The organism is Bradyrhizobium sp. Ai1a-2 (genome assembly GCF_000426245.1).
Classification (GTDB): Bacteria; Pseudomonadota; Alphaproteobacteria; order Rhizobiales; family Xanthobacteraceae; genus Bradyrhizobium.
Genome location: NZ_AUEZ01000020.1, coordinates 71,423 through 118,647, shown reverse-complemented (window position 1 = coordinate 118,647; position 47,225 = coordinate 71,423). Strand labels below are relative to the sequence as shown.

Below are 47,225 nucleotides of genomic sequence, written 5' to 3'. Positions count from 1 at the left end.
CGAAGCCGGCAGCACCAACTGGCCCAAACGCGCCCGGCGCCGCCAGTCGTGCACCTGCTGGGGCCGGCAGCCATGGCGACGGGCGACGTCTGTGACAACCGCCCCCGGCTCGAGGCTTTCCGCGGCAATCTGTGCCTTCAAATCATCCGGCCACCGCTTGCGACCTGCGCCAGCATACACTTCGATACGCGGCGACAACGGTCGTCTTATGTCATCCGAATGGTCGTCCATTGTAAGCACCCTTGCTGAAGATGACTCTTCTAACGGTGCTCTTAAGACCCCGCACAAACAATCCGACGGGCCTCTGCGCTACGCTTACCATTCTTCGAGGCACCAATAACGAAGACGATTTCATTTACAATTATCTCGTCGGCACGGACGAGGGGAACACGGCTGTCCTAACGGGATTTTCGAGCGATAGGTTCAATACCTATAATATCACATACCAGTCCGATGTCCGGGCCTTTGTACCCCCAGCTAACGCTACGAGCATCACGGCCTATCACGAGACCTCCACCGAAATCATCGACGGAAATGACTATTTGGACGGAGGCCAGGGTAGCGACGCACTTTTCGGGGGCGGCGGAAACGACATTCTTGTAGGAGGAGCCGCATCTTTCACTGTTGGTATCGATGACGTGCTGTTCGGAGGCTGGGGGAACGATGTGCTCTTGGGCGGTAGCCCGGCGTCCCAAACAGACGGCGGCGACGATTATTTGAATGGCGGACCGGGAGATGACGTTCTATTCGGATTTCTAGGCAATGACACCCTCGATGGAGGCTCTAATCCTCAAGGTCAGAACTCCGATTTCGACGTCGCGTATTTCTCGGGCATAGCCAATGCAGACCCGTCCATATTTATACAATATGACACCCTAAAGAAATCGCTCACAATCGGCGGCGGCGCGACCAACGCAGCAGCAATTTTTCGAACCACAAATGGGATCGATGTACTTAGCAACGTAGAGGCCGTATCCTTTGGAACACCAGTCCTTAATAGTCCAACAGCGACGCTGTACCCAGCCTACACCAAATGGGGAAGCAGTAAGGCGTGGGGGACGTCTGGTGGCAACGTTACCGTAAGCCTAATGTCGGCAGGTGGCGTGTCGCTAGATTATTTTGATAGTGCAGAGCTCACGGGTCACCTGTCGGAGTCCATTAGTGGCTTTGGGTTAGCCGCTAGCCGCAACAACCTCATAACAGCCCTGAATGCATGGTCCGATGTTGCGGATATCAACTTTATATTGCGGCCAGATAATGATGCTGACGCACAGATCAAAGTGTATAAATCTCAATTTACACCCGGCTCTAACACCATAACTGACGGTGTTGGGAATCCCCCCAAGTACATCGGGAGTTTCACGAACGCCTCATTCATTACGCCTGGGCAACTTCATGAGACCGCACTATCCGGCGACATAGCTGTTAATAATTTTTCCGTTCCCCTGCTGCTCCACGAAGTCGGGCACGCGATTGGCCTCCGACATATGATCTTGTCAGACGGCCTGCCTGCCGTAATGGCGGACGGTAATGACGGCGGGGGAAATTTGCTGTCTCTACAGCCCGCAGATGTAACCTACGTTCAGCAACTGTATGGATCCAAATCACAAACGAGCGGAGCTGCTGTAGAAGGATACTTGAGTGGTGCCCACGTTTTCTTGGACAGTAACGGGAACGGTCTTCAGGATTCTGGTGAGCCGACTACGGTAACCGATTCAGCAGGAAGGTATATCATTGACGGGGTCGGTCAGTTGTATCTTTCGGGCGGGGTTGATGTTTCGACGGGCGTTGCATTTCTCGGTGAACTTCGAGCTCCAAGCGGGGCTCCATATATAACGCCTCTTACGACGATTGTCGTTGAGCTCGCTGAGCAAGGTGTCGTCAATCCGATGAATGTCGTCGCGGCGACGCTAAATCTTGGTTCTTTCGATATCATGACCACAGATCCACTTATCGCCGCTAAAGGCGGGGAAGCTGCGGCATTCATCCAAGGCGCTAAAATTTACAATACAGTTTCGCAGATCGCTTGCCTGATCTCTAGCGCTAGCGGTGGGTCCGTTGCAGATGCCACAATTGTCACATTCGATAAGCTCGCGGCACAAATTTCTATACTTCCCGTTGGTGAGACGTTCGATCTCTCAGACCAGGCAAGGGTGGAAGCACTAGTTGCCGCCGCTACGAGTGATCTACTTGATGCCGCTGCTAGAACCGGCCTTACAACTCTCGTGACCGCGCTGAACCAAGCAGTTGATCAGGTGCAAGCCGTGATTGACGGTGTCGGCCTCGTCGCTGCGATTCAAGCCATCGAGAAGGTGGCACAGGGCGCGGTATCGAGCGCCCTTTCATCTTCCGGCGGTAACGCCACAATAGTTCAGTCGATTGTGGACAGCTTCACTGGAGCGAATCTCACGGCGGCTATTTCAGCTGCAGCGAGTTCCCTCGGTGACGTCGATGGGCCCAACTTCCAAAATGCCCCACTTGCCGCAAGTGACACCGCCTCAACGCCGAGTGGTGTGGAACTTGTGCTTCCAGCCTCTGTAGTGCTAGGCAATGATACCGATCCCGACAAAGATCCCCTCGCAGTCACGGGCGCAGCGTCAGGGGTGAACGGAATAGCAAGTTTCAACGAAGCTACCGCGACACTCCACTTTGTTCCAACCGTCGGCTATGTGGGTCCAGCCAGCCTCAGCTATTCGATCAGCGACGGGCACGGAAACGCCGCAGTCGGCACTGTGAACGTCACGGTTGTCGGCGCAGTGAACGCCAATCCGGTCGCCACTGCTGACAACTTCGCTACAGGTGAGAACACCGCGCTCACCGGCCTCTCAGTGATCAGCAACGACAGCGATCCCGACGGTAACTCCCTGGCTGTCTCGGCGGTCAACGGCTCGGCCGCCAATGTTGGCAGCCAGATCGCGCTCGCCTCAGGCGCGCTGCTTACGGTAGGCGCCGACGGCAGTGTAGCGTACGATCCGAACGGAGCCTTTGAGGGCCTCAATGACGGGCAGTCGGCCGCCGATGACTTCAGCTACGAGGTGTCCGACGACCATGGCGGCAGCGCCACGGCAACCGCCACAATCACTGTCAATGGCGTCACCGATGTGCCGGTGAACCACCCGCCTGTGGCCGTGCATGATGCGCTAAGCGTCAACGAGAACGGTCCGATGGGAAGCGGAAACCTGCTCGACAACGATAGTGATCCGGATGGAGATTCGTTGACGGTCTCCGAAGTCAATGGCTCACCCGCCAATATCGGGTCACAGGTGACGTTGCCCTCCGGCGCCAAGCTGGCGGTATCCGCCAACGGCAGCTACAGCTACGATCCGAACGGGGCGTTTGCGAGCCTTCAAACCGGTCAGACCGCAACTGACAGCTTCACCTACGCCATCAGCGACGGAAAGGGAGGAGCCAGTTCAGCGACTGCGAACGTAACAATTGCCGGAGATTCGAGCATTGCGGTCACAGACGCCGTTCAAGCGCTTCTTTCAGCCAACAGCGGAATCACGATCACTGCGGCCAGTTATGCCGGAGCCACAGCTGCACTCGCCAGCCTTCCAAGCGTCGATCTCGGCATGGTTGGCAGTGAATCACTCACACTAGGACCCAGCCTTCTGCTCAGCAGCGGCAACGCGTCGATCGGATCGACCAACACCAGCCCCGGATTCACTGGCAATAACGGCATGCCCGGCTATGGGCCCCTCGAAAGCGTGCTCACCGCAGCCGGCTTCTCAGCACTTACGCATGATGCGGCCGTACTCACCATTACGTTTACGGTGGCCGATCCCACGGCGACGACGATCAGCCTCGACGCGCTCTTCGGGTCGGACGAATTCCCAGAGTACATCAACAACTTCGTTGACATAGCCGGCGTGTTCGTCGACGATCAGGACTATGCATTCTTCGATGTCAACGAACCCTCCACGCCATTGAGCGTGCTGTCGCAGAACGTCTCAGGCGGCTACTTCTTGAACAACAGCACGGCGGCCGCCGCGGGCGTGCCTGTGACACCCTTGACCACAGAGTATGACGGCGTATCGCACAAGCTCACGATATCCGGAGCGCTCGACCCGACGAGAACGGTGCACACTCTCACGATCACGGTCGCGGATACCGGCGACTTCGTCTTGGACAGCGGGATATTCATCAGCAACCTGAAGGCTGGTACGGGGGAAGCCGGAATCAATCTTAGTCCCATTGCCACTGACGATGCGCTTGCCGTGAACGCGGCGGGGCCGGCGGTGACCGGCGCCCTGCTTGCCAACGACTCGGATCCCGACAGTGACGCGCTCGCGATCACCACCATCGCAGGCCTGTCAGTGGCTACCGGCGGAACCGTCGACCTCGCCTCGGGCGCCAAGGTGACGCTGAATGCAGATGGCACCATTACCTACGATCCGAACGGCGCGTTCTCGGGCATTCCGCCCGGTCAAAACAGCGCCGACCAGTTCACGTACACGATCTCCGACGGACAAGGCGGGACGGCTTCCGCCAACGTCGCTGTCGCGATTGCCGGATCCAGCATCAATCAGCCGCCGACGGTCCATGGCGATGCGTTCTCGACCAGCGAGCATACCGTCCTGGCGGGCAAGAACGTGCTCGCCAACGACAGCGACCCGGACAACGATGCTCTCGTGGTCGCGGCAGTGAACGGCTCGATCGCCGACGTCGGCAGACAGTGCAAGCGGATGGTACTGTTGCCTACGACCCCAACGGCGCCTTCGATCATCTCAACGACGGCGAGACCGCCACAGACAGCTTCACTTACGCCGCCTCAGACGGCAGCGGCGACGCCGCCACGGCGACAGCGACAGTCACCATCAACGGAGTAACTGACGAGCCCGTCTCGTCGCCGAGCATAGAACTTTCCAAGTCGGTGGAGATACTCCACGTCGACAAAATCAAGGCGCATTGCTTCGGACCTCACGAGAAGCACCATGATGGTCATGATCGTGACGGTGCTAACGTCGATGTGCACGCTAAGGTCGCCTACACTTTCGAGGTGCGCAATACGAGCTCCGACCCAGCCGATGCCGAGCTGAAGCTCGTTTCACTGATCGATGACAACGGAACTCCGAACAATCCTTGCGACGATTTCGACGTCGTCGACGTTCGCAAGGCGTTTGTCGGCGGGGACAATGACTGCGACGGCCTGGTCGATGTAGGGGAGACTTGGACGTTTCGCGTTACTGACAGGGTCCATCTCGAGTCCGGAACAGAGATCGTGAATTCAGCAGTGGCCAGTGCGCGCGATGCGGACGGCAATTTGGCCACCAGCATGGATCAAGCTAGTCTCGGGACAGACGACGTGGTGATTAACCACAAAGCTCACTCGGGCAGTCAAACCGAGCGCGGAGCGGAAGGCCTACGCGACTGCTTTGAGCTAAATGCCAACCACCATGGCACTGATACGATCCGAGACTTCCTGCTCGCAGACGGGGATGCGTTCGTCTTCAAAGGTACTCGTTTCGAGAACGCAAGCGTGGAAGACGGCTCGCTGGTACTCAAGGCAGGGGCGAATGACGACCTGACCATCTGGGCTAACGCTGACAAGGACGCAAGACTCGAAAAGATCGCCGTCATAAAGGACTTTTTCGATGACAATGCCGATGCGCTTGCAGGCCTCGATATCGACACGGAGGACCTGCATGGCAACCTGTGCCCCGATGTTGCCAAAGCGGTCCTCAATGCTATCGGGAACGACATGTACTGGGCTTAGAAGCTCCCAGCATTCTGCCAAGGTTGCGTGAATCTGCTTCTTTGAACATGTTCCACGCGCCAGTATCGAGGGATGCTGGCGCCTAACTTTGGGTTAAAATACGACTAGTGATAGCGAGCATCGGACGTCCGCTATACCCTCAGAAACAGACCTCGGCCCCAAACTAAGTAGAACCGTGGTAGATTGCCCCGCCTAAGTCAGGAAAAGGAGGCTCTCATGCCCGGTCCGCCGCCTGAACATCCACACCTCCGCCTGCTCAAAGGCAACCCCGGCAAGCGCACGGCGCGCAAGCCGCCTGAGCCTGCACGCACCGAGCAATGGCCCAATCCACCGGCGCATCTGACAGGCCATGCGCGAGAGGTGTGGCTTCACCTCGCGCCGGAGCTGCATCGTCTCAACCTGCTCACCGTTCTCGACGTCGGTCCGTTCAGCGCCTACTGCTGTGCCTATGCGCACTGGCAACAGGCCGAAGAGGCGTTGCAGCGCTCGGGCGAACTGACGATCAAGACTGCCGAAGGCCTTCCCCGGGTAAACCCGCTGGTGCGGATTGCCTCGCAAGCTATGGAGGACATGCGGCGGATTGGCGCTGAGTTCGGCTTATCGCCGAACGCGCGATTACGGTTAAGCGGCATCACCCCGCCGCCTCCACCGAGCAAGTTTGATGGGTTGCTGAAGTGAAGCGTCGGCCTCGGCGAGTCGCCATTATTTTCATTCGAGACACACGCAAAGTGAGTTCATCCTGATCGGATTGGGCCAGGACGAGGTAGCCGAGTTAGTGCCGGCGCAACAGGACTGCGCTGACTCTGGGAGCGATCATGTCGAGCTTTTCGGTCTGTTGGAATCGGGTCCGTTTGGAATGGCGCAAACACACTGAAGGCGCGCCGTGGGCTCAAGAGGCCGTCTTGTGCGAACGTGTTCTGCTTGAGGGCAAGCCGACGCTACGGATCGTTTGTCGGATTGCTCGCGTGTTCGAAGACCGGATCGACGAGACCAGCGAGCGCGACCGGTTCTGGCATGCCGTGCGGGCGCGGCTCGGCCGTTTGCATCGACTGGGTCCGCGTGATCGATGGGCCATCGAACGCGAGATCGCGAATAGGGTGCCCCTGCCGGTGTCATTGCAACCGCAACCGCCGAACACTGCGAGGGGTCACTGACGGCAATCATGCGACAACTAATCAGCCCTAATTTAGTTGTGTCAACAATTTAGCGGACGCTGCATCCTTCCGCGACTCCAGCGCCGTGATCCCGCCTGCAGCGAACGCTGCCACGGCCTTTAAGAGATCGCCCAGCTGGCGAGCCGCTCCTTGATCGAAACGCGCATAAGCGCCTCCTGTGCTCGCGGCGATACCTTTGAAGACGGACTCGGCAACCGGGTCCTTGCCATCCTGAAAAACGAACATCGGTACGCCGAGCTTCCTTGCCTTGCCCAGGACGAGGCCCTCGGATTCCTCAAATGCATCTCCGACGAAGACCACCGCAGCGACGCGTTCTTTGGTGTTCTCGCGGAATACGTGGGACAGAACCTTACCGATCTGCGTTATTCCACCCATACAGACCAAAGATCGCATTGCCTTGGCCAATTGCCTAGGGTTTGCCATCCAGTTCGAAGCCCGACATTCCTGGCCACGATAAAAGACGAGCTGCACATGTAACGTACCGAGATTCGCAACCTCGGCAAACATCTGTGCTTGCAGGTCACAAGCCATGTCCCAGGTCGGCTGCCTCGAGGCGGTCGCATCAAGCGCGAAGATCAATCGCGCCTGAACCGAAGTCTCGGCCCGCATCTGCACAAGGAGATCATTGAGCTCGCTCTGATTGGTCACTTTCATCTCGGAGCTGGTTTTTGTGATGTCGTTATCTGCCATCGTTTACTCCTGTCTCACGTCATACTTCACCTTTCTGTTCAGGTTCTGCAGCGGTTTGCGGCTGTTTGCTTAACTTTCTACTGAGCTGAGAAAATTTCGCAGATAGAAAAATGCGAAATAAATATAACGGTATGGAAATTAAGCTCGACCGCCACGAACCGCCGCAAAGTGCCTCCCTGTCATATCTTCACAAGGGAGTAGTGCGCTCTTTTCGTGTGCGAGTCCTGGCCTCTCACCAGCTGATAATCGCCCACGATGCGGCAGCTCTTGCGCAACCAATTGCCAAGACGTTCGGGCGAGATCTCGTTGCGGTTCTTGTCTCGCGCGATCCGCAACAGAAAGTCCCGGAGCGCCGGTGGATTGAACTTGCTCGGCGCATTGGCATCAGCGAGCTCGATAATGCGTGCGACCGTATAAGGCGTGTTGAGAGGGATCCGGTAATCCAGCCAGAGCTGATGAAATTCGGCGATCAGCAGTAATTCCGGATTCTCGGCGCGAACCTCGTCCATGCTCTGCCGCGGATCGCGTTCGCCTAGCCAGACCAGCGGCGAACGCACCATACTGGACCATGCGCCATAGGATCCTAGCGAATCACACACACTCGGTCTGCCGGCAGCGATATAGGCTCTAACGATCGTCAATGCGGCCGCAACGTAATCGGCCCGTCTGTTGTAGGCGAGTGCCAGCGTGTCGCGCCTGAATTCTCGCAGTTCCGGCCGTTCGCTCAACGCCTTGAGCTCACAGATCAGCCCGCGCCTCAGCATGTCCCCAGCGAATCCGATGCCGTTGCCGGTCGCAAAAACGGCTGTATGACACTCGCAGACCGGCATTTCGGAGCGGCCAAGAATTCGGACCGTTATCATGGAACGCTCGGTCAGCTGATTCAGAATCTGACCTTCGAGATCACGGGTACAGTTATCGAACGAAAAGATCTGGGCGCCGGCGAGCACCAGGGCGCCGACACGCTTCTCATTCTCCTCGTCACTCGAAAGGGTCGTCACCGGGCAGAGCTGACCCGTGACGATCATGGAGATGACGTCGACCAGCAGGCTCTTGCCGACGCCTGGACCGTCGCCGCGCACGAGGCACACTGGCGCGGTCGGCAAGCTTCCGCGCAACAGCGCGGCCAGGAGTCCGGCGAGCGCAACCGAAAGGTCGAGGTCTTTTCGTCTGAACGAAAACTCGCCGAACAGGTCCTTCAGCATGTCGAGCTTCGCCTGCGCCTCCGCCCTGGTCGGCTTATCCGGGATCAGTGGCAGCGCAAACCCAGGGACCAGGTAAAGCTCTGACCGTGCATCATAGCCCGGAGTGCACAAGAGGGTCCCATCAAACCGAAGCGTCGGGGTCGTTATGATCCCGCTGACAAGGGCAAATCCCCGCTGCCCCTCTCGCGACAACAGCATTCGCACCAGTTCACGCGTCGGATCGGCGGCCACCCATGCCTTCAGTCGCCGGTTGTACTTTTCGAAGATCGCGGATTCCGCGACCGGCAGGGTGAGTGAATCGGCGGTGAATGTCGCAAGCTTCGCCTGCATCGTCTTGCGCCCGTCGGCGGTCGCAACGGATTGGTGGAATGCCGGGTAGACCAAGATTCCGGTCCCGGCGCGCGTGTAGACCTCGGCGCCGGAATCGAGCAGGGCCTGCTCCGTCTCTTTGACGATATGCGGCAGTTGCCCGGCCTCGAGCCGAATCGTCGGAAGAACATGCGGCTGCGGATTGGGCTGTGGACCAGACCCCTGCCCACCGGTGTACCGCGGCGGTGGCGGAGGGGGCGGCGGCGACGAAGACGACGTGCCCGCCGTCGTGCCGGGCGTTTTGCCGTAGGACCGCCTGACTTCCTTCTCGAGCCGCTTCCGGTACTTTGCGCTTACGCCATTCGGATACCGCTTGAACAGTTCGACGATGTCCTCGACGCTCCAGCGCCGTTGCCCGAGCCGACGCACCACGCTCTGAAACAGCGCGGATCGTGACTTGTCGTTGCCGCGGCCATTGCCGCCATTCTTGATGTCGGCCATAAGGTCGGCCGGTAATGTTGATTCGTCCGGGTTGGTGGTGCTTCCGGTGCTGGTGCCGCCGGCGCTTGAGCCCGGAGCCATCGCCGCTGCCGGCGTGGCCGGCCTCGAGAACGCGGCGAGAAGCTCGTCGGGGTCCCAGAGGCGCCCAGTCTCCTCAATGATCCTGGTCGGCTCGACAGCTATTCTGCCGCGGGCCCGTTTCTTCGCATTCGGGTAATTCGGACTACCACCAATGCGGTAGAATTGCGTAATGACGCCGGTGTCGCCGTCTGCGCCGGAGCTTGCGCGCATCGCGTCGCCGATGACCTTGGCCTCGTCGGCGCAAATTGCACGCGACAAGAAAAACCAAAAGTGATGGTTCCCGGGCGACGTCTCGACTGTCAGGCTGGGGCGCATAGAGAGATTGCAGGCCTTGCTCTTGTCGGCGTCCGAGTCGACGACCAGAGCGAACACATAGTGGGTATCGTTGTGATCGCCGCGGCAGCCGCGGAGCCCGGGCCGCACCGTACGGGTCTCGACATACACGTTGAGATGCGCGGCGTCAGCCACCGCCGCCTCGATCATATGGGTGACGTCGTCGACCGCGAACGACTGCGTCAGCACCTTGTCGGAATCGAGCGGACTGATGCGGCAGAGATTGAGTACGCCGGGCGAGTTGGTGCCGGCCTTCTTGGTCAACTCCGCGATATGCCCGCTGATGATCTTCAGGAACCGCTCGATCTCGCCGGCGTCAACAATTGTAGTCATATTTTGCCTCCAGCCCTGCGGTAGATTTTGAAAATCAGCGCCGTTTGCTTTTCGGAGAACGACTTGCTCGGCGCGTGCCGCATCTGAATGGCCATGTCTTCGATGAAATTGCGCTCCCAGGAATTCAGCCGACTCAGATACTGGTGCGCGAACAACACGGCCGCCTCACAGGTCAGCTCATCGCTGTCGGCCGCACCGAATCCGATCGCCGCGTTCCGCGGCATCTTCTTGCGCTCGTCCTCGGCGCCCTTGCTGTAGCCGTCCAGCCACGCCTTTTTGTAGAACTCGGCGTTGGCGCCGGCGCCGTTCTCCTCGAGCTTCTGGATCGAATCGGCGAGATCATGGATATCGGCACAACGCGATTTCAGCGTCGCCCTGATCAGGCGAACGGCCGTCAAAACCTCGTCGTCCTGGTCGGAGGAGAGCCGACGGATAAGCTTGACTAGCTTGCTGCTCTTGTCTCCGCGGCCTTTGTCTTCGTCACTCATCTCCAGCATCTCCCCTTGTGTGGGCAGATGTTGCAATGGAAGTTATCGCGATTGTTGGCGACGCGCGGCAGCAACTCGCCGGCACGGGTCGCGGCAATGATCATGGCCGCGCGGTCGGCCCAGTATTGTGCAACCTGCGCATTGAAGGGCACAACGAAGTGCAAGAGCTCGCAGGTGTCGGCATTCGCCGCTGTGAATAATACGGGATTGGTTCGATTCAAATGGCGCTGATAGACCGACACTTGCGCCGCGTATTTGGGGAAGGTCTTTATAAGACCATCTTTTGCGACGGCGCGCCAATTTTTGCCGTTGAGCGCCTTGCACTCCCAAAGGCACGGGTAGGCGAGATGCGCGTCAGGCAGATCCGGGCCGGCGAAAATCAGCCCGTCGGCGTGGCCGCGGAAATTGCGGTCGAGCGCCGTGAACTCGAGGTCGGCCGGATTGGTCGAGAACTTGAATCCGGCCTCGATCAATTGCTCGCGCGTTCGAAACTCAAAGAAGTGGCCACGCTCGAAAATTCTCCTGACGCGCGCCGCGAGCTCGGGCTTGCACCACCAGTCATATTGAATTCGCCTCGCGCAGTCATCGCCGATGGCGCTGGCACCGAGATAGGGCCGCGGCAGTTCAGGCATGCTGGTGCGCTCAATCAACGCGTTGATCCCGACGTTGAAGGGTTGATCGGTCAGGTTGGTAATGTTGAAGTCGGGCATCTTATCGTGACCTTGGCTTACTGTGACTTTGGCGCGTAGCGGATGGTCGACTTCGACGCTGTTCGCCACGGCACCTAGCCCCACAGGAACCGCGCGCTGTTTTCTTTCGGCGACTTGTTCTTGCCGGGCATGTCATACCACTTGATGCACCTGGTCAGGATGATCTTGCCCGCGAACTTGGAACAACGACCGAACAGGCCTCGGCGAGTCTTCGCCGAATCGAAATCTGCCGGCAGCAACATCGCCATGAAGCCGGAATTCATTTGGACTAGACCGATCTCGATGAACAAGACGCCGAGCCGACCGCGGTGGCCCAGCGGCGGATTCGTGACGACCGCATCGAAGTCCTCGACGGCGCCGTTGCAGCGTGCATCAAACTGAAATTCGAGCTGCGTCGACCGCGTGAAATCGACGAGACCGTTAAGTTGCTCGTAGCCACGGTCCTCGATATCGGTTGCGTAGACCTCGGCGCCGGCGGCTTTCAGCGCCTCAGCCATACGGCCGTCGCCACATGCCGGCTCGAGAATGTAGAGGTCCTTGATATCGATGTGCTCGGTCAGCGCCTCGATGACCCACGCAGGGGTCGGATAATAGTCACGTTCGATACGCCGATAACCGTTCTCGTGCTTACCCATGATGATGATGTCCTGGTCGATGACGTTCCCGGTCAAAACGGAATCTGGTCGTCCAGCTTGGTTGCCTCCTGTGTCACGCCGCGGCCGGAGAGATCGCGGGCGCGCATTGCCGGCTCAATCAACTTGATTGCCTCAAGCAGGAACTTCGTCATGGTCGCTTTGGGCCACGCATTCAGGGGCTCTGACCAATCGATGTCGGAGCAAGCCTCGGCGAGCTCGGGCAGGATCGCGATGATCGCGCCGGCGTCCCACGGATCCGGCGTAATGTGCGTATTCCGGATCGTGCGCTCGGCCTCGATGCCCTCTGCGCTTGCCTGTTCCGCGCGCGTCGCGATCCAGCCAAAGATGATCGCCGCGGCGAAGTAACCCCATTCCTGATCGGACAGCCCACCTATTGGCGTCGCCGGCGGAATCACCCTGCCGACCATCTTGCGCGCTTCGGCAACGGCATTCGCGGTTGCCCGCCTTTGCCATGCGTCCGCGATGGCGCTCGCCGAAGGTTCGCGAAATTGAATCCTGGGCTTGCGCATGACCTTAGTCCTCCGCCCATTTGGGCTTCTGGACCGGCATAGGCGGCACGACTGGAGCGTTGGCCGGCGCCGCGGCCGAGGGCGCAGATTGCACCTGAGCGACCGGACCGTATTTGCCCCAGTCCGGATGATCGTTGGTGATCACGCCGGCGAGCACGTTCTTGGGCGGATAAGTGTTGCCGTTCTCAGTCTTCTCGCCTTCGATCCCAGCGACCGCGATGAAGCGTAGGCCGTCGAAATCCTGGTAGTCACGGTCCCTCCTTGTGCGCGCCTCGGCGCTCGTCACGTCCTTCGGGTCGATGTCGAAGGCTGAGTCGAGAATGCTCTTGAGCTTGCCGTGGCTGATCGCCGTGGCCCGTTCCTTGGTCGGATCGACAATGAAATTGTTGTAGAAGACCTTTTGCGCATGCTCGCCGCTCACCACCGTGAACTTGCACTTGAGCATCTCGGTGCCGGTGGTGGCCCGCGAGAGCTCACCATGTTGACCGGCGCCACCACCGATAACGCTCATCTGGACGACGACGGGCGTGTTGTCCGGAATCAGACCGTTGAATCCGCCGGACGCATCAGAGAAATTAATGGGCATTCTGGCCTCCATGGTTGATAAGAAGCTTGTCGAGTAACGCGCCAAGATCCGGCTTCTCATACAGATCGAGGCGCCCCGAGCGATCCTTGCTCGGGTAATTCCAGGGGTTTGGTTGATTGCAGATGAAGGCACGCACCAGCTTGGCATCACCGAAATCGGCAAAGGCCAGGACGATCACCTCGTCGACGACTGCCGGGAGTTCGCGCGAAAAGCGTTGGCCTTCGGTTTGAAGGCCCCACGTCGCAACTCCGAGATTGTCGACGCTACGCTCGAGGACGCAGGTCATGATGATGTTGCGCCGGCGATCGCGTTGCAGCCGGCTTAACCAGGCGATCATCTGCCGCGCATGAAGACCATAGGCACCGCGCAAGTCCTTGCGACCGTGGCTGAACGCCTCGGGTTGCCGCTCGGCAAAGGCGAACGAGCGCCGTGAAACATCAGTCAAGGAATCGATAACGACAGTCTCGTACGTCGCGAGCTTTGCGCATTCCGGTTTCGCGATGAGGACGTCGTAGCGTGCCTTCGAATAGGGCTCCGATGGCGCCTGTACCAGGTCGGGGCCGCCGAGGATAAGGGCGATGTCGCGCAGCTCCTCCCAGGTCGGCTCGTGAATAGCGTGTATGGGAACATCGGCAATCGCCAGGTCGCCGGATTCGCAATTGATTAGGAGGGACTTAGTTAGCCTCTCGCGGAGCGTCCTTGTTTGCGACGTCTTACCAATGCCGGGAATGCCAGCGAGGCAGATTGTAACGCCGCGCTGTTCTTGCGCCCGTTGGTCGATGGTAACGATCTGCACGACATTCCTCCCATGTGTAAGGCAAACGGCGCGTGCCCCACACAGGAGAGGGGCGCCTTTTAATTGTTGGCGACTAGTTGTTGGCGACTCAGCTGCAACCTCTGAAGCGGCGATCTTTCCGAAAGGTCGTGAGTTCGTTGGAGCGTGCTTAGGGTGCTTTCGATTGAATGGCGTCGCCGGCCCTAACGGCGCGGCCGGCGAAGCCAAGGCCTTTCCGGATCAGTGAGCCTGATGATGAGCTTCGACTTGGGCTGCGACAGCCAAGATCTTGTCGACGCCGGCTTCATGCACCATGGCGAACAGGACGCTATCGTCCAGCTTGCCGTTAGTGGTGGTCGGCTTCGACAGTGACGGTATCTTCGGTGCGCGGCTCAGCGCCGAGAGATTGATCCACCAGATCTCGCCGGATGCGATCGCGTGGCGCTTCTCCGGCGGCATCGCGCGGACCACACGAATATAGGTCTCGTTGACACCAAACCACTCCGCGAGCTGACGAGCGGTCGGGACGAGATCCACGTCGCCCTCGAGGATGCAGGCCAACTTGGCGGCAAGCTGGCGCTTGTCCAGATGCTGGCGCAGTAAGCTGAGTGCGGATTGTCTGGGGCGTCCAGTTGCGGACCCATTCGCGTTTATGTTAGTCATCAACACACTCCTCTGGCCTTTCAGGTTTTGAAGACGGGCCCGATGTTCGTAGCGTCGGGCTCGTTCACCGTTTGCGGCAAGACCGGAGAAATCCGCAGACGGCTCTCCGCGCATTCGCGCGAAAAACTGGATTAGGCGGCGGCCTTTTTCTTCCTCGCCGCGGTCGCAGCTGAAATTCCAAAGACGGCGTTCGTCGGATCGTTGCCCAAGGCTCTGAGCAGCATGCGGAGGCAGACCATGGCCTCGGCGAGGTCGGCGGCTGCAGCTGTTTCTGATGCGTCCGGCGCATCGGCGGTCCTGACGTGCGACAGCGCCTTCTTGAGCAACATTGTGCCCTTGCTGTCCGGATTGCTGGCGGCCTTTTCGACGCGGACGAGGTCGCGTATCCGACGATAGAAGGCCAGGGACATAGCCAGTCGGAATTCTTCTATGCCGATCTCGTCCAGGAATTCAGTGCGCGCCGCCTCTGACTCGCGCTTCCAATGCTTCACGAGAGTCTCTCTGTCTTTGGGCGACTTGTTCGAGGGGGTCTGCTTGCGGATCATGCGCAGGGCGGCATAGATCGAAGTGTGTCCAGACCTGTGGACACTTTCCTCATATCGAGCGAGCAGCATGTAATTATACATCGTCGACTTCTTCAGGCCGTTCTGCCTCAGCCAACGGCGGAAGCGACGAGGGATGCACTCGTTGACTTTATTGCCGTGCTTGCCGGCTTCGATCGCGTGATTGATGCGGTCGAGGCCGGCGAGATCGGCGGCGGCGCATTCGCGCTGAATGATCGCAGCCTCTTCATCGAGCTTGACGTCGACGGGCGGGGTGTCGATATAAGCCACGTTCGGATCTCTTCACTTTGGTCGGTGGTAGGGAGACGAAAATAAAAGCCGGCCTCCGCCTCAACGGGGTGCCGGCTTCTCCTTTTCGAGGTCGTAATATGTGACGGTCGCGCGACGGGTCTTGCTGCGAATCCTGTTCGGGTTGAAGTGAGGATCAGCTTCCGCGAGTGCGTTCTGCCAGCGAACAATATCGCTGGCGAACCATGCGACTCGATTTGGTGAAATGTGAACGGGCCGCGGGAAAAGCCCCTTCTTGATCATGTTGTAAAGCGTGGCGCGCTTGAACGGCACCAGAGCCAAGACTTCCGCCTCGATCAACATCTTCTGCGGCTCAAGCGAGGGCTGCTCGTCCGAAATGGCCGTGCTCGTCAGCTGTTCGTTGCGGTCGTAAATCATAGGGCGGCCGATTGCTTGAAGGGGAATTAGCTTGCGTTGGAGAGCATCAGCGCGTCTTTGACGCGCATGCCAAGGCGGCGCGGGCCCAGCTGGATGATGCGGTCGCGGTCCGTGCGGAGGAGCGTCTCAACCGACACGCCGCGCAAGCGCGCCGCCTCTGCCAGAGGCGCGATCCGCTCAAGCTCGATCTGGGTGAGAGCAATTTCGGTAGACATCGGATCGGACCTCCACTTGCGCCGCATGAGATGGCTTGCGTGCGTCTTTAGTGAAGGTACGCCTGAATTTTCGAATCCCGCCCCGCATCATACGCGGCGCGGAAGATGCGGAGGCTGCGGAAGATGCGGAAAAGTTCCCCTCTAAGAGGACAGCTCCTTTCGAACACGGTCAATGACGTCTGGAGATGGGTACGGCTTATCGTCCATTCCGGCTTTCTTTCCGGCTTCGCTTGTCAATTCTTCGATGATGGCTTTTTCGAGCGTGCTCGTGTACACGCTCGGAATCTGGCCATCGGGAAACTTGCGTCGAAGCGCCCACCGCACGCGATCCGATTGAGGTTGCCTTCTCTTCTCAGGCTCGTGCTGTTGCCGCGACGCCGTCGCCGATGCCGGCAGCAGAGCGCCTATCTCATCGGCGTCGAATTCGAACGTGTAGGCCATCGGATCCCAGCCGATGCCGCCAGCCGGCACGGCATCGAGGTGCGGACCATCCACTTCCTCTTTGGCCACCATGACCAGCGAGGTCGAGCTGAATGACGCGGGCACCAAATTCCCGTTGCACCAGAGCCGGCAATAACGGCCGCGAACCCAGTTCGTGAAATCCTGCGCGATCCTGTCGATTGCCCAGTCCGGCCGCAGAGAGAGTATCAGGTTCAATGCACCGTTCAGCGAAATGGAGGAACTTGGACCAGGTGTTGTGCTATGTTCGGTATCAGTCTCGGCCATCGGCTTGCTCCGCTGGCATCGGGATTAGGGCCATCGCTGACGTTCACAGCGTCACGATGGTCCGAGATTAGCAGAGACGTGAACTTCCTTCAAAACCCGAAACGGCGACCGGGTCACCTCGGCCGCCGTTCGGTTTCCATCAGATCGACTTTTAGGCGACGGCCTTCATGTCCTCATCCGAAGACTCCACGTCGCCGACGATTTCACGCAAGGCCGCGGCGACACCGTCGAGGACCATGCGTTTCTCAGTCAGACGCCGGCTCAAGTTGTAGACCTTTCCGGTCACACTCGGCAGACGCGCGCCGTTTTCGTCGCGCTTGGTCATGTGATCAAGGCACTTGGCAATCGCGCCGTCGCTGAAGCCAAGATCGCCGGCCAGCGTTGCGCTCGTTCTCCTGAGATCGTGCGGCGTGAACGGCTTCAAGCCGAGCAGATCGCAGATCCCGGCTGTCCGCACGGAGCCGTCGCGGTTCTTGGAGCCGCGAAGGGCCGCAGACATGCTCTTGCGTTCGAGTGGACTGTCACCGCCGAAGCGGCCGGCGAAGACGAACGTCTGCTTGTCGTTCGTGATGGCCTCCTTGATGAGTTCGACGGCGAGGCTCGACAAAGGCTGTTGAATGGGCCGCCGACGCTTCACGCGCACCGTCGGGATGTCCGCGCGCGGATGCGTGCCATCCAGGTCAGCCAGCTCACTACAACGCATGCCGAGCAGCTCCCAACTTCTCAACATGGTTACAAGGCAGAGCTTGAGACCGAGCCGCGTGCGACGATCCCATGGCATATCGGCGCGGTCGAGGCCATGCCAGAGGATCTTGATTTCGTCGGCCGACAGGACGCGGCTGCGCGGATGCTCATGCGGCAGCTCCGGGAGGTTTGCCGTCGGGTCGCATGATGGCGGGACATAGTCCTGCCCCGGCTCCCGGGCCCAGCGATACAAGCCGCCGATGGCCCGCCGCGCGTGGCGGGCGTTCGCAATGGACAGCTTACCGCCGTGCGTGCCAGTCATGATGGCGTTCAACAGCGTCGCGACATCGGACGGCGTGACATCGGCGGCGAGCCGCTTGCCGAGCGTCGGGACCACAAGACGGCGGAGATGGCTCGCTACATTGCGCCAGCTCTCGATGATCGGACGCATCTCACCGTCCGCCTTTCGCTCCAGTTTCTGCATGAAGGTGATGCGACGCTCTGCGAGATCGCTGACGGTCTTGCCCTGCTTCACCTTCAGCGTCTTGGCGCGGCGATCCTGTCCGAAGACATCCTCGCCTTTCGCCAGGCGTACCCGCACCGCGTAGGATGCGGCGCGTGCGTCATCGACCGTGAAGAGATCGCGGACATACGGCTGAAGCCGCAGGCACCGTGACTTGCCGGCGAAAGGATCGTGGGCCTGCAAAAAGAAAGTGGCAGCGCCGCTCGTGGTGATGGAAACGTAGAGGCCATCGACTTTCGAGTCGTAGAACTTGGTGCGCTCCTCGACGCGCCGCTCGCAAAGGCGGTTGGTCAATAGGATGCGTGCCTGACGGCCGCGGCGGGACTCAATGGCGGGGCCATCGCCGGTGGCGACCGGGACGGCATTCGTGATAGGCTGCAACATGGTTCTGGCTCCTGCACAGGGTTGGGACTGTCAGGGCCCGGTCGAAGTTTTTGCCGTTGCAAAGGGACAAGAGGCTTAGGCCGGGCCTAGAACGCGTCGAAACGCGATAGACCGCCCAAAGCAGCGTAGCCGATAAGCTCTTGATTTACAGGGATTTGTTAGTCTGTCGGCGTCTATCGCAGTCTGAAAATAAGGACCACACGACTTCGCCGTCCGCGTTAAATGCGCTCGTCAGTCGCACGCATCACGTCCACCGCATCTCACCGCAACGTTCGTGACGATCGCGAGCCGCCCCTCATTCGGGTGAGACGCGCGGAGTTAAATCACTGATTTGCCCGACGGCGAAAGCGGAATGTTTTTTGCGCGAGGGCTGGACGGGCCAAATCAGGTTGGAATCGCTGGCAAATTTTCTCTCCGTCATTCCGGGGCATCGCGGAGCGATGAGCCCGGAATCCATTTCACCGCCAGGGCCTGCGGCCTGATGGATTCCGGGCTCGCGCCAAGGGGCGCGCCCCGGAATGACGGCAGGAATGGTGATTTCGTCGTAGCCGCAAATGAAGGTGCCGCTATTGCGGAAACCGCGCTGCCTTGGCTTCCTCTGGCAATGACAGGCCGTTCGCGATGTAGGAGACCGTGCGATAGAAGCCGCAGAGCAGCATGATCTCCAGGATCTTCGCGTTATCATAATGCGCCGACAACTCTGCGAATTCAGCCTCGCTCAGCGTTGCGCGGTGATGCAGTGCGTCGACGGCGGCGATCAACGCTTGCTCGGCGGGTGACCAGCTGGGATCATCAGCCTCGCCGCGAACGGTGGCGCGGACCTGCGCCTCGGTCAGTGATGCGGCCTCGGCGAACGTTGCGATATGGACGCCCCATTCATATTCGCAGCCGGTCAGCGCACAGGTGCGGTCGATGACGATCTCGCGCTCCCGCAAGCTCAGTGGACCGCGATCCAAGAGGCTGCCGGCGGTGAATTTCCGCCAGGCGCGGTCCTGGCTTGCGATCACACGAAACAGCATAAGCGGCGGCGCGCCGCGCATGATCCGGTCGAACTGCTCCTGCAGTTCTGGCGCATATGGTGGCTCAAGCGGGGCGATCCGTGACATGGCCGGCTCATTTGCTACAATAAACGTAGCGATACGCTACAATATTTGTAGCAAGACGCAAGCAGGAAACAGCGATGCCGAAGTCCCCCTCAGCCGCCAAAAAGCACTCGGTCCGTGGCTCCCGAACGGGCCGGCCGATCATGGCGCTGCTCGACCTGCTCGGCAGGCGCTGGACCTTGCGGATCATCTGGGAATTGCGCGACGGCGCCCTCACCTCACGCGCGCTGCGCGAGGTCTGCGATCAGGCGTCCCCGACCATCCTGCAGACACGGCTGAGCGGACTGCGCGAGGCGGGATTTGTCGAACTCGTTCCGGGCGAAGGGTACTGTCTCACTGCGCTCGGACGAGAGCTGTTCGAAACTTTCCTGCCGCTGCACCGCTTCGCCGAGCGGTGGATCAAGCGCCAGGAGTGAGTCGACCGGCCAGCGCCGCATGCTCGGAAACACCTCTCCCATAGGGAGAGGTCGATTTGCGCCAGCAAATCGGGTGAGGGGTTACGCTCTATCGAGGGACCGCTCCCCTCACCCGGATCGCATCTGACGATGCGATCCGACCTCTCCCTATGGGAGAGGTGAAGGAGCGCGCACCACTTACGCCATCCCCACCGTCAGGCTGGCGCCGTCGGCGCGGATCACCTTGACGCGGCTGCCGGCCGGCGCGTCGGGGCCGGCGACGCGCCAGATCGTGTCATCGATCCGCACCGTGCCTGAGCCGTCGATGATCGGCTTTTCCAGCGTGAACTCGCGGCCGATCAGAGCTTCGGTGCGCCGGTTGAGGAACGGGCTGCTCGCACTCGCCGAGGTCCCGCTCTTGGCAAAGTGCCGCCATGCCGGCACGGCGGCGACCGCGAACGCGGCGAACATCAGTAACTGTGTCTGCCAAAGCGGATTGATGACGAACGACACCAATCCGACCAGGAGCGCTGACAGGCCGAGCCAGAACAGGAATACGCCAGGCGCCGCCAATTCCAGCGCCATCAGGACGAAGCCGAAGATCAGCCAGTTCCAGGTACCCAATGTCGAAAACATCTCGGTCATGACACGACCTCTTATTCTACAAACGCAATGCTAGCATCGGTGTTGCGCTCCCTCTCCCGCTTGCGGGAGAGGGCCGGGGTGAGGGTGTCTCCACGATGGGACTGTCCGTGAGGAGAGAGCCCCCACCCGGCGCTTCGCGCCGACCTCCCCCGCAAGCGGGAGAGGTAAGGAGAACTCGCGGCGAGACTGGCCGGTCAATTGACTCATCTCCCTCATCGCTGCGGCGCGACCGGCGGCGGCGTTGGGCCGGTCGGCGGCACCGAGGAGCGGCGCGCGGCTGATGTCGCCGAAGCGGCGCTTTCACCGAAGGTGGCGCGGGCGATCTCGCCGATGCCGGCAAGCGAGCCGAGCACGCTCGACGCCTCGATCGGCAGCATCACGATCTTCTGGTTCGGCGCTTCAGCCAATTGCCCGAACGCCTTGATGTACTTGTCGGCGATGAAATAGTTGAGCGCGGCGACGTCGCCCCGGCTGATCGCTTCCGACACCATCTGGGTCGCCTTGGCCTCGGCCTCCGCCAGGCGCTCGCGCGCCTCGGCATCGCGGAAGGCAGCTTCGCGGCGGCCTTCGGCCTGCAGGATCTGCCCCTGCTTGGCGCCCTCGGCGCGCAGGATTTCCGATTGCCGCTGGCCTTCCGCCTGCAGGATGTCGGCGCGCTTGACGCGCTCGGCCTTCATCTGCCGGCCCATCGCCTCCACGAGGTCCGCCGGCGGCACGATGTCCTTGATCTCGATGCGGTTGACCTTGACGCCCCAGGGCGAGACCGCGGCATCGACGACGCGCAAGAGCCGCTCGTTGATCTCGTCGCGATGCGACAGCACCTGGTCGAGGTCCATCGAGCCCATCACCGAACGGATGTTGGTCATGGTCAGCACCGTGATCGCCTGGTGCAAATTGGCGACCTCGTAGCTCGCCTTCGCGGCGTCGAACACCTGGAAGAAGGCGACGCCATCAACGGTGACGGTAGCATTGTCCTTGGTGATCACCTCCTGCTCGGGGATGTCGATCACCTGCTCCATCATGTTCATCTTGCGCCCGATGCGATCGAAATAGGGCACGATGAGATTGAGGCCCGGGAACAGCGTGCGGGTGTATTTGCCAAAGCGCTCGATGGTCCAGCCATAGCCCTGCGGGACGGTCTTGACGCCGGCAAAGAGCGTGACGATGACGAGCAGAACAAGGGCAATCGCGAAAATGTCGAAACCACTCATAAAGTCCTCCAAGACCGGCGACAGCCGGCGCAGCCCTGCATTTGGTCTGCAAAACCGCAGCGCCGGTTCAGCCGGCTGTTGGTTGACACATAGTTAAGGAGCGGTTTGCGAGGCTGCCAGATATAGCCCGTGAACGTAAATGATGTGTGGGTCGTCACGCGGATGCGAGTTTCCGTAGCCCGGGTGGAGCGCAGCACAACCCGGGGGCAGTCGTAACCGCTGATATAGCTGTCCGAGGTTGCGCTGCGCTCCACCCGGGCTACGGGCCGACGTTAGATCCAGCCTTGCAGTTCGCGCAGCACGAGCTGGCGGATCACGTCCATGCCCGGCTCGCTGTCGTTCAGGCAGGGAATCGCCGCAAACTGCTCGCCGCCATTTTGCTTGAAGATGTGCGCGTTCTCCTGCGCGATCTCTTCCAGCGTCTCCAGGCAGTCGGCGGAGAAGCCGGGGGTGACGACGGCAATTCGCCGCACGCCGTCCTTGGCGAGCTTTTCGACGGTCTTGTCGGTATAGGGCTGCAGCCACACGTCATTGCCGAAGCGCGACTGGAACGTGAGCATCAGCCTGGAGGCATCGAGCCCGAGACGCTTGCGCAGGCTTTCCGTCGTTGCGACGCACTGGGAGAAATAGGGATCGCCCTGGTCGACATATTTCTGCGGCATGCCGTGGAAAGACGCCAGAATCAATTCCGGCTCGAACGGCAGCGTCGCCAGGTGTGCGTTGATCGAAACCGCCAGCGCCTCGATATAGACAGGATCGTCGTAATACGGAGAGGAGACCCGCAAGGTCGGCTGCGCGCGCAAGCTGGAGAGCACCCGGAATGCCTCGTCGCAGACGGTCGCCGACGTCGCCGCCGAATATTGCGGATAGAGCGGCACCACCAACAGCCGGTTGCAGCCCTGCGCCATCAGGGCCTCGATCCGCGACCCGATCGAGGGATTGCCGTAGCGCATCGCCCAATCGACGACGACATGATCCTCATCGATCGCCGCCGCGAGCTTTTCCGCCTGCGAGCGCGTGATTGTCTTCAGCGGCGATTCGTTCTTCTCGGTATTCCAGATCTTCTGGTAGTCGAGCGCCTTGGTGCGCGGCCGCGTGCGCAGGATGATGCCGTTGAGGATCAGCTTCCACCCCAAGCCCTTATTCTCGATCACGCGCGGGTCGGTGAGGAATTCCTTCAAATATACCCGCACGCCCTGGGCGTCGGCGGTGTCGGGCGTGCCGAGGTTGACAAGCAGCACGCCGATGCGATCCGGCTTGGCTTGCGCTGCCGGCGTCGTGTTTCCGGTTGGGACGACCGCTGTCATGACCAGGACGGCTTCGCGCGTTGCCCCATTCTTGTCAAGACAACCGAGCGTTAGATCCTGATCCGAAATCGGATCCCTCTGTTTGAGCATGATCTCCGCGCAAACGCTACGCGTTTGTCGCGAGGGAAAACCGGTTTCCACTTTTCCGGATCATGCTCTCTGGCTAGGCTCTCCGCGCAATGCGGGGAGGAACCATGACGGTTGCCGAATGGTGCGTGTTCGGAACGCTGATGCTGTATTTGTTGACGATCGCAGTCGCCAAGTGGACCGCGACGGGCCGTTTCGACAATTCCAATCCGCGCGATCCTGCCTTCTACGACGACCCGATCCGCGCCCGCGCGCTCGGCGCCCACCAGAACGGGATCGAGGCGTTTCCGTTCTTTGCCTTCGCCGTGCTGCTCGCCGAATTCCGCGTGGGACCCTTGCGGCTGATCGATGAACTCGCGGTGCTGTTCCTGATCGTGCGGATCGCCTACGTCTTCACCTATCTCGGCAACCGCCCGACCCTGCGCTCGATCCTCTGGACCATCGGCTTCACGATCAATGTCGCGATCTTCTTCCTGCCGATGATAAGGGGGTATTTGAGAGTCTGAGTTCTCCCTGCGATCCCCCTCTCCCCGTTCTTACGGGGAAAGGGTTGGGGTGAGGGTGTCTCCGCGAAAAGAGCAGAAATTATCTTTGCGCGGAGAGAACCCTCACCCGGCGCTGCGCGCCGACCTCTCCCGCAAGCGGGAGAGGTGACTCTCAAGGCCGCTCCGTGGAGAGGTTGCCGAACGGGAAGTGCGCGTTCTCCCTCTCTCGTTCGGGGGAGAGGGTTGGGGTGAGGGTGTCTCCGCGAAAAGAGCAGAAATTATCTTTGCGCGGAGAGAACCCTCACCCGGCGCTGCGCGCCGACCTCTCCCGCAAGCGGGAGAGGTGACTCTCAAGGCCGCTCCGCGGCGCGTCACATGAAATAGGCGCAGGTCGGCGGCTCGGTGGCGAGATAGCCGAACAGCAGTCCCAGCCCGAACAACAGCACCAAGCCGGCGGCGCCGAACTCGATGCCGCGCATGAAGAGCATGCCGCTGCCGTCGCGGCCGGCGCTGACGCGTTGCGCCAGGCCGCGGGCGGAAACGGCGAGGATCGCGATCGTCGCCACCGTGATCGCGGTGCCGATCCCCATCACGAAGGTCGCGGCGATGCCGGCCCAGAACAGGCCCTGCGCCAGCGAGAATCCCAGCACCAGGATCGCACCCGAGCAGGGCCGGATGCCGACGGTCAGGATCGCGCTCAAACCGCGGCGCCAGCCGCCCGGGCCGGCGAGTTCGCTCGGCTCGGGACCGTGCGAATGGCCACAATGCTCGTCATGGACATGCGCGTGGGCGTGCTGGTGCCCAACAGTATGATTATGAGCATGATTATGACCATGATCGTGGTGATGGTCATGATCATGGTCATCGTGATGATCGCGGTGATGGTGGTCACCGTGATCATGGCGACGAAGCGGGACGCCGGCGATGGCCGGCTGCGGCACATGCGCCTGCAGCGCGCGGAAGAAACCGCCGCCCTTGCTCCAGACCAGCCGCGCACCAAAGGCGGCAATCAGGGCATAGCTGGCGATCTCGATCGCCTTTTCCGCGCCGCACGAGGTTTTCGCGGTGGCGTTGAGCAGCCAGGCGCCGATGATGACGAACACCACAGCGACCACGGCCTGCAGCAGCGCGGAGGCAAACGACAGCGCGATACCGCGCCAGGCGGTTTCGCGGTTGGCGACAAGATAGGAGGAGATCACCGCCTTGCCATGGCCGGGACCGGCGGCATGGAAGATCCCATAGGCGAAGGAGACGGCGAGCAGCGTCCAGACCGCATAGCCGTCGGTCTTGGCGGCACGGATGGTTGCGGAAATCTCGCGGTAGAATTCGCCCTGCTTGGCGAGCAGCCAGCCGACAATGCCGCCGACCTGCGGCTCGGCCGCCCGCCGCGGGGCCCCGAACGGATTTTGCGCCGATAGCGCATGCATCGCGGCATCGGCCAGCGCGAAGGCTGCGAGCGCCACGGCGGCAATCGCCAGGCCCCGCGCGAAGGACGATTGCTGCTTCATGGGCACTCCACCACGATCTTGTTGGCGAACATCGCGCCGAAGTTGGAGCTTTCGCCGTTCAGGAAGTTCTGCTCCCCGAGCTGTTGCGCGCTCGCGGTGCCGTCATTCGGCCGCTGGAACTGCAGCTTGCAGTCGGCCGGTGCGCCGACCAGCTTGACCGGATCCTTGTCGGCATATCTGAAGTCGATGAAGAAGGCGGGATCGAACACTTCGAGCGCGAGCTGCCTGGTCTTGAACGGCGTCTTCGCCGGCAGCGTGAAGTGCAGCGTCAATTCCGTGTTGTTGTATTCGAGGAAATAGTCGATCGGCTCGGCGAATTTCTGCTTCCTGCCGTCGGCCTTGGCGAAGGTGAAGTAGGCGTATTCCTTCAGCGACTCGACATTGGTTTGCGCGAGCGGCGCCAGCTCTTCGCGGGTGTAGGTGCCCTTGGTCTTGGCCTCGATGCCCTGCAGCGCATAGGTCGAGAACATGTCGTCGAAGGTCCAGGCGTGGCGGACGCCGGTGATGGTGCCGTCGGGCGCATAGATCAGCTCGCTCCTCGCGGTGATCCAGACATGCGGATGGGCTTCCGCCGCCGTCAGCCCGAGCATGAGGGCGATGGCCGTCAGGCCGAGCCACCTGGAAAGGACGCGCACGTCAGGCGGCCTCGGCCGTCTCGAGCAGCCCGCGCCGGCGGAGCAGCGCATCCGGCTCCGGCTCGCGGCCACGGAAGGCGACATACGCCTCCTCCGGATCGCGCGATCCGCCCGACGAATAAATGTCGTCGAGCAGGCGCTTTGCGGTCGCGGGATCGAAGATGTCGCCGGCCTCCTCGAAGGCGCCAAACGCGTCCGCGTCCATCACCTCGGACCACATGTAGCTGTAATAGACGGCGGCATAGTGGTCGCCGGAGAAGATGTGGCCGAACTGGGTCGGCCGGTGCCGCAGCGCGATCTCGGCGGGCATGCCGATCTTCTCTAGCTCCTGTTTCTCGAAGGCACGGACGTCGTGGCTGGCTTCGGCCGGCTGGGTGTGGAATTCGAGGTCGATCAGCGCCGAGGAGACGAACTCCACCGTGGCAAAACCCTGGTTGAACTTTCGCGCAGCGAGGAAGCGCTGCAAGAGGTCGTCCGGCAGCGGCTCGCCGCTCTGATAATGCTTTGCGAAACGCTGCAGCACCTCCGGCCGCTCCTGCCAGTGCTCGTAGAGCTGCGAGGGCAGCTCGACGAAATCGGTGAAGACAGAGGTACCCGACAGCGAGGGATAGGTCACGTTGGACAGCATGCCGTGCAGGCCGTGGCCGAATTCGTGGAACAGGGTGCGGGCATCGTCCGGCGACAGCAGCGCGGGCTGGCCGTCCGCGCCCTTGGCGAAATTGCAGACATTGATGACGAGCGGCGCCACGGAGCCGTCGAGCTTCTGCTGGTCGCGCAGCGAAGTCATCCAGGCGCCGGAGCGTTTCGAGGAGCGAGCGTAGTAGTCGCCATAGAACAGCGCCTTGTGCTTGCCCTCACGGTCCTTCACTTCCCAGACCCGGACGTCGGGATGCCAGACCGGGATATCCTTGCGCTCCTCGAAGGAGACGCCGAACAGGCGGGTGGCGCAGTCGAAGGCGGCCTCGATCATGTGGTCGAGCACGAGATACGGCTTGATCGCGGCGTCGTCGAAATTGGCGCTGACCTGCCGAAGCTTCTCGGCATAGTAGCGCCAGTCCCAGGGCGCGAGCGTGAAGTTGCCGCCCTCCTCCGCGATCAGCGCCTGCAGCGCGTCGCGGTCGGCCAGCGCCCGCGCGCGGGCCGGCTTCCAGACCCGCTCCAGCAGGCCGCGCACGGCGTCCGGGGTCTTGGCCATGGAGTCCTCGAGCCGGTAGGTGGCGTAGTTCGAGAAGCCCATGATCCCAGCGGCCTCCTCGCGCAGCGCCAGGATCTCGACGATGACGGCGTTGTTGTCGTTGGCGTTGCCATTGTCGCCGCGCGCGGTGAAGGCCTTGAAGACCTTTTCGCGCAGGTCGCGTCGATCAGAGGTTTTCAGGAACGGCTCGACCGAGGAGCGCGACAGCGTCACGATCGCCTTGCCGGCCATCCCACGCTCTTCCGCCGCAGCCTTGGCGGCGGCGACAAAGCTGTCCGACAGCCCGGTGCGGTCGTCCTCGCCGAGCTCCATGAACCAGTCCTGCTCGTCGCCGAGCACATGATGGCTGAAGGTGGTGCCGAGCTGGGCGAGCCGCTCGTTGATCTCGGCCATCCGCTGCTTTGCGGCGTCGTCGAGACCGGCGCCGGCGCGGCGGAAGCGGGTGTAGGTTCGCTCCAGAAGCCGCTGCTGCTCGCCGCTCAGGCGGAGCGCCGCGCGGTTCTCGTGCAACAGCGCGATGCGGCCGAACAGCACGGCGTTCATCATGATGGGGTTCCAGTGCCGCGCCATCCGCAAGGAGACTTCCTTGTCGATCTCCAGGATCGCCGGGTTGGAGTGCGCCGACACCAGGTCATAGAATACCGCAGAGACCTTGGAGAGCAGCCTGCCGGAGCGCTCCAGCGCGGTGACGGTGTTGGCGAGGTCCGGCGTCGTCGGATCATGGACGATCGCGGCGATCTCGGCGGCGTGATCGGCAAAGGCCTGCTCGAAGGCGGGCAGGAAATGCTCGGGCTTGATCTCGTCGAAGGGCGGCGTCTCGAACGGCGTCTGCCAGCCCTGCAGCAGCGGGTTGGCCGAGCCTTCCGAGGCACCTGAAACTTGCGAGTTTGCCGACATGCGAAATCCCGTTTTTGTCCCAGATATTGTGGCAATCTATACCACGTCATGCGGCAATTTTGGGCCTTTTGCGCTTGATCGCAGGGCCCATTTCAGGGACATTGCGCCCCTCAAAAAGGATCTTCTTCCATGAGCCTGCAGCCCTCCTCCACCGGCAACCGCCAGATCGTCTGGCCGAGCGTGATCACCGTGATCAGCGCGGCGATCCTGATCGGCGCGGAAGTGTTCGGCGCGGCGTTCGCCGGCGGCTGGGCGCTCGCGATCCTGCTCGGCCTCGAAGACACCGCCGCGCACATCCTGCAAGCGGTGCTGTTCGCGCTCGGCGTCCTCGTGATGGTCGCGTTCATCCGTGCGGCGCAGCGCGTCGAGCCGTTCACACGGCGCGCGTGAGGCGCGACTGCGAAAACACTGTGGCAGAAGGCTGCAACGTGCAGCCGACTGGCAGCTTCGCTTAACGTCTGTTCATGTTCGACGACACCAGCGCGTGCAGCGACAAACAATCGCAAGCTCGCGTTAGGGAAATCTGCGCTCATCCCAAAAAAAATCTTGCGCAGCTGAGTCAAAACACTTATTTCCAGCCTTGCCCAATTTCGCACGTGCCTGTGGTCGTGTGTCAGTCGGTAGGTATCCGGACAAGAGGCCGGACAGCCGCCAAGGGATGAAGAACCGAGGGTCGCCTCTGAAGCGGCCAGCATCTCTCTCAAGGGATGCCGATGAAGGTCTCTCCATCTCTTGCAACCGTGACTGGCAGCCGGAGGCGAACCGGCGCACCCCGCTCTCAACGGGGGACGCGACTTAAAGCAACGACGGAGCGGGCTTTTTTGGTCTCTACCGGCATTCCAACGCCGGCGCGGGCTACTGAAAAGGCTTGTCCTTCATTGCCAGGTGAGCGGGCGGGAAATCTCCCAACCAATCCACGGCAGCACAGTCTGGTTTGAGTTTCTTGGTTTCGTTGCGCCTCCATCGCGCAATGCGGCCAAGCACTCCTATCCGACGTCTTGTTCTTGAAATGCGGCCCCGTCGCTTGGGGGTCGTTTGGGAGAGTGCCATGACCGAGCGCATCCAGGAATTCCTGCGTCACCGCCGCAGCGAGGGCCTCGACACCGAGCCGTGCCTCGTCGTCGACCTCGAAATCGTGCGCGACAACTACCAGAGTTTCGCGAAGGCGTTGCCGGACAGCCGCGTGTTCTACGCGGTGAAGGCCAACCCGGCGCCGGAAGTGCTGTCGCTGCTCGCCTCGCTCGGCTCCTGCTTCGACACCGCAACGGTTGCCGAGATCGAGATGGCGCTGGCCGCAGGCGCGACGCCGGACCGCATCTCCTATGGCAACACGATCAAGAAGGAGCGCGACATCGCGCGTGCCTTCGCGCTCGGCATTCGCCTGTTCGCCGTCGACTGCGCCGCCGAGGTCGAGAAGGTCGCCCGCGCCGCATCCGGCGCCAAGGTGTTCTGCCGCATCCTCTATGATTGCGCCGGCGCCGAATGGCCGCTGTCGCGCAAGTTCGGCTGCGACCCGGAGATGGCGGTCGACGTGCTCGACCTCGCCAAGCGGCTGGGGCTGGAGCCCGTCGGCATCTCCTTCCATGTCGGCTCGCAGCAGCGCAAGGTGAAGGCGTGGGATCGCGCACTGGCGATGGCCTCGACCGTATTCCGTGACTGCGCCGAGCGCGGGATCAACCTGTCCATGGTCAACATGGGCGGCGGCTTCCCGACCAAGTACCTGAAGGACGTTCCTCCGGTCGTGCAGTACGGCCGGTCGATCTTCCGCGCGCTGCGCAAGCATTTCGGCAACCAGATCCCGGAGACGATCATCGAGCCGGGCCGCGGCATGGTCGGCAATGCCGGCATCATCGAGACCGAAGTCGTTCTGATCTCCAGGAAGAGCGACGAGGACGAGGTGCGCTGGGTCTATCTCGACATCGGCAAGTTCGGCGGTCTCGCCGAGACGATGGACGAATCGATCCGCTACGCGATCCGCACCCCGCATGACGGGGCGGACATGACGCCGTGCGTGCTCGCAGGCCCGACCTGCGATTCCGCCGACGTGCTGTACGAGAAGCTGCCGTATCCGCTGCCCGTGACGCTCGAGATCGGCGACAAGCTGCTGATCGAGGGTACCGGCGCCTATACGTCGACCTACTCGTCGGTGGCCTTCAACGGCATCCCGCCGCTGCGGACCTACCACATCTGATCCGCCGCTAAGGATCGACGAACCGGGAGCCGGCTGGCCGGCTCCCATTCCGACATTTTCGAATTTTTCGAACGACGCTTCCACCGGTGTGCCCCGCCGCTGGAAGCGGGGACTGACGTGCCATGACTGCTTTGCGGAAGACCACCGTTGCCCTCACCCCGAGCGCCGCTCCGTTCGCGATCCGTGCGGAACGTTCCTCGGACGTCGAGACGCGTGAAATGCTGCTGGATGCCTGCTTTGGCGAGAACCGCCATCAGCGCACATGCCAGCGCCTGCGCGACGGACGCGCGCCCGCCGAAGGCCTTGCCCTGTCGGCGATCGCGAGCGGCCGGCTGGTCGGAACGTTGCGGTTGTGGCACGTCAGCGCCGGGGGCAAACCCGCGCTGATGCTGGGGCCGCTGGCGGTGGATTCCACCTGCCGCGGCCTCGGCGTCGGCGCTGCGCTGATGGACCGCGCGCTCGAGCTCGCGCGTCTGCGCGGCCATGGCGCGGTGATCCTGCTCGGCGATGCGCCCTATTACGCCCGCTTCGGCTTCTCGCCCGAGAAGATGGGCGAAGTGGCGCTGCCCGGCCCGTTCGAGCGCGAGCGGCTGCTCGGTCTCGAACTTTCCGAAGGTGCGCTCGACGGTGCCTGCGGGATGATCATCGCGACCGGCGCACTGCTGCTCAAACGCAAGGCACGCGCGAAGGCATTGCGCGCCGTGCCGCAGGCCGCGTGACGGTTGCGATCATGGCCGAAAACCTTCCCGCAACCGGTGATGTCGTGCGTCCACGCCTGCGCAGCGTCATCACCACCATCGTCCTAATCCTGATCTCGGTCATGATCGTCAGGGACATCTTCGTGCGCCGCTGGAGCTCGCCGTCCGCTCCGGCCACCGACACGACCCAGCACTCCCGCTGATCCGCGAAACCAACACCTGAGGTTTGCGCGGCCGGGAAAATCCCGTAAACCCGCGCGATACCCGGGTGTCGCGCAATGCTCAGATAGGAGGTCCTGAATGTCCCGTCGCCTGATCTCGACCGGCTCGCCCTTCGAGAAGACCGCCGGCTACAGCCGCGCCGTGATCGACGGCGACTTCGCCTTCGTCGCGGGAACCACCGGCTATGATTACACCACGATGACAATGCCCGGCGATGTCACGAGCCAGTCACGGAACTGTTTCAAGACCATCGAGGCCGCCCTGAAGGAAGGCGGCTTCGCGCTGGCCGACATTGTCCGCGCGACCTACTACCTGACCGATGTCAAAGACGCGGACGCGCACTTCGCGGTCTGCGGCGAGTTGCTCGGCGACATCCGCCCCGCAGCCACGCTCTTGATCGTCGCGGGCCTCTACAAGCCCGAGATGAAGGTCGAAATCGAAGTCACCGCGAAACGACGCACTGCCTGATCCACTAACGTCCACCAACCATCCACCCGCTCGAGCCATCTCCTGGAGAAAATGATGAGCCCCTCCTCGCAGATCCACGCCAAGATTTCCGGCCCTATTGTCATGATCGGCTTCGGCTCGATCGGCAAAGGCACGCTGCCCCTGATCGAGCGGCATTTCGATTATGACAAGTCGCGCTTCGTCATCATCGATCCGCACGAGGACGGCGAGCTCGCCAGGAAGCATGGCGTGCGCTTCATCAAGGATGGCGTCACCCGCGAAAACTACCGCGAACTGCTGGTACCGCTCCTGACCGCCGGCGGCGGCCAGGGCTTTTGCGTCAACCTCTCGGTCGATACCTCCTCGGTCGACATCATGACGCTGTGCCGCGAGATCGGCGCGCTCTACATCGACACGGTGATCGAGCCGTGGACCGGCTTCTATTTCGACAAGAACATCGGCACCGAAGGACGCTCGAACTACGCGCTGCGCGAGACGCTGCTCGCCGCCAAGCGCAAGAACCCGGGCGGCACCACTGCGGTCTCCACCTGCGGCGCCAATCCCGGCATGGTGTCCTGGTTCGTCAAGCAGGCGCTGCTCGACATCGCCCGCGACACCGGCGTCGAATTCAACGAGCCGAAGAGCCGCGAGGGCTGGGGCCAGCTCGCCCATAAGCTCGGCGTCAAGGGCATCCACATCGCCGAGCGCGACACCCAGCGCTCGAAGAAGCCGAAGCCGATGAACGTCTTCGTCAACACCTGGTCGGTCGAAGGCTTCGTCTCCGAGGGCCTGCAGCCGGCCGAGCTCGGCTGGGGCACCAACGAGACGTGGATGCCGGAGAACGGCCGCACCCACGAACATGGCTGCCAGGCCGCGATCTATTTGCTGCAGCCCGGCGCCAACACCCGCGTACGCTCCTGGTGCCCGACTCCCGGCGCGCAATATGGCTTCCTCGTCACCCACAACGAGTCGATCTCGATTGCGGATTATTTCACCGTGCGCGACGGCGAGAAGGTGGTCTATCGCCCGACCTGCCACTACGCCTACCATCCGGCCAACGACGCCGTGCTGTCGCTGCACGAGATGTTCGGCGCTGCCGGCAAGATGCAGCCGAAATGGCACATCCTGGACGAGAACGAGATCGAGGACGGCATCGACGAGCTCGGCGTGCTGCTCTACGGCCACGCCAAGAACGCCTATTGGTACGGCTCACAGCTCTCGATCGAGGAGACCCGCCGGATCGCGCCCTACCAGAACGCGACCGGCATGCAGGTGTCGTCAGCCGTGCTCGCGGGCATGGTCTGGGCCCTGGAAAATCCGGAGGCCGGCATCGTCGAAGCCGACGAGCTGGATTTTCACCGCTGCCTGGAAATCCAGCGGCCATATCTTGGCCCGGTGAAGGGCTTCTACACCGACTGGACCCCGCTCGCCGACCGGCCCGGCCTGTTCCCAGAGGATATCGACACCTCCGATCCCTGGCAGTTCCGGAACATCCTGGTGCGGTGACGCGGACTCTCTCCTCTCGTCATTTCGGGGCGCGCGTAAGCGCGAGCCCGGAATCCGTCAGGCAGCGGGCGCTGGCGGAGAAATGGATTCCGGGCTCGGCGCTGCGCGCCGCCCCGGAATGACCGAGGCTACTTTTGCGGGCCGGAATTTATCTGCGGCCTTCGACCACCTCGCCATCCTCCTTCACGAAACGTCCGACCGGGTTGTCGAGCAAATCGATGACCGCCTCGGACGGCCTGCACAACCGGACGCCTTTCGGCGTGACCACGATGGGACGGTTGATCAGGACGGGATGCGCCATCATGAAATCCAGCAGTTGGTCGTCGGACCATTTCGGATCGTCGAGGCCAAGGTCCTTATAGGGCGTGCCTTTCTCGCGCAGCAGGGCACGCACCGGGATGCCCATCGCGGCGATCAGTTCCTTGAGCGTCTCGCGCGAGGGCGGCGTCTTGAGATACTCGATGACGGTAGGCTCGATGCCGCTTTGCCGGATCATGGCAAGCGTATTGCGGGACGTGCCGCAATCCGGGTTGTGATAGATGGTGACCGTCATTGTTGCGCCTCCACTGCCCGCGCCGACGTAGCGGCTCCAGCCTCGTACCATCCCCTCGTCGCCTTGACGATGCGGACCACGGAAAGCATCACTGGCACCTCGACGAGAACGCCGACGACCGTAGCCAGCGCCGCGCCGGAGTTGAGACCGAACAGGCTGATCGCGGCAGCAACCGCCAGTTCAAAAAAGTTGCTGGCACCGATCAGAGCAGCCGGCGCAGCCACACACCAGGCGACGCCGAACCGCCGGCTGAGCCAGTACGCAAGGCCCGCATTGAGGTAGACCTGAATTAGGATCGGCACGGCGAGGATTGCGATGACGACCGGTTGCCTGATGATCTGCTCGCCCTGAAAGCCGAACAGCAGCACCAGAGTGGCGAGCAACGCCACGAGCGAGAGGGGCTGCAGCATCCGCATGGTGCGCTCGAACGCGCCGCCGCCGGCACGCAGCAGCGCGCCACGCCAAACCTGCGCGACCGCGACCGGCACCACGATGTACAGGACCACTGAAAGCAGCAGCGTGCTCCAAGGAACGGTGATCGACGCCACGCCCAGGAGGAGCCCCACCAGCGGCGCGAACAGGAACACCATGATCACGTCGTTCAGCGCGACCTGGCTGAGCGTGTAGTGAGGCTCACCCTCACAGAGATTGGACCACACGAACACCATTGCGGTGCACGGTGCGGCCGCAAGCAGGATCAGGCCTGCTATGTAGGAGGGAATCTGTCCCGACGGTAGGAACGGCGCGAAGACATGGCCGATGAAGAACGAACCGAGCAGCGCCATAGAGAACGGCTTCACGGCCCAATTGATGAACAGCGTAACGCCGACACCCCGCCAGTGTTCGCGGACCTGTCCCAGCGCCCCGAAGTCGATCTTGAGCAGCATCGGCACGATCATGAGCCAGATCAGCACCGCGACCGGGAGGTTGACCTTGGCGATCTCGGCGGCCGCAACCGCGCCAAAGAAGCCTGGCATGACATGGCCGAGCGCGACACCGGTCACAATGCAAAGCGCGACCCAAAGGGTCAGATACCGTTCAAAAATACTCATGCTTCAGGCCACGTCGTTTCGGGTGGAGGTAGCGCCTTCGGAACGACCGATCTCGCGCAGCTTGGTGCCTAGCGAGAGTTTGTCGATGCTCCGCAGCGGGAGGCTGACGAAGGTGCCGATGCGGTTCTTGAGGTAGCGGAACGCGGTCATGAATGCCGCCTGCTTCTCCAGTTCTGTCCCCTGCGCTTCGGCAGGGTCCTCGATTCCCCAATGGGCTGTCATCGGCTGCCCGGGCCAAACCGGGCAGGTCTCGCCAGCAGCGTTGTCACAGACGGTGAAGACGAAATCCATCACCGGCGCGTCGTCGGCGGCGAACTCCAGCCAGCCCTTCGAGCGCATGCCGTCGGTCGGGTAATCCAGGCTCTCGAGCGTGCGCAGCGCCAGCGGATGCACCGCGCCCTTCGCTGCACTTCCGGCAGAAAAGGCCCGGAAACGGCCCGCACCGTCCTTCCGGAGAATCGCTTCCGCCATGATCGAACGCGCGGAGTTGCCGGTGCAGAGAAACAGGACGTTGTAAAGGTTGTCAGCCACGGGTTCGCTCCTTTCGTTTCGGAGGGCAGCAGGGTTGCAGGCTTTCGACGACCGGCGCGCAAACCTCCGGTCGCCCGTCACAGCAATCCCGGAGCAGGAACAGAGCCACGTTGCGAAACTCGGCCAGGTTGGCGCGGTAGACGATCGAGCGGCTCCGCCGTTCGGAGGTCACAAGTCGCGCACGGCTGAGGATCGCCAGATGCGCCGACAGCGTGTTGGACGGGACCTCGAGCAGGCGGGCAAGATCGCCAGCCGCAAGACCGTCGGGCTCGTGCCTGACCAGCGTCCGGAAGGCTTCCAGACGGGTGGATTGCGAGAGGGCCGCGAGAGCCAAAACTGCGTCTTCAGTTTCCATATATCCAGATTTATGGAAATATTGGATCAAGTCAACCAGATTCCAAACGCTGGATGGTTGGCGGCGGCGCCTCGCTATTTCCAATATACCAGAAATATCGATTGACAACGCATGAGGTCGGACGCATTTTTTCCTCATGAAGATCGATGATGCAGCGGCCCGCCTCGAAGCGCTAGGCAACCCGACCCGATTGAAAATCTATCGCGCGCTGGTCCGCGCCGGACGTGCGGGCATGCCGGTCGGGCGCCTGCAGGAGCGGCTCAAGATTCCGGCTTCGACACTGTCGCACCATATCAAGACGCTGGTCTCCGTCGGTCTGATCTCGCAGGTGCGCGAGGGCACGACGCTGGTTTGCCACGCCGAATACGACACGATGCAGGGTTTGGTGGATTTCCTCGTTGCCGAGTGCTGCATCGACGAGACCCAATGCGAAAAAGCACAGACAGCGGCCTGATTTCTTTGCCAGCTCATTCGGTAATTCTAGAAGGACAGGAGCGGAAAATGAGCGCAGGAAAGACGGTCGCGATCATAGGAGGCGGACCCGTCGGCCTGGCTGCGGCCGCGCATGTGCTGGAGCGCGGCATGACGCCCGTCGTGCTCGAGTCCGGACCAGAAGCCGGACATGCGGTCCGTCAATGGCAACACGTCCAGCTCTTTTCACCCTGGGAATACAACGTCGATCGGGCCGCTGCTCGGCTGCTCGCGCCAACAGGCTGGAATTCACCGGACCCGCAGGTCTATCCGACCGGCGGCGAGCTCCTGGCGCAGTATCTTGTCCCGCTCGCGACGCGCACGCCCCTGAAGGACGTTATCCGCCCATCGAGCCGCGTCACCGCCGTTGCCCGTGCCGGCTTCGATAAGGCGAGGACGAGAGGCCGGGAAGCGGCTCCCTTCGAGATACGCTACCAGAACGGCAAAGGTCCGGAGACCCTGCACGTTGATGCCGTCATCGACGCCTCCGGAACGTGGGCCTCGCCGAATCCTGCTGGCGCGAACGGCCTGCCGGCGATCGGAGAACGCGATGCACAAGCGAAGATCGCCTATGGGATGCCGGACGCGCTCGGAAAAGACCGTGGGCGCTACGCCGGCAAGACCGTCGCTGTACTCGGCGCGGGACACTCGGCGATCGGTACCCTGACCGATCTGGCGACACTGGCCCATCAGGTGCCGGGCACCCGCCCGATCTGGCTGCTCCGGGGCAATGATCCGGCCAAGGCATTCGGAGGCGGCGCGGCCGACAGACTGGCCGCGCGCGGTGAGCTCGGCACCCACTTCGCCTCGCTGGTCGCATCAGGCGAGGTCCAGGTCGAGGCCGAATTTTCTGTCTCGGCGATCTCGCCGAGCGACGGCCGGCTTCGGATCGCGACTTCGTCGGCCTGCTGTGGACGCAGCGTCGTCGCCGACGAGCTGGTCATCGCAACCGGCTTCCGTCCGGACCTCTCTTTCCTGAGCGAGATCCGGCTTCGGCTCGATCCTGCAATCGAAGCGCCAGTCGCGCTCGCACCGCTGATCGATCCCAACGAGCATTCCTGCGGCACCGTGCGCCCGCACGGCGCGCGCGAACTGCAGCAGGACGATCGCGGCTTCTACCTCGCCGGCATGAAATCCTACGGCCGGGCGCCAACCTTCCTCATGATCACCGGCTACGAACAGGTGCGCTCGATCGCCGCCGACATCGCCGGCGACAGGGAAGCCGCCGAGCGCGTCGAACTCGAACTCCCCGAAACCGGCGTCTGCACGCGCGGCGGCGTTGAGGGCGGGGTCGCAGCATCCAGCTGCTGCGGCGGACCGGCACCCGCCGGCAGCGTCGCCTGCTGCTCCGACGATGCCATCGCCAAGGCCGCCGGCAGGTCCGGCTGCGGCTGTTCCTGAAGGCGGCTGGTGTGAACGGACAACGCTTGAGGGTGGTCGCCGCGCTGGGGACCGCCCAAACGCTGGCCTGGGGCTCGAGCTATTACCTGCCGGCGATCCTGGCAGATCCGATTGCCCGCGATCTCAAAATCTCGACCAACTGGTTCTTCGCGGCCTTCTCGGCATCGCTTGTGATCTCCGGACTATTGGGCCCACGCGTCGGCCGCCAGATCGATCGCGTCGGAGGGAGGCAGGTCCTCTGTACCTCGAACGTGGTTCTTGCGGCCGGTCTCGCGCTGCTCGGCGCATCGACCTCGCTGTGGATGATGTCGGTGGCGTGGCTCCTGCTCGGCATTGGCATGGGCCTCGGACTCTACGATGCGGCGTTCGGCGCGTTGGGACGCATCTACGGCAGCGACGCGCGCGCCTCGATCACCGGCATCACGCTGATTGCCGGATTCGCCAGCACCGTCGGCTGGCCGCTGAGTTCGTTCGGGCTCGAGACGATCGGTTGGCGGGAAACATGCTACGCCTGGGCGATCGCGCACATCGTTATCGGTCTACCCCTCAATCTTTTGCTGCCCAGAGCGGCAAGCCCGGTCCATTCAGAAGGACCCGTAGCGAAGCCGCACATTCCGATCGATCGGACCATGGTGTTGCTGTCATTCGCGTTTGCGGCAGCGTGGACGGTAACATCGGCGATGGCGGCGCACCTACCGCGGATCGTCGAAGCGTTCGGGGCGACGCCGGCAGAGGCCGTGTTTGCCGGCATGATGATCGGACCCGCCCAGGTCGCCGCCCGTGTCATCGAAGCGAGCCTTCTCAATCGTTTTCACCCGCTCGTCTCAACACGGCTCGCCTGTATCGCTCATCCGATCGGAGCGTGCGTCATCGGCATTTTCGGCGGTGGCGGCGCCGCTGCTTTCGCGCTGCTGCATGGCGCCGGCAACGGTATCCTGACCATTGCACGGGGAACGCTGCCGTTGGCTATTTTCGGATCGGAAAACTTCGCGTACCGGCTTGGATTGATCGGCGCACCATCCCGAATCTGCCAAGCGTTGGCTCCCGTTGGGTTTGGATTGCTGATAGATAGCCTGGGCCGGTCGATAGTGATCGTGTCGGCCGGATTGAGTCTCTCGGCACTCATAGCACTGATGTGGCTCCCCCAATCTTCGGCGGTTAAGGCCACGGCGGAGCCACCCATGGACGGCTCCGCCTGAGCGGTTGGCCAAGACGTGGATGGCCGGGTCAAGCCCGGCCCATGACGAAAGCGAGAGCCTCCCGCCTTCGTCACTTCGCCATATAATCGAACGCCACCGTCCCGAGCCCGAGCGTCAGGTCCGCCCTGAAATGCAAGGCGGAGACGACCTCGCGCACCGGAAGCCGCGCGACGTCGCAGAGCGCGTGCGGAAACAGGCCGAGAGCGGCAGGGCCGGTCCAGGCTTCCTTCAGCGTGATGTCTTCGAGATGGAAGCGTACGAGTTCGCAGATCCGCGGGCTGCCGTCGACATGCGGGATGATCTTCAGGATGAAGTTCGGCGCCTTCATGCTCTGCAGCACGGTGTCGTGATCGACCGGACGGTGCTTATAGCCCATGGTGCCGGAGGCGCAGAGCACCGAGCCGTAATGCAGCGTGCCGACCAGCACGTCGCTCTCGACCTCGATCTTCGGCCTCGCCAGCTTCTTCGGAAAGCCCCAGAGCTCGCGGCCGCCCGCGATCGGGCCTTCGTCGTCCAGATACATCGCGTGGGTGTAAGCCCCTTCCTCCCCTTTCAGGCGAACCGGGATCACCTGACCGGTCTCTGTGTAGTCGCCAAAGCCGGTGGAGTCGGGCATCCGGATGAATTCGTATTTCACCACGGGCTCGGCGATCTCGAGCGGCTCCGGCACCACGGCGGCGAGCGCTTCGGGATCGGTCCTGTAAGTGATGACGAAATATTCGCGGTTGAAGAAGCGATAGGGCCCCGGCGGAAACGCGGGGTTCATAAGCGGCATCGAATAGGCATTTCGCCTGACATCGTCGATCTTCATCTGCTGGCCCCAAAGGTCGTTGGCGTTTCGTTGGCGACCAGGATTATGCGGCGGCAGAGTGACGCAGGCGAGACTGTAAATTCGGCAAGGTTCGTTCAGGCCGGTCCCGGGGAATGCTAGGAAATCACTTCTGCTGGACCGGCGGCGCGGTCTTTTCCGCGGGCGCCGGCGGAAGCGCTGGCTGCGCGCCGGTCTTCTGCGCGTCCGGGTCAGGACGTGCGGGTTCAGGCGCCGGCGTGGTCGGGCGCTCTCCGCCCGGCTTCGATTCGGCGGGTTTTGTCTGCGGCTCGGGCGGCGAAGACTGCACCGGCGGCGTCGCCTGCGCCACCTCCTCGGATTGGCGCGCGGCGATTTCGACCAGCGAAACGATGGAAATCGCAAGTCCGCTCACAATCAAGGCGGATGCGATCAGAAAATCCTTCCGGTAGCTGCGCTGCCTGTCAGTCGCCATCTCGTTCTACCCGCGTCATTGTCCGCGGGACCAACGATCCCGGCGAGGCCTGGTTCCGCACGCAGGGCGGCCGGAACCGAACCGCTAGGGCATTCGTCGATCAGCCTGAATCCTCACCTTTCCCGCTTGCGGGAGAAATCGGCGCGTAGCGCAGGGTGAGGGCTCTCTCCTCACGGAAAGTCCCATCGCGGAGGCACCCTCACCCCAACCCTCTCCCGCAAGCGGGAGAGGGAGTGCGGCTTCCGTTGTGGATACATTTCCACCTAATCTCTTCATGCTTTGACGGCGGGGCGTCGGGCTAGGAGCAGACATCGCGGCGCCCAAGCTCCCCCATGCGATGTCGGGGCCTTGAGCTGGGTCAGCGGTAGGCCGTTCTGGACGTCGGCTCGGCCTTGGGGTAGTCCCGGGGGCGCAGGGTCCGCTCCGGAAGCGGTACTGACGAATAGAACGGGGGCGACAGCGTCAAGGCCCCGAAGAAGGCAGCCTTCCAGGCATGGCTCGAGTTTCCCCCTGGTTAAGGGTCGAACGGTCCCAGAGGGCGCTTTGCCCCGCCCCATTCAAATTGCAATCCGAGGAGTGACTCCATCATGAAACGCCGTACCTTTCTCAAAGGCAGCGCCGTGGCCGGCGCGACGACGCTGGTTGCGGCACCTGCGATCGCGCAGTCGATGCCCGAGATCAAGTGGCGTTTGACGTCGAGCTTTCCGAAGTCGCTCGATACCATCTACGGCACGGCGCAGACCTTTGCGAAATACGTGGCAGAGGCCACGGACAACAAGTTTCAGATCCAGACTTTTGCGGCTGGCGAGATCGTGCCCGGCTTGCAGGCGCTCGATGCCGTGAGCGTCGCGTCCGTCGAGATCGCGCAGACGCCGCTCTATTTCTACATCGGCAAGGAGCCGGCGCTTGCCTATGCCACGGGCGCGCCCTTCGGCATGAACCATCGCCATCAACATTCCTGGTGGTCATTTGGCGGCGGCGCTGAACTCTGCAACGAAGCGCTGAAGCCCTTCAAGGCGCACGCCATCCTGTGCGGCAACTCCGGCACGCAAATGGGCGGCTGGTTTCGCAAGGAGATCAAGACGGTCGATGACCTCGATGGCCTCAAGTTCCGCATCGCGGGCATGGGCGGCCATGTGCTCGCAAGACTCGGCATCGTGCCGCAGCAGCTTGCCGGCGGCGACGTATATTCAGCACTGGAGAAGGGATCGATCGATGCCGCGGAGTTCGTCGGTCCCTACGACGACGAGAAGCTCGGCTTCTACAAGGTGGCGAAGTACTACTACTTCCCCGGCTGGTGGGAAGGAGGCGCCATGCTGCACATGATCGTGAACGACGAGAAGTGGAATGCGCTTCCCAAGCAATACCAGTCGATCCTCACCCAGGCCGGGTCGGCGGCAGGCGCCTGGATGCTCGAGAAATACGACAGCGTAAACCCCCTCGCCTTGAAACGGCTTATTGCGAACGGGACGGAGCTGCGCGCGTTTCCGCAACCGGTCATGGAGGCCAGCTACAAGGCCACCCAAGATTATCTGAACGAGATTGCCGAGAAGAGCCCGCTGTTCAAGAAGACGAAAGAGAGCCACGATGCGTATATGAAGGACGTGCTCTTCTACACGCAGATCGCGGAAAACTACTACGACAACTATCTGCTCAGCAAAATGCGCAAGGGCTGATTGGCGAGCAATCGTCGTTCTGTAAGCGCGGAAGGCGGAGCCTCACCGAGGTCCGCCTTTCGCGGACGCTATTCGCGTACATCCGAAGAATGAACAGCCTATTTTCCGAGCGACGGCGGCGGTGTCGCGTCAGTGCGTGTGGGCAATATGGGATATTCAATCCTCGGCAATTGCCCGGTCAGCGAAATCAGGAACGCCACGATATCGTTTTCTTCCTTGTCCGTTAGCTTGGCGCCAAGCTGAACTTCACCCATCACGCCGACCGCTTGCTTCAAGCTCCAGACCTGGCCCGAATGAAAGTACGGCGCCCGCAAGGCGACGTTGCGGAGGGGCGCGGCGCGAAACACATATTCGTCACTCGCCGTCTTGGTGACCGCGAACCGGCCTTTGTCCCCGCTCGGCAACACGTCCGAACCCGGCTTTTCGATCACGCCGAACGGGAAGTAGTCCTGCCCGCCGATGTTGATCCCGTTGTGGCAGGACGCGCATCCCTTGTCCATGAACAGCTTCAGTCCCGCCTTCTGCTGCGCACTGAGGGCGTTGGCATCCCCTTCAAGATACTGATCGAAGGGCGCGGCCGGCGTAATCAGAGTCGTCTCGAAAGCTTCGATCGCCTTGGCGAAATTGTCGAAGGTGACTGGCGATGATTCGTTGGGGAACGCCTTTTTGAACATCGCGACATAGTCGGGCATGGACGTCAGCGTTTTGATCACGTGATCGGGTGTCGCGTTCATTTCGACGCTCGCCTGCACGGGACCCTTCGCCTGCGCCTTGAGGTCCGCGGCGCGTCCATCCCAGAACTGCGCCACATTGAACACCGCGTTATAGACCGTCGGCGCCCGCCGCGGACCCTTTTGCCATCCATGGCCGACAGAGGTCGGACCGGCGTCGACGCCGCCGGTGCCAACGTTATGGCAGGTGTTACAGCTGATGATCTCGCTTGCCGACAGTCGCGGATCAAAGAATAGCATCTTGCCAAGCTCGATCTTGTCGTGCGTGACGGCGTTGTTTTTGACAGCGGGAAGTACCGAAGGAATTGGTGTGAAGATCTGCTTGGCAGCCTTCATTAGATCGTCATCAGCGACAGCTTGTGATGAGGCCAGCATCGCAACGGCGACAGATAAAAACTTGCGCATGATATTGAGCTCCCAACCCACGATCAATGTTGTTGCAGGTGCGCTCGCTCTTCATTGATCGGGATCAAAAGGCCCGCTTCACGTCGAAACCTGCAATGCTCCGATGAGCAGATGGATCTGACAGGTTGCCAACGGTATTCGTCAGGTGCACGCTAGCCCGCGACAACTGTCCTTCGAGCATGCAATGGTTGGATTCACGCAGCCGCCGTGCGACGCCGGGGTCATCGAGGCGACACCGGCTTTTGACGCGGCCCTGTCACAAAAACGCAAGTGGCTGACGCTGGTGGCGACCGTGATCGGGTCCAGCATGGCCCTCCTCGACGGCTCAGTCGTGAACATCGCGCTACCCGCAATCCAACAGGCGTTGAATGCAGATGCGGCAGCGACACAATGGATCATCAACGCCTACCTGCTGCTGCTCGGTGCGCTCGTACTGATCGGTGGCTCGGCCGCCGATCTTTACGGTCGACGTCGGATTTTTGTTCTGGGCATCGCGGTCTTCACCGTCGCCTCGATCATCTGCGGGCTCGCACCGAATATCATGGTGCTTATCGTCAGCCGTGCAGTTCAAGGTTTTGGTGCCGCTCTGTTGACGCCGGCCAGTCTTGCGATGTTGGGAGCGACCTTCGGCAAGCAGGAGCGGAGCCAGGCAATCGGGATATGGGCGGGCGCGGCTGCACTGATGATGGCGGCGGGTCCGATGCTGGGCGGCTGGCTCGTCGACCAGGTGTCGTGGCGGGCGATCTTTCTCCTCAATGTCCCGCTCGCCATTGCCGCGGCCGGACTTGCGCTTCGCTTCGGCTGCGAAAGCAGCGATCCCCGCGCAAAGCAATTGGACTGGAGCGGCGCCGCATCAGTCGCGATTGGCCTTGCTGCGATTACATGGTCTTTGAGCGCCATTCCGGCGTCAGGATTTCGCGACAGGACAGTGCTGGCTGGCCTGGGAGTGGGAGCCGCTTTCCTGATTTCGTTCCTCGTGATCGAAGCCCGTCTCCATGAACGGGCGATGATGCCGTTGTCGCTCTATCGATCACGCGATTTTTCAGCAACGAATGCATTGACGCTGTTGCTCTACTTCGCGCTCGGAGGTGCGCTCTATTACCTGCCGTTCGGCCTGATCCGCATCGGTGGCTACTCGGCGACCCAAGCCGGCGCGGCGTTGCTGCCTTTTGCCCTGATCATGGGATTCGGGGCGTCATTCGCCGGGACCATTGCTGACCGTTTGGGGCCTCGGCTGTTGCTCACTGTCGGGCCCATCGTCGCGGCCTGCGGATTAGCGATGCTTGCTTTTGCCGATTTCAGGCAGAGTTACTGGATCAGCGTGTTTCCGTCGATGTTCCTGCTGGGCGTGGGGATGTCGATCACGGTTCCTCCACTGACGTCGACTGTGATGGGGGCCGCTGGCGAAGCCCATGCCGGGATTGCTTCGGGCGTCAACAACGCGGTCGCTCGCGTTGGCGGCCTGCTCGCGGTTGCAGCGCTCGGGGCGGTGTTGTTTGCAACCTTTTTGCATGATCTTGCCGGAGCAACGCCCGCGCAAGCCAACGAGGCCTTGAATGCCGTGATGTCCGGGCAGGCGGACGCCAACGCAGCGGCCATGGCTGCATTCGAGCGCGCGCTACGCACGATCATGCTGGTGCCCGCGAGTTGCGCCGCACTTGCCGGTCTCGCCGGCTGGGTGTGGATCGAGCCGCGTCCCGGGCCTGCAAGCACCTGAGACAATTTGTTTGAGCATGATCTCCGCGCAAACGCTACGCGTTTGTCGCGAGGGAAAACCGGTGTCCACTTTTCCGGATCATGCTCTAATCGGCCGTGTTGACTTCCCAGGTGGCGTGGCGGACGCCCGGCTGGCGCTGCAGGTCCACCGCGACGGCATTGAGTTCGTTGGGATTGACTGACGTGCTCACCAGCGTCGCCACGATCTCCAGGAGATCGTCACCGAGCTCCTGGACCTCGATATCGGCAACCGGGTAGCTGGCGGCCTCGAGCTTATCCACCAATTGGTCGCGCATATCGGGCAAGGCTTCGGTGGAGACCGCAAGCTTGAAATAGTAGGTCGCCTCGGACGCCAGTTCGTCGAGCGGGATGCGGTTGATGGCATTCACGAGCGGCCGCAGCAGCGTGTTGCCGGCGAGGATGAAGAAGGTGAGCGCCGCGGCTTGCGCCTCCATGTCGGCCCCTGCGCAGGAGCCGACTGCGGCAGACGTCCACAAGGTCGCCGCCGTGTTGAGCCCGCGCACGTCCATGCCCTGCTTCATGATGACGCCGGCGCCGAGGAAGCCGATGCCCGACACGACATAAGCGATCACCCGCACGGCGCCGTCCGCGCCCGACAGCCGCATCGCGAGGTCGACGAACGCAGCCGCTCCGACCGCGACCAGCACATTGGTGCGCAGGCCCGCGGTGCGCTGGCGATATTGCCGTTCGGCGCCGATCAGCGTCCCCAACACGAAGGCTGTGGTGAGGCTCATCAGCGTGTCGAAGAAATCGGCGAGCTGGAAGGTGGTCAGAAACCGCATAGCCCCTCAATACGGCTTGGACACGACAGGATTAGAACGCGAGCAGCCCCCCGTCGCCGTCTTCATCCGCGAATGCCAATAGCGTACCTTTGGCATTCCACGCCAGCGCCGCGACCGGCACGCCCTTGTTTTGGCGGAGCAGGATCTCGGCCCCGTCCTCCATCCGCACCATCAGCACGGTGCCATCACTATAGCCCGCGGCCAGGATGTCGTCTTTCGGATGGCAGGCGACGACCGCGACCCGGGCCTGCAACGGCGCCACCATCGCCGGCTGCTTGCCCATCGGGCCGTCCTTGGAGGCGAAGGGCCAGATGATGACGGTGTCCGCGCCTGATGTGGCGAGCCCCTTGCCGCCGGCGCTCCACGACATCGAACGCACCCGGCCGGGATAGCCGCTCATCCGCATGTGCCTGTTGTCGGCGAGCCGCCAGCCATGCAGCGCCGGCTCATGCATCGCGGTGACCAGGAATTTGTTGTCCGGGCTGAAGGTGACGGCGTGATGCGAGCCGGCCCATTCCAGGAATTCCGGCTTCGCCGCCATGTTGGGAAACCACAGCGTCGCGCCGCCATAATGAGCGATCGCGAGCCGCAAGCCCTTTGGCGCAAAAGCAAGGCCGCCGACGGTGGACGGCGCATCGAAGGATTTCTCCTCGCCCTTGGCTGGACGCACGAACGCGGTCTTGCCCACCGACCACGCCACCGCGCCATCGGAATGCAGCGCCACGTTATCGATCCAGCGCCGTTTCGGGTCCGTCGCCAATGTCGAGACCTCGCCCTTGGCGTTGAGCGCAACCAGCTTGCCGTCGTCACCGCCCATGACGATCCGCTCGCCATCGGAAACGGAGCAGAGGATCGCGCCGCCATGCACCGGCGTCTGCGAGACTTCGCCTTCCCCGCTGACGACAGCGACATTCTCCTCGGTGCCGATGAAGTGGGCGGTATCGCCAAGGAAATGAACGGCGCTGACGGCCATGCCGAGCGGCACTGGCCGTACCTGGTCGGTCATCGAAGCGATGGAGGGCACCTCGCCCGGGTCGAACTCGCTCATCACGAGACGATGCAGCGCTCGAAGCCGTCGCGGATCGCCTGCTCCGGCAATTCGCGGCCGATGAAGACCAGCCGGCTCTCGCGCGGCTCACCCTCCTTCCACTTCCGCTGATGGTCGCCTTCCAGCATCATGTGGACACCCTGCAACACGTAGCGGTCGTCGTCGCCGGCGAAGGCGAGGATACCCTTGGAGCGCAGGATCTTCTGGCCCTCGGTCGCAACCAGGTCCTGCAGCCAGGGCATGAACTTCGTGGGATCGAGCGGCTTGTCGGTCCGCAGCGACAGCGATTGCATCTCCTCGTCGTGGTAGTGCTTCATGCCGTGGCCGTGATCGTGGTGGTGATGGTCGTGGCCATGGTGGTGATGATCGTGATCATGATCGTGATCGTGATCGTCGGCTTCCAGGAAATCCGGCTCGATGTCGAGGATGCGGTCGAGGTCGAAGGCGCCGCGCTCCAGCACGTCGGCCAGCTCCACCTTGCAGCGCTCGGTCCGGTGCAGCTTGGCGTAGGGGTTGATGCCGCGGATGCGGGCCTCGACCTCGGCGAGCTCGGGCTTTGACACGAGATCGGTCTTGTTCAGCACGATGACGTCGGCGAACGCGATCTGGTTCTTGGCCTCGGGCGCGTCCTTCAGCCGATCGCTGAGCCATTTGGCGTCGGCCACCGTGACGACGGCATCGAGCCGGGCGTTCTTCTGCACGTCCTCGTCGACAAAGAAGGTCTGCGCAACCGGCGCGGGATCGGCCAAGCCCGTGGTCTCGACGATGATGGCGTCGAACTTGCGCTTGCGCTTCATCAGCCCGTCCATGATGCGGACGAGATCGCCGCGAACGGTGCAGCAGATGCAACCGTTGTTCATCTCGAACACTTCCTCGTCGGCCCCGATGATCAGGTCGTTGTCGATGCCGATCTCGCCGAATTCGTTGACGATGACGGCGTATTTCTTGCCGTGGTTCTCGGACAGGATGCGGTTGAGCAGCGTGGTCTTGCCGGCGCCG

Annotated in this window: 48 protein-coding genes and 1 pseudogene (1 of these 49 cut by a window edge); 17 read left to right on the top strand and 32 right to left on the bottom strand. The window is 62.0% G+C overall.

The genetic code is table 11. The features are described from left to right. On the bottom strand, positions 1-231 hold a 231-nt coding region (locus K288_RS50610; RefSeq protein WP_152535545.1), incomplete at its 3' end, for a transposase. A 20-nt stretch (positions 232-251) separates the two neighbouring features. Between K288_RS50610 and K288_RS50605 the strand changes: the two are divergent. The 4 genes and pseudogenes from K288_RS50605 to K288_RS52390 form a co-directional block, all read left to right on the top strand. Then, positions 252-4,664: pseudogene (locus K288_RS50605) on the top strand (Ig-like domain-containing protein); the annotation flags it as partial. A gap of 11 nt (positions 4,665-4,675) precedes the next feature. Next, the gene (locus tag K288_RS54715) at positions 4,676-5,716 is read left to right on the top strand and encodes a VCBS domain-containing protein (RefSeq protein ID WP_244443154.1); all 1,041 of its coding nucleotides are present in this window, start codon (positions 4,676-4,678) and stop codon (positions 5,714-5,716) included. A 216-nt stretch (positions 5,717-5,932) separates the two neighbouring features. Beyond that, entirely contained in the window at positions 5,933-6,394 is a 462-nt protein-coding gene (locus K288_RS0116225; protein WP_027580511.1) for a phage terminase small subunit P27 family, read from the top strand. Positions 6,395-6,531: 137 nt separating this feature from the next. Beyond that, the gene (locus K288_RS52390; protein ID WP_152535543.1) at positions 6,532-6,870 is read left to right on the top strand and encodes a hypothetical protein; all 339 of its coding nucleotides are present in this window, start codon (positions 6,532-6,534) and stop codon (positions 6,868-6,870) included. A 27-nt stretch (positions 6,871-6,897) separates the two neighbouring features. On the opposite strand, the gene K288_RS0116215 is transcribed toward K288_RS52390, so the two are convergent. The 15 genes from K288_RS0116215 to K288_RS0116145 form a co-directional block, all read right to left on the bottom strand. Then, positions 6,898-7,581, bottom strand: coding sequence for a hypothetical protein (locus tag K288_RS0116215; RefSeq protein ID WP_027580510.1), 684 nt, complete (start codon positions 7,579-7,581; stop codon positions 6,898-6,900). 179 nt (positions 7,582-7,760) lie between these two features. Continuing rightward, a complete protein-coding gene (locus K288_RS49575) occupies positions 7,761-10,343 on the bottom strand; it encodes a DNA-primase RepB domain-containing protein (protein WP_027580509.1) in 2,583 nt (860 codons plus the stop codon). Then, positions 10,340-10,831 carry a hypothetical protein gene (locus tag K288_RS0116205; protein ID WP_152535542.1) on the bottom strand — a complete coding sequence of 164 codons (492 nt, stop codon included), beginning with the start codon at positions 10,829-10,831 and terminating at the stop codon, positions 10,340-10,342. Before K288_RS0116205 ends, K288_RS49575 begins: the two co-directional genes overlap by 4 nt. Next, positions 10,828-11,610, bottom strand: coding sequence for a hypothetical protein (locus K288_RS0116200; RefSeq protein ID WP_084799610.1), 783 nt, complete (start codon positions 11,608-11,610; stop codon positions 10,828-10,830). Before K288_RS0116200 ends, K288_RS0116205 begins: the two co-directional genes overlap by 4 nt. Before the next feature lie 5 nt (positions 11,611-11,615). Continuing rightward, positions 11,616-12,212 (bottom strand): SAM-dependent methyltransferase, encoded by a 597-nt coding sequence (locus tag K288_RS49570; RefSeq protein ID WP_027580506.1) that lies wholly within the window; start codon positions 12,210-12,212, stop codon positions 11,616-11,618. Continuing rightward, on the bottom strand, positions 12,209-12,706 hold the full coding sequence (locus K288_RS0116190) for a hypothetical protein (RefSeq protein WP_027580505.1): 498 nt from the start codon (positions 12,704-12,706) through the stop codon (positions 12,209-12,211). The genes K288_RS49570 and K288_RS0116190 overlap by 4 nt, the downstream gene beginning before the upstream one ends. Before the next feature lie 4 nt (positions 12,707-12,710). Then, complete coding sequence (locus tag K288_RS0116185) at positions 12,711-13,292, bottom strand: hypothetical protein (RefSeq protein ID WP_152535541.1); 582 nt, start codon at positions 13,290-13,292, stop codon at positions 12,711-12,713. After that, positions 13,282-14,088, bottom strand: a complete 807-nt coding sequence (locus tag K288_RS45630) for an AAA family ATPase (protein ID WP_051334555.1) — start codon at positions 14,086-14,088, stop codon at positions 13,282-13,284. Before K288_RS45630 ends, K288_RS0116185 begins: the two co-directional genes overlap by 11 nt. 219 nt (positions 14,089-14,307) lie before the next feature. Next, positions 14,308-14,730, bottom strand: coding sequence for a hypothetical protein (locus K288_RS0116175; protein WP_152535540.1), 423 nt, complete (start codon positions 14,728-14,730; stop codon positions 14,308-14,310). Positions 14,731-14,861: 131 nt separating this feature from the next. Beyond that, positions 14,862-15,563 (bottom strand): hypothetical protein, encoded by a 702-nt coding sequence (locus K288_RS0116170; RefSeq protein ID WP_027580502.1) that lies wholly within the window; start codon positions 15,561-15,563, stop codon positions 14,862-14,864. A 60-nt stretch (positions 15,564-15,623) separates the two neighbouring features. Then, a complete protein-coding gene (locus tag K288_RS45625; protein ID WP_043159969.1) occupies positions 15,624-15,959 on the bottom strand; it encodes an AlpA family phage regulatory protein in 336 nt (111 codons plus the stop codon). A gap of 26 nt (positions 15,960-15,985) precedes the next feature. Continuing rightward, positions 15,986-16,174, bottom strand: coding sequence for a hypothetical protein (locus tag K288_RS0116160; protein WP_152535539.1), 189 nt, complete (start codon positions 16,172-16,174; stop codon positions 15,986-15,988). A 141-nt stretch (positions 16,175-16,315) separates the two neighbouring features. Next, positions 16,316-16,900, bottom strand: coding sequence for a hypothetical protein (locus tag K288_RS0116155; protein WP_152535538.1), 585 nt, complete (start codon positions 16,898-16,900; stop codon positions 16,316-16,318). Positions 16,901-17,051: 151 nt separating this feature from the next. Beyond that, a complete protein-coding gene (locus K288_RS0116150) occupies positions 17,052-18,491 on the bottom strand; it encodes a tyrosine-type recombinase/integrase (RefSeq protein ID WP_051334554.1) in 1,440 nt (479 codons plus the stop codon). A 566-nt stretch (positions 18,492-19,057) separates the two neighbouring features. After that, on the bottom strand, positions 19,058-19,597 hold the full coding sequence (locus K288_RS0116145) for a carboxymuconolactone decarboxylase family protein (protein ID WP_027580498.1): 540 nt from the start codon (positions 19,595-19,597) through the stop codon (positions 19,058-19,060). Positions 19,598-19,671: 74 nt separating this feature from the next. On the opposite strand from K288_RS0116145, the gene K288_RS0116140 reads away from it, so the two are divergent. Further along, on the top strand, positions 19,672-20,010 hold the full coding sequence (locus K288_RS0116140) for a helix-turn-helix domain-containing protein (protein WP_027580497.1): 339 nt from the start codon (positions 19,672-19,674) through the stop codon (positions 20,008-20,010). Between the two features lie 177 nt (positions 20,011-20,187). On the opposite strand, the gene K288_RS0116135 is transcribed toward K288_RS0116140, so the two are convergent. From K288_RS0116135 to hemH, 3 genes are all read right to left on the bottom strand, one after another. Then, entirely contained in the window at positions 20,188-20,634 is a 447-nt protein-coding gene (locus K288_RS0116135; protein ID WP_027580496.1) for an NfeD family protein, read from the bottom strand. Positions 20,635-20,846: 212 nt separating this feature from the next. After that, positions 20,847-21,845, bottom strand: coding sequence for an SPFH domain-containing protein (locus K288_RS0116130; protein WP_027580495.1), 999 nt, complete (start codon positions 21,843-21,845; stop codon positions 20,847-20,849). 272 nt (positions 21,846-22,117) lie between these two features. Then, positions 22,118-23,152 (bottom strand): ferrochelatase, encoded by a 1,035-nt coding sequence (hemH, locus tag K288_RS0116125; protein ID WP_027580494.1) that lies wholly within the window; start codon positions 23,150-23,152, stop codon positions 22,118-22,120. 194 nt (positions 23,153-23,346) lie between these two features. Between hemH and K288_RS0116120 the strand changes: the two genes are divergently transcribed. Beyond that, a complete protein-coding gene (locus K288_RS0116120; protein WP_027580493.1) occupies positions 23,347-23,745 on the top strand; it encodes an MAPEG family protein in 399 nt (132 codons plus the stop codon). A 350-nt stretch (positions 23,746-24,095) separates the two neighbouring features. On the opposite strand, the gene K288_RS0116115 is transcribed toward K288_RS0116120, so the two are convergent. The 3 genes from K288_RS0116115 to K288_RS0116105 are packed head-to-tail and all read right to left on the bottom strand — an operon-like array spanning position 24,096 to position 27,959. Further along, a complete protein-coding gene (locus K288_RS0116115; RefSeq protein ID WP_027580492.1) occupies positions 24,096-25,232 on the bottom strand; it encodes a nickel/cobalt transporter in 1,137 nt (378 codons plus the stop codon). Next, entirely contained in the window at positions 25,229-25,822 is a 594-nt protein-coding gene (locus K288_RS0116110) for a DUF1007 family protein (protein ID WP_051334557.1), read from the bottom strand. The genes K288_RS0116115 and K288_RS0116110 overlap by 4 nt, the downstream gene beginning before the upstream one ends. A gap of 46 nt (positions 25,823-25,868) precedes the next feature. Further along, a complete protein-coding gene (locus K288_RS0116105) occupies positions 25,869-27,959 on the bottom strand; it encodes a M3 family metallopeptidase (protein WP_027580490.1) in 2,091 nt (696 codons plus the stop codon). A gap of 129 nt (positions 27,960-28,088) precedes the next feature. Between K288_RS0116105 and K288_RS0116100 the strand changes: the two genes are divergently transcribed. From K288_RS0116100 to K288_RS0116075, 6 genes are all read left to right on the top strand, one after another. Then, the gene (locus tag K288_RS0116100; RefSeq protein ID WP_027580489.1) at positions 28,089-28,349 is read left to right on the top strand and encodes a hypothetical protein; all 261 of its coding nucleotides are present in this window, start codon (positions 28,089-28,091) and stop codon (positions 28,347-28,349) included. A gap of 658 nt (positions 28,350-29,007) precedes the next feature. Next, on the top strand, positions 29,008-30,150 hold the full coding sequence (locus tag K288_RS0116095) for a type III PLP-dependent enzyme (protein WP_027580488.1): 1,143 nt from the start codon (positions 29,008-29,010) through the stop codon (positions 30,148-30,150). 122 nt (positions 30,151-30,272) lie between these two features. Beyond that, a complete protein-coding gene (locus K288_RS0116090) occupies positions 30,273-30,869 on the top strand; it encodes an N-acetyltransferase (RefSeq protein ID WP_027580487.1) in 597 nt (198 codons plus the stop codon). 11 nt (positions 30,870-30,880) lie between these two features. After that, on the top strand, positions 30,881-31,051 hold the full coding sequence (locus K288_RS54120) for a hypothetical protein (protein WP_210164431.1): 171 nt from the start codon (positions 30,881-30,883) through the stop codon (positions 31,049-31,051). Positions 31,052-31,148: 97 nt separating this feature from the next. Further along, positions 31,149-31,538 (top strand): RidA family protein, encoded by a 390-nt coding sequence (locus K288_RS0116080; protein ID WP_027580486.1) that lies wholly within the window; start codon positions 31,149-31,151, stop codon positions 31,536-31,538. Positions 31,539-31,592: 54 nt separating this feature from the next. After that, complete coding sequence (locus tag K288_RS0116075) at positions 31,593-33,023, top strand: homospermidine synthase (protein WP_027580485.1); 1,431 nt, start codon at positions 31,593-31,595, stop codon at positions 33,021-33,023. Positions 33,024-33,171: 148 nt separating this feature from the next. On the opposite strand, the gene arsC is transcribed toward K288_RS0116075, so the two are convergent. Genes arsC through K288_RS0116055 form a run of 4 tightly spaced genes read right to left on the bottom strand, consistent with a single transcriptional unit; the run spans position 33,172 to position 35,514 of the window. Continuing rightward, the gene (gene arsC / locus K288_RS0116070) at positions 33,172-33,576 is read right to left on the bottom strand and encodes an arsenate reductase (glutaredoxin) (RefSeq protein WP_027580484.1); all 405 of its coding nucleotides are present in this window, start codon (positions 33,574-33,576) and stop codon (positions 33,172-33,174) included. After that, complete coding sequence (arsB, locus tag K288_RS0116065; protein WP_027580483.1) at positions 33,573-34,628, bottom strand: ACR3 family arsenite efflux transporter; 1,056 nt, start codon at positions 34,626-34,628, stop codon at positions 33,573-33,575. The genes arsC and arsB overlap by 4 nt, the downstream gene beginning before the upstream one ends. A gap of 3 nt (positions 34,629-34,631) precedes the next feature. After that, positions 34,632-35,159, bottom strand: a complete 528-nt coding sequence (locus K288_RS0116060; RefSeq protein ID WP_027580482.1) for an arsenate reductase ArsC — start codon at positions 35,157-35,159, stop codon at positions 34,632-34,634. After that, positions 35,152-35,514 (bottom strand): metalloregulator ArsR/SmtB family transcription factor, encoded by a 363-nt coding sequence (locus K288_RS0116055; RefSeq protein WP_027580481.1) that lies wholly within the window; start codon positions 35,512-35,514, stop codon positions 35,152-35,154. The genes K288_RS0116060 and K288_RS0116055 overlap by 8 nt, the downstream gene beginning before the upstream one ends. 136 nt (positions 35,515-35,650) lie before the next feature. Here K288_RS0116055 and K288_RS0116050 point away from each other — a divergent pair, with 136 nt between their 5' ends. Genes K288_RS0116050 through K288_RS45615 form a run of 3 tightly spaced genes read left to right on the top strand, consistent with a single transcriptional unit; the run spans position 35,651 to position 38,585 of the window. Continuing rightward, positions 35,651-35,968 (top strand): metalloregulator ArsR/SmtB family transcription factor, encoded by a 318-nt coding sequence (locus K288_RS0116050; RefSeq protein ID WP_027580480.1) that lies wholly within the window; start codon positions 35,651-35,653, stop codon positions 35,966-35,968. A 47-nt stretch (positions 35,969-36,015) separates the two neighbouring features. Beyond that, positions 36,016-37,386 carry an NAD(P)-binding domain-containing protein gene (locus K288_RS0116045; RefSeq protein ID WP_027580479.1) on the top strand — a complete coding sequence of 457 codons (1,371 nt, stop codon included), beginning with the start codon at positions 36,016-36,018 and terminating at the stop codon, positions 37,384-37,386. 11 nt (positions 37,387-37,397) lie between these two features. Then, positions 37,398-38,585 (top strand): MFS transporter, encoded by a 1,188-nt coding sequence (locus tag K288_RS45615; RefSeq protein ID WP_043159965.1) that lies wholly within the window; start codon positions 37,398-37,400, stop codon positions 38,583-38,585. Positions 38,586-38,655: 70 nt separating this feature from the next. Here the strand turns inward: K288_RS45615 and K288_RS0116030 are convergent, their stop codons facing one another. Continuing rightward, the gene (locus K288_RS0116030; protein WP_027580477.1) at positions 38,656-39,396 is read right to left on the bottom strand and encodes an acetoacetate decarboxylase; all 741 of its coding nucleotides are present in this window, start codon (positions 39,394-39,396) and stop codon (positions 38,656-38,658) included. Between the two features lie 124 nt (positions 39,397-39,520). Next, positions 39,521-39,847: a hypothetical protein gene (locus K288_RS54115; RefSeq protein ID WP_027580476.1), complete on the bottom strand. Its 327-nt coding sequence runs from the start codon at positions 39,845-39,847 to the stop codon at positions 39,521-39,523. A 587-nt stretch (positions 39,848-40,434) separates the two neighbouring features. Between K288_RS54115 and K288_RS0116020 the strand changes: the two genes are divergently transcribed. Then, positions 40,435-41,523: a substrate-binding domain-containing protein gene (locus K288_RS0116020; RefSeq protein ID WP_027580475.1), complete on the top strand. Its 1,089-nt coding sequence runs from the start codon at positions 40,435-40,437 to the stop codon at positions 41,521-41,523. A 98-nt stretch (positions 41,524-41,621) separates the two neighbouring features. Here K288_RS0116020 and K288_RS0116015 read toward each other — a convergent pair whose 3' ends face one another. Continuing rightward, positions 41,622-42,659 carry a cytochrome-c peroxidase gene (locus K288_RS0116015; protein ID WP_027580474.1) on the bottom strand — a complete coding sequence of 346 codons (1,038 nt, stop codon included), beginning with the start codon at positions 42,657-42,659 and terminating at the stop codon, positions 41,622-41,624. A gap of 184 nt (positions 42,660-42,843) precedes the next feature. Between K288_RS0116015 and K288_RS45610 the strand changes: the two genes are divergently transcribed. Beyond that, on the top strand, positions 42,844-44,376 hold the full coding sequence (locus K288_RS45610; protein ID WP_043159963.1) for an MFS transporter: 1,533 nt from the start codon (positions 42,844-42,846) through the stop codon (positions 44,374-44,376). Positions 44,377-44,461: 85 nt separating this feature from the next. On the opposite strand, the gene K288_RS0116005 is transcribed toward K288_RS45610, so the two are convergent. The 3 genes in view from K288_RS0116005 to K288_RS0115995 are tightly spaced (at most 31 nt apart) and all read right to left on the bottom strand, a layout consistent with a single transcriptional unit that may run on beyond the window. Next, positions 44,462-45,178, bottom strand: coding sequence for an MgtC/SapB family protein (locus K288_RS0116005; protein ID WP_027580473.1), 717 nt, complete (start codon positions 45,176-45,178; stop codon positions 44,462-44,464). Positions 45,179-45,209: 31 nt separating this feature from the next. Further along, positions 45,210-46,226 carry a WD40 repeat domain-containing protein gene (locus K288_RS0116000; protein ID WP_027580472.1) on the bottom strand — a complete coding sequence of 339 codons (1,017 nt, stop codon included), beginning with the start codon at positions 46,224-46,226 and terminating at the stop codon, positions 45,210-45,212. After that, positions 46,226-47,225, bottom strand: partial view of a GTP-binding protein gene (locus K288_RS0115995; protein WP_027580471.1) — the 3' portion only. It continues 53 nt past the right edge of the window; the window shows 1,000 of its 1,053 coding nt (coding positions 54-1,053); its start codon lies off the right edge, out of view — the gene reads right to left on this strand; its stop codon occupies positions 46,226-46,228. Before K288_RS0115995 ends, K288_RS0116000 begins: the two co-directional genes overlap by 1 nt.

Excerpts from the sequence above, each read along its gene's own strand:
- K288_RS0116225 (WP_027580511.1), top strand. The coding sequence starts at position 5,933 with ATGCCCGGTCCGCCGCCTGAACATCCACACCTCCGCCTGCTCAAAGGC.
- K288_RS52390 (WP_152535543.1), top strand. The coding sequence starts at position 6,532 with ATGTCGAGCTTTTCGGTCTGTTGGAATCGGGTCCGTTTGGAATGGCGC.
- K288_RS0116215 (WP_027580510.1), bottom strand. The coding sequence starts at position 7,581 with ATGGCAGATAACGACATCACAAAAACCAGCTCCGAGATGAAAGTGACC.
- K288_RS49575 (WP_027580509.1), bottom strand. The coding sequence starts at position 10,343 with ATGACTACAATTGTTGACGCCGGCGAGATCGAGCGGTTCCTGAAGATC.
- K288_RS0116205 (WP_152535542.1), bottom strand. The coding sequence starts at position 10,831 with ATGAGTGACGAAGACAAAGGCCGCGGAGACAAGAGCAGCAAGCTAGTC.
- K288_RS0116190 (WP_027580505.1), bottom strand. The coding sequence starts at position 12,706 with ATGCGCAAGCCCAGGATTCAATTTCGCGAACCTTCGGCGAGCGCCATC.
- K288_RS0116185 (WP_152535541.1), bottom strand. The coding sequence starts at position 13,292 with ATGCCCATTAATTTCTCTGATGCGTCCGGCGGATTCAACGGTCTGATT.
- K288_RS0116175 (WP_152535540.1), bottom strand. The coding sequence starts at position 14,730 with ATGACTAACATAAACGCGAATGGGTCCGCAACTGGACGCCCCAGACAA.
- K288_RS45625 (WP_043159969.1), bottom strand. The coding sequence starts at position 15,959 with ATGATTTACGACCGCAACGAACAGCTGACGAGCACGGCCATTTCGGAC.
- K288_RS0116160 (WP_152535539.1), bottom strand. The coding sequence starts at position 16,174 with ATGTCTACCGAAATTGCTCTCACCCAGATCGAGCTTGAGCGGATCGCG.
- K288_RS0116155 (WP_152535538.1), bottom strand. The coding sequence starts at position 16,900 with ATGGCCGAGACTGATACCGAACATAGCACAACACCTGGTCCAAGTTCC.
- K288_RS0116150 (WP_051334554.1), bottom strand. The coding sequence starts at position 18,491 with ATGTTGCAGCCTATCACGAATGCCGTCCCGGTCGCCACCGGCGATGGC.
- K288_RS0116145 (WP_027580498.1), bottom strand. The coding sequence starts at position 19,597 with ATGTCACGGATCGCCCCGCTTGAGCCACCATATGCGCCAGAACTGCAG.
- K288_RS0116140 (WP_027580497.1), top strand. The coding sequence starts at position 19,672 with ATGCCGAAGTCCCCCTCAGCCGCCAAAAAGCACTCGGTCCGTGGCTCC.
- K288_RS0116135 (WP_027580496.1), bottom strand. The coding sequence starts at position 20,634 with ATGACCGAGATGTTTTCGACATTGGGTACCTGGAACTGGCTGATCTTC.
- K288_RS0116130 (WP_027580495.1), bottom strand. The coding sequence starts at position 21,845 with ATGAGTGGTTTCGACATTTTCGCGATTGCCCTTGTTCTGCTCGTCATC.
- hemH (WP_027580494.1), bottom strand. The coding sequence starts at position 23,152 with ATGACAGCGGTCGTCCCAACCGGAAACACGACGCCGGCAGCGCAAGCC.
- K288_RS0116120 (WP_027580493.1), top strand. The coding sequence starts at position 23,347 with ATGACGGTTGCCGAATGGTGCGTGTTCGGAACGCTGATGCTGTATTTG.
- K288_RS0116115 (WP_027580492.1), bottom strand. The coding sequence starts at position 25,232 with ATGAAGCAGCAATCGTCCTTCGCGCGGGGCCTGGCGATTGCCGCCGTG.
- K288_RS0116110 (WP_051334557.1), bottom strand. The coding sequence starts at position 25,822 with ATGCTCGGGCTGACGGCGGCGGAAGCCCATCCGCATGTCTGGATCACC.
- K288_RS0116105 (WP_027580490.1), bottom strand. The coding sequence starts at position 27,959 with ATGTCGGCAAACTCGCAAGTTTCAGGTGCCTCGGAAGGCTCGGCCAAC.
- K288_RS0116100 (WP_027580489.1), top strand. The coding sequence starts at position 28,089 with ATGAGCCTGCAGCCCTCCTCCACCGGCAACCGCCAGATCGTCTGGCCG.
- K288_RS0116095 (WP_027580488.1), top strand. The coding sequence starts at position 29,008 with ATGACCGAGCGCATCCAGGAATTCCTGCGTCACCGCCGCAGCGAGGGC.
- K288_RS0116090 (WP_027580487.1), top strand. The coding sequence starts at position 30,273 with ATGACTGCTTTGCGGAAGACCACCGTTGCCCTCACCCCGAGCGCCGCT.
- K288_RS54120 (WP_210164431.1), top strand. The coding sequence starts at position 30,881 with ATGGCCGAAAACCTTCCCGCAACCGGTGATGTCGTGCGTCCACGCCTG.
- K288_RS0116080 (WP_027580486.1), top strand. The coding sequence starts at position 31,149 with ATGTCCCGTCGCCTGATCTCGACCGGCTCGCCCTTCGAGAAGACCGCC.
- K288_RS0116075 (WP_027580485.1), top strand. The coding sequence starts at position 31,593 with ATGAGCCCCTCCTCGCAGATCCACGCCAAGATTTCCGGCCCTATTGTC.
- arsC (WP_027580484.1), bottom strand. The coding sequence starts at position 33,576 with ATGACGGTCACCATCTATCACAACCCGGATTGCGGCACGTCCCGCAAT.
- arsB (WP_027580483.1), bottom strand. The coding sequence starts at position 34,628 with ATGAGTATTTTTGAACGGTATCTGACCCTTTGGGTCGCGCTTTGCATT.
- K288_RS0116055 (WP_027580481.1), bottom strand. The coding sequence starts at position 35,514 with ATGGAAACTGAAGACGCAGTTTTGGCTCTCGCGGCCCTCTCGCAATCC.
- K288_RS0116050 (WP_027580480.1), top strand. The coding sequence starts at position 35,651 with ATGAAGATCGATGATGCAGCGGCCCGCCTCGAAGCGCTAGGCAACCCG.
- K288_RS0116045 (WP_027580479.1), top strand. The coding sequence starts at position 36,016 with ATGAGCGCAGGAAAGACGGTCGCGATCATAGGAGGCGGACCCGTCGGC.
- K288_RS0116030 (WP_027580477.1), bottom strand. The coding sequence starts at position 39,396 with ATGAAGATCGACGATGTCAGGCGAAATGCCTATTCGATGCCGCTTATG.
- K288_RS54115 (WP_027580476.1), bottom strand. The coding sequence starts at position 39,847 with ATGGCGACTGACAGGCAGCGCAGCTACCGGAAGGATTTTCTGATCGCA.
- K288_RS0116020 (WP_027580475.1), top strand. The coding sequence starts at position 40,435 with ATGAAACGCCGTACCTTTCTCAAAGGCAGCGCCGTGGCCGGCGCGACG.
- K288_RS0116015 (WP_027580474.1), bottom strand. The coding sequence starts at position 42,659 with ATGCGCAAGTTTTTATCTGTCGCCGTTGCGATGCTGGCCTCATCACAA.
- K288_RS45610 (WP_043159963.1), top strand. The coding sequence starts at position 42,844 with ATGGTTGGATTCACGCAGCCGCCGTGCGACGCCGGGGTCATCGAGGCG.
- K288_RS0116005 (WP_027580473.1), bottom strand. The coding sequence starts at position 45,178 with ATGCGGTTTCTGACCACCTTCCAGCTCGCCGATTTCTTCGACACGCTG.
- K288_RS0116000 (WP_027580472.1), bottom strand. The coding sequence starts at position 46,226 with ATGAGCGAGTTCGACCCGGGCGAGGTGCCCTCCATCGCTTCGATGACC.